The 57,671-nt window shown below is 51.3% G+C and carries 49 protein-coding genes (2 of these 49 cut by a window edge); 24 read left to right on the forward strand and 25 right to left on the reverse strand.

The features are described from left to right. From ACYVC2_RS31235 to ACYVC2_RS31250, 4 genes are all read right to left on the reverse strand, one after another. Nucleotides 1–442, reverse strand: partial view of a glycerol-3-phosphate dehydrogenase/oxidase gene (locus tag ACYVC2_RS31235; RefSeq protein ID WP_461109437.1) — the start only. The gene continues 1,211 nt to the left of window position 1, outside the view; only the first 442 of its 1,653 coding nucleotides appear in the window; it begins with the start codon at nt 440–442; its stop codon lies off the left edge, out of view. 113 nt (nt 443–555) lie between these two features. After that, nucleotides 556–1,167, reverse strand: coding sequence for a hypothetical protein (locus ACYVC2_RS31240; protein ID WP_461109439.1), 612 nt, complete (start codon nt 1,165–1,167; stop codon nt 556–558). 138 nt (nt 1,168–1,305) lie between these two features. Continuing rightward, nucleotides 1,306–2,850, reverse strand: coding sequence for an alpha,alpha-trehalase TreF (gene treF / locus ACYVC2_RS31245; protein WP_461109441.1), 1,545 nt, complete (start codon nt 2,848–2,850; stop codon nt 1,306–1,308). A 168-nt stretch (nt 2,851–3,018) separates the two neighbouring features. Next, nucleotides 3,019–4,608, reverse strand: coding sequence for an N-acyl-D-amino-acid deacylase family protein (locus tag ACYVC2_RS31250; RefSeq protein ID WP_461109443.1), 1,590 nt, complete (start codon nt 4,606–4,608; stop codon nt 3,019–3,021). A 149-nt stretch (nt 4,609–4,757) separates the two neighbouring features. Here ACYVC2_RS31250 and ACYVC2_RS31255 point away from each other — a divergent pair, with 149 nt between their 5' ends. The 6 genes from ACYVC2_RS31255 (at nt 4,758) to ACYVC2_RS31280 (ending at nt 9,977) form a co-directional block, all read left to right on the forward strand. After that, complete coding sequence (locus ACYVC2_RS31255) at nt 4,758–4,949, forward strand: hypothetical protein (protein WP_461109445.1); 192 nt, start codon at nt 4,758–4,760, stop codon at nt 4,947–4,949. Between the two features lie 13 nt (nt 4,950–4,962). Further along, nucleotides 4,963–5,208 carry a hypothetical protein gene (locus ACYVC2_RS31260; protein WP_461109446.1) on the forward strand — a complete coding sequence of 82 codons (246 nt, stop codon included), beginning with the start codon at nt 4,963–4,965 and terminating at the stop codon, nt 5,206–5,208. A 13-nt stretch (nt 5,209–5,221) separates the two neighbouring features. Next, complete coding sequence (locus ACYVC2_RS31265) at nt 5,222–7,165, forward strand: M1 family metallopeptidase (RefSeq protein WP_461109448.1); 1,944 nt, start codon at nt 5,222–5,224, stop codon at nt 7,163–7,165. Nucleotides 7,166–7,211: 46 nt separating this feature from the next. After that, nucleotides 7,212–7,460, forward strand: a complete 249-nt coding sequence (locus ACYVC2_RS31270) for a hypothetical protein (RefSeq protein ID WP_461109450.1) — start codon at nt 7,212–7,214, stop codon at nt 7,458–7,460. Between the two features lie 289 nt (nt 7,461–7,749). Continuing rightward, nucleotides 7,750–8,241, forward strand: a complete 492-nt coding sequence (locus ACYVC2_RS31275) for an NADH-quinone oxidoreductase subunit C (RefSeq protein ID WP_461109452.1) — start codon at nt 7,750–7,752, stop codon at nt 8,239–8,241. A gap of 77 nt (nt 8,242–8,318) precedes the next feature. Beyond that, nucleotides 8,319–9,977, forward strand: coding sequence for a hypothetical protein (locus ACYVC2_RS31280; protein ID WP_461109454.1), 1,659 nt, complete (start codon nt 8,319–8,321; stop codon nt 9,975–9,977). Nucleotides 9,978–10,087: 110 nt separating this feature from the next. Here the strand turns inward: ACYVC2_RS31280 and ACYVC2_RS31285 are convergent, their stop codons facing one another. Both ACYVC2_RS31285 and lpdA read right to left on the reverse strand, forming a co-directional pair. Next, a complete protein-coding gene (locus tag ACYVC2_RS31285) occupies nt 10,088–11,452 on the reverse strand; it encodes a M28 family peptidase (RefSeq protein ID WP_461109456.1) in 1,365 nt (454 codons plus the stop codon). Nucleotides 11,453–11,559: 107 nt separating this feature from the next. Beyond that, nucleotides 11,560–12,972: a dihydrolipoyl dehydrogenase gene (lpdA, locus tag ACYVC2_RS31290; protein WP_461109744.1), complete on the reverse strand. Its 1,413-nt coding sequence runs from the start codon at nt 12,970–12,972 to the stop codon at nt 11,560–11,562. Nucleotides 12,973–13,192: 220 nt separating this feature from the next. Here lpdA and ACYVC2_RS31295 point away from each other — a divergent pair, with 220 nt between their 5' ends. Further along, entirely contained in the window at nt 13,193–13,762 is a 570-nt protein-coding gene (locus ACYVC2_RS31295) for a hypothetical protein (protein WP_461109458.1), read from the forward strand. A gap of 19 nt (nt 13,763–13,781) precedes the next feature. Here the strand turns inward: ACYVC2_RS31295 and ACYVC2_RS31300 are convergent, their stop codons facing one another. Further along, complete coding sequence (locus tag ACYVC2_RS31300; protein WP_461109460.1) at nt 13,782–15,962, reverse strand: tetratricopeptide repeat-containing sensor histidine kinase; 2,181 nt, start codon at nt 15,960–15,962, stop codon at nt 13,782–13,784. A 496-nt stretch (nt 15,963–16,458) separates the two neighbouring features. Here ACYVC2_RS31300 and ACYVC2_RS31305 point away from each other — a divergent pair, with 496 nt between their 5' ends. The 3 genes from ACYVC2_RS31305 to nth all read left to right on the forward strand — a co-directional run bounded on the left by ACYVC2_RS31305 (nt 16,459) and on the right by nth (nt 18,053). After that, nucleotides 16,459–17,058, forward strand: coding sequence for an RNA polymerase sigma factor (locus ACYVC2_RS31305; protein ID WP_163954645.1), 600 nt, complete (start codon nt 16,459–16,461; stop codon nt 17,056–17,058). Continuing rightward, nucleotides 17,033–17,284, forward strand: a complete 252-nt coding sequence (locus ACYVC2_RS31310; protein WP_461109462.1) for a hypothetical protein — start codon at nt 17,033–17,035, stop codon at nt 17,282–17,284. Before ACYVC2_RS31305 ends, ACYVC2_RS31310 begins: the two co-directional genes overlap by 26 nt. A 106-nt stretch (nt 17,285–17,390) precedes the next feature. Continuing rightward, complete coding sequence (nth, locus tag ACYVC2_RS31315; RefSeq protein ID WP_461109464.1) at nt 17,391–18,053, forward strand: endonuclease III; 663 nt, start codon at nt 17,391–17,393, stop codon at nt 18,051–18,053. Between the two features lie 71 nt (nt 18,054–18,124). On the opposite strand, the gene ACYVC2_RS31320 is transcribed toward nth, so the two are convergent. Further along, nucleotides 18,125–18,544: a nucleoside-diphosphate kinase gene (locus ACYVC2_RS31320; protein WP_461109466.1), complete on the reverse strand. Its 420-nt coding sequence runs from the start codon at nt 18,542–18,544 to the stop codon at nt 18,125–18,127. Nucleotides 18,545–18,696: 152 nt separating this feature from the next. Here ACYVC2_RS31320 and ACYVC2_RS31325 point away from each other — a divergent pair, with 152 nt between their 5' ends. The 3 genes from ACYVC2_RS31325 (at nt 18,697) to rdgB (ending at nt 21,402) form a co-directional block, all read left to right on the forward strand. After that, nucleotides 18,697–19,716, forward strand: coding sequence for a DHH family phosphoesterase (locus tag ACYVC2_RS31325; protein ID WP_461109467.1), 1,020 nt, complete (start codon nt 18,697–18,699; stop codon nt 19,714–19,716). 103 nt (nt 19,717–19,819) lie between these two features. Beyond that, nucleotides 19,820–20,737 carry an FKBP-type peptidyl-prolyl cis-trans isomerase gene (locus ACYVC2_RS31330; protein ID WP_461109469.1) on the forward strand — a complete coding sequence of 306 codons (918 nt, stop codon included), beginning with the start codon at nt 19,820–19,822 and terminating at the stop codon, nt 20,735–20,737. Between the two features lie 74 nt (nt 20,738–20,811). Beyond that, nucleotides 20,812–21,402: an RdgB/HAM1 family non-canonical purine NTP pyrophosphatase gene (gene rdgB / locus ACYVC2_RS31335; RefSeq protein ID WP_461109471.1), complete on the forward strand. Its 591-nt coding sequence runs from the start codon at nt 20,812–20,814 to the stop codon at nt 21,400–21,402. A 102-nt stretch (nt 21,403–21,504) separates the two neighbouring features. Here rdgB and ACYVC2_RS31340 read toward each other — a convergent pair whose 3' ends face one another. The 3 genes from ACYVC2_RS31340 to ACYVC2_RS31350 all read right to left on the reverse strand — a co-directional run bounded on the left by ACYVC2_RS31340 (nt 21,505) and on the right by ACYVC2_RS31350 (nt 25,205). Further along, the gene (locus ACYVC2_RS31340) at nt 21,505–23,619 is read right to left on the reverse strand and encodes a peptidylprolyl isomerase (protein ID WP_461109473.1); all 2,115 of its coding nucleotides are present in this window, start codon (nt 23,617–23,619) and stop codon (nt 21,505–21,507) included. A gap of 321 nt (nt 23,620–23,940) precedes the next feature. Then, complete coding sequence (locus tag ACYVC2_RS31345; RefSeq protein WP_461109475.1) at nt 23,941–24,489, reverse strand: sll1863 family stress response protein; 549 nt, start codon at nt 24,487–24,489, stop codon at nt 23,941–23,943. A 95-nt stretch (nt 24,490–24,584) separates the two neighbouring features. Beyond that, complete coding sequence (locus ACYVC2_RS31350) at nt 24,585–25,205, reverse strand: thioredoxin family protein (RefSeq protein WP_461109477.1); 621 nt, start codon at nt 25,203–25,205, stop codon at nt 24,585–24,587. A 180-nt stretch (nt 25,206–25,385) separates the two neighbouring features. Here ACYVC2_RS31350 and ACYVC2_RS31355 point away from each other — a divergent pair, with 180 nt between their 5' ends. The 5 genes from ACYVC2_RS31355 (at nt 25,386) to ACYVC2_RS31375 (ending at nt 32,118) form a co-directional block, all read left to right on the forward strand. Continuing rightward, entirely contained in the window at nt 25,386–25,997 is a 612-nt protein-coding gene (locus tag ACYVC2_RS31355; RefSeq protein WP_461109746.1) for a TetR/AcrR family transcriptional regulator, read from the forward strand. A gap of 49 nt (nt 25,998–26,046) precedes the next feature. Beyond that, the gene (locus tag ACYVC2_RS31360) at nt 26,047–27,423 is read left to right on the forward strand and encodes a TolC family protein (RefSeq protein ID WP_461109479.1); all 1,377 of its coding nucleotides are present in this window, start codon (nt 26,047–26,049) and stop codon (nt 27,421–27,423) included. A gap of 68 nt (nt 27,424–27,491) precedes the next feature. Beyond that, nucleotides 27,492–28,556: an efflux RND transporter periplasmic adaptor subunit gene (locus ACYVC2_RS31365; protein ID WP_461109481.1), complete on the forward strand. Its 1,065-nt coding sequence runs from the start codon at nt 27,492–27,494 to the stop codon at nt 28,554–28,556. A 32-nt stretch (nt 28,557–28,588) separates the two neighbouring features. After that, on the forward strand, nt 28,589–29,008 hold the full coding sequence (locus ACYVC2_RS31370) for a four helix bundle protein (RefSeq protein WP_461109483.1): 420 nt from the start codon (nt 28,589–28,591) through the stop codon (nt 29,006–29,008). A 38-nt stretch (nt 29,009–29,046) separates the two neighbouring features. Beyond that, a complete protein-coding gene (locus ACYVC2_RS31375; RefSeq protein WP_461109485.1) occupies nt 29,047–32,118 on the forward strand; it encodes an efflux RND transporter permease subunit in 3,072 nt (1,023 codons plus the stop codon). An 88-nt stretch (nt 32,119–32,206) separates the two neighbouring features. Here the strand turns inward: ACYVC2_RS31375 and ACYVC2_RS31380 are convergent, their stop codons facing one another. The 4 genes from ACYVC2_RS31380 to ACYVC2_RS31395 form a co-directional block, all read right to left on the reverse strand. Continuing rightward, on the reverse strand, nt 32,207–33,322 hold the full coding sequence (locus tag ACYVC2_RS31380) for a T9SS type A sorting domain-containing protein (protein WP_461109487.1): 1,116 nt from the start codon (nt 33,320–33,322) through the stop codon (nt 32,207–32,209). A 60-nt stretch (nt 33,323–33,382) separates the two neighbouring features. Next, entirely contained in the window at nt 33,383–34,552 is a 1,170-nt protein-coding gene (locus ACYVC2_RS31385; protein WP_461109489.1) for an AIR synthase related protein, read from the reverse strand. A gap of 56 nt (nt 34,553–34,608) precedes the next feature. Then, nucleotides 34,609–35,145, reverse strand: a complete 537-nt coding sequence (locus ACYVC2_RS31390) for a hypothetical protein (protein WP_461109491.1) — start codon at nt 35,143–35,145, stop codon at nt 34,609–34,611. A gap of 62 nt (nt 35,146–35,207) precedes the next feature. Further along, nucleotides 35,208–36,176, reverse strand: coding sequence for a Gfo/Idh/MocA family protein (locus ACYVC2_RS31395; protein ID WP_461109493.1), 969 nt, complete (start codon nt 36,174–36,176; stop codon nt 35,208–35,210). Between the two features lie 95 nt (nt 36,177–36,271). On the opposite strand from ACYVC2_RS31395, the gene ACYVC2_RS31400 reads away from it, so the two are divergent. Continuing rightward, on the forward strand, nt 36,272–37,132 hold the full coding sequence (locus ACYVC2_RS31400) for a DUF481 domain-containing protein (RefSeq protein WP_461109495.1): 861 nt from the start codon (nt 36,272–36,274) through the stop codon (nt 37,130–37,132). Between the two features lie 78 nt (nt 37,133–37,210). On the opposite strand, the gene ACYVC2_RS31405 is transcribed toward ACYVC2_RS31400, so the two are convergent. The 4 genes from ACYVC2_RS31405 to ACYVC2_RS31420 form a co-directional block, all read right to left on the reverse strand. Further along, nucleotides 37,211–38,020: a LysM peptidoglycan-binding domain-containing protein gene (locus ACYVC2_RS31405; protein WP_461109497.1), complete on the reverse strand. Its 810-nt coding sequence runs from the start codon at nt 38,018–38,020 to the stop codon at nt 37,211–37,213. Between the two features lie 83 nt (nt 38,021–38,103). Beyond that, complete coding sequence (gene purE / locus ACYVC2_RS31410; protein ID WP_461109499.1) at nt 38,104–38,589, reverse strand: 5-(carboxyamino)imidazole ribonucleotide mutase; 486 nt, start codon at nt 38,587–38,589, stop codon at nt 38,104–38,106. 576 nt (nt 38,590–39,165) lie between these two features. Continuing rightward, nucleotides 39,166–40,377 (reverse strand): DUF1501 domain-containing protein, encoded by a 1,212-nt coding sequence (locus tag ACYVC2_RS31415; RefSeq protein WP_461109501.1) that lies wholly within the window; start codon nt 40,375–40,377, stop codon nt 39,166–39,168. A 107-nt stretch (nt 40,378–40,484) separates the two neighbouring features. Continuing rightward, nucleotides 40,485–41,921, reverse strand: coding sequence for a DUF1800 domain-containing protein (locus ACYVC2_RS31420; RefSeq protein WP_461109503.1), 1,437 nt, complete (start codon nt 41,919–41,921; stop codon nt 40,485–40,487). Between the two features lie 457 nt (nt 41,922–42,378). Here ACYVC2_RS31420 and ACYVC2_RS31425 point away from each other — a divergent pair, with 457 nt between their 5' ends. After that, nucleotides 42,379–46,425 carry a S8 family serine peptidase gene (locus ACYVC2_RS31425; RefSeq protein ID WP_461109505.1) on the forward strand — a complete coding sequence of 1,349 codons (4,047 nt, stop codon included), beginning with the start codon at nt 42,379–42,381 and terminating at the stop codon, nt 46,423–46,425. Between the two features lie 87 nt (nt 46,426–46,512). On the opposite strand, the gene ACYVC2_RS31430 is transcribed toward ACYVC2_RS31425, so the two are convergent. After that, nucleotides 46,513–48,117 carry a S8 family peptidase gene (locus ACYVC2_RS31430; protein ID WP_461109507.1) on the reverse strand — a complete coding sequence of 535 codons (1,605 nt, stop codon included), beginning with the start codon at nt 48,115–48,117 and terminating at the stop codon, nt 46,513–46,515. Between the two features lie 74 nt (nt 48,118–48,191). Beyond that, on the reverse strand, nt 48,192–49,304 hold the full coding sequence (locus ACYVC2_RS31435; RefSeq protein WP_461109509.1) for a DUF3500 domain-containing protein: 1,113 nt from the start codon (nt 49,302–49,304) through the stop codon (nt 48,192–48,194). Between the two features lie 140 nt (nt 49,305–49,444). Between ACYVC2_RS31435 and ACYVC2_RS31440 the strand changes: the two genes are divergently transcribed. After that, the gene (locus tag ACYVC2_RS31440) at nt 49,445–50,557 is read left to right on the forward strand and encodes an LBF_2804 family protein (protein ID WP_461109511.1); all 1,113 of its coding nucleotides are present in this window, start codon (nt 49,445–49,447) and stop codon (nt 50,555–50,557) included. 284 nt (nt 50,558–50,841) lie between these two features. Further along, complete coding sequence (locus tag ACYVC2_RS31445) at nt 50,842–52,770, forward strand: T9SS type A sorting domain-containing protein (protein ID WP_461109513.1); 1,929 nt, start codon at nt 50,842–50,844, stop codon at nt 52,768–52,770. A gap of 102 nt (nt 52,771–52,872) precedes the next feature. Here the strand turns inward: ACYVC2_RS31445 and ACYVC2_RS31450 are convergent, their stop codons facing one another. The 4 genes from ACYVC2_RS31450 to mutY form a co-directional block, all read right to left on the reverse strand. After that, a complete protein-coding gene (locus ACYVC2_RS31450; protein WP_461109515.1) occupies nt 52,873–53,898 on the reverse strand; it encodes a phytanoyl-CoA dioxygenase family protein in 1,026 nt (341 codons plus the stop codon). A 94-nt stretch (nt 53,899–53,992) separates the two neighbouring features. Further along, nucleotides 53,993–55,348, reverse strand: coding sequence for a gliding motility-associated protein GldE (gene gldE, locus ACYVC2_RS31455; RefSeq protein ID WP_461109517.1), 1,356 nt, complete (start codon nt 55,346–55,348; stop codon nt 53,993–53,995). A 40-nt stretch (nt 55,349–55,388) separates the two neighbouring features. Further along, on the reverse strand, nt 55,389–55,919 hold the full coding sequence (locus ACYVC2_RS31460) for a single-stranded DNA-binding protein (protein WP_461109519.1): 531 nt from the start codon (nt 55,917–55,919) through the stop codon (nt 55,389–55,391). Between the two features lie 74 nt (nt 55,920–55,993). Further along, on the reverse strand, nt 55,994–57,082 hold the full coding sequence (gene mutY / locus ACYVC2_RS31465) for an A/G-specific adenine glycosylase (RefSeq protein WP_461109521.1): 1,089 nt from the start codon (nt 57,080–57,082) through the stop codon (nt 55,994–55,996). Between the two features lie 140 nt (nt 57,083–57,222). Here mutY and ACYVC2_RS31470 point away from each other — a divergent pair, with 140 nt between their 5' ends. Together ACYVC2_RS31470 and ACYVC2_RS31475 are read left to right on the forward strand one after the other, a co-directional pair. Continuing rightward, entirely contained in the window at nt 57,223–57,525 is a 303-nt protein-coding gene (locus tag ACYVC2_RS31470; RefSeq protein ID WP_012930434.1) for an HU family DNA-binding protein, read from the forward strand. 77 nt (nt 57,526–57,602) lie between these two features. Further along, a protein-coding gene (locus ACYVC2_RS31475; RefSeq protein WP_461109524.1) for a tetratricopeptide repeat protein crosses the window boundary here: on the forward strand, nt 57,603–57,671 show its 5' end (the start). It continues 786 nt past the right edge of the window; only the first 69 of its 855 coding nucleotides appear in the window; the start codon lies at nt 57,603–57,605; its stop codon lies off the right edge, out of view.

Consider the following 57,671-nt stretch of genomic DNA (forward strand, 5'->3'; position numbering starts at 1 on the left):
TGTCGAGTGCCTGCGCTTTGCTAAGCCAGCTTCCTTTGGGAAATGAGTCATGACCGGCAATAAATCCGTAGAGGGTAAGCCCGACGGTCATGTACAGGCCTTCGAACCAGCTGAAAACAGGCGTTAACAAGGGCAGCGGATGAGCCAGATGCGGAGCATTACGGATGACCGTCCGTCGCTCGGCTAGACCGTGGCGAACCTGTCGGAGCTGCGCCAGGTCAAGTTTTTTTATGGCCTGTTCCAGATACCGAACCCCGCCATGAATTAGTTTGGTCGACCGGGAAGAAGTTTCGCAGGCAAAGTCACCCCGGTCGATCAGGGCAACACGATAACCGCGTAAGGCCGCATCCAAAGCGGCTCCCGCCCCACTGGCCCCCGCTCCGATAATACACAGATCAAAAGGTTCGTTCCGCAGCCGTTCCCAGTTTTTTTCCCGATTCATGGTATTCCAACAATAGCCTTTGAGCAATACGTTTAGCGAAAGATGCTCAGTTACAATCAGGTAACGGCAACGGCCAGGTAATTAGTTGCGGCATTATCTTTATTTTATCCAACTTATGAAGAGAAACTCCGGCTTCGTCCTCCGAAAAATCCACTCCGCCCGCCCGAAGGCCGCACCGTACGGGTCACGCGTGATGTTCGGACATTCTCCCGGATTTGGTTCGATCGGTCGTACAGGCCCGTATTAGCGTATACTCCCGCGCCGTAGCGTTGTTCATCAGCCCGATACTGCGGAGCGGTCGAACGACCAAGCATATACCCCAGCCCGCCCCACAGGAGCGCATTGGCCAGGCCATTGTGATGATGGTAGCCTCCGGGGTTATTAAGATATGTGCGTGTCGACTCATCATTAGCGACAAGGCGCTTGGCCGCTTCTACGCTCAGCGTGTCGCGATGCCCATCGAAATAGTTGACAATGGCACCCGCCTGGCTGGGATCGGTCTGCACCTCATCCGTAATTTTGAAATTTCCCGGTGCCGTTTCGGTAATATACGTCCGAACGCCCCGTCGGAAACTCGTTTCAGTCCGTTCCTCGTCATCATCAGAGCGGTTGTTGCCACAACTCTGGAGCATAACGGCTCCGTTAAGCAGGGCCAGGCTCAGGGTCGTACTAAGGGTAATGTCTTTGACACGCCGAAGTACGGCATGTCGTCGCGAAGGTGTCATGGCTTGAATTCCAAATGATTGATTCCTAAAGCTACATCAACAGACAAACCCGTACAACCAAAAACGGATAAAAGGGAAAATGACCGGACTAAAGCCCACAGGGGTGAATGAACGTAAACCAGCGCAAATCCTTTTCGCTCATTCACCCCTGTGGGGTCCATAATTGGTTTCTGCCTGCAGTGCCAGATACACGCCGTTGGTCCAGCCGAATCCATCCTGGTTGGGATACTTTCCACCACCGGCTGTCAGAGACGCATCCACAACATTGTATTTTTCCATCATCTTGCCCGTCGCCTGGAAGACCTTATCATTCAAGGCTAACCAGTTGTCGCGTCCCTGAGCAGCCGTTTGGGCAAAGCCGTAATTCATCAGTCCCTGGTAAACGATCCACTGCAAAGGTGCCCATCCATTGGGCCAGTCCCACTGCTGGCCTGTCTGATCGAGGGTAGTCACCCATCCCCCCGCTTTCAGGAAGTCGGCCTTCAACTGGTCGTGAATATGGTTGGCCTGTTGAGGAGATGCCAGTCTGAAAAACAGTGGAAATACCCCCGCCAGGGTCACCGGCGCCGTCGGCTTATGGGCACGGGTATCGTAATCATGAAAAAAGTGGGTGTTTTCGTTCCAGAACAGCGTTTGAATCAGTCCTTTTCGCGTCTCAGCCAGTTGACCGAACCGTTCAGCTTCGGCCAGCTCATTCGTTAGCTCGTAAGACTCACACAACGTTGTTTCGAGGGCATACAGTAAGCAGTTCAAATCGACCGGCACAATATCGGCGGTATGAATGCTGGACATCGTTTTATAATCGGCCAACCAGCGGCTACTAAAATCCCAGCCCGACTCACAGGCGGCCCGAATGTGCGTGTGTAATTCTTCAGGATCGACGCCTAGCGGCTCTGCCGTACGGGCGAGTTCGACCTCCACCCGGTAAGCTTCGGGGCGCGGAGTCGGCGTATCGTCCCAGTAGCGGTTGACGATCTTGTGATGAGCCAGATGAACGGTTCGCCGGGCCATTTCTGCCGTATCGGTATTCTGTCCGCCGTCGCCCATCCAGAACAGGTACTCCCGATGCAGTTGCGGTCGAAACTCCACCAGCACGTCCTGGCCGGCTATTTCGGCCAGCAGCTTGACCATCAACGAAAAATAAGGCGGCTGCGACCGGCTCAGAAAATACGTCCGGTTGCCGTTGGGAACGAACCCGAAGGTATCGATCAGATAAGCGAAATTATCGATCATACTGCGGATCAGGTCGGGTCGACCTGCTTGTTTTAGCCCCAGCATGGTAAAATAACTGTCCCAATAAAAAATTTCCCGGAAGCGTCCGCCCGGCACAATATACGGATAAGGCAAGGGTACGCGGGAGCTTCCCTGCACGTGTGGGTCAGGCGGCCGGGTTAGCCGTTCCCACAGTCGATTGACGTGTTCGGCAGTGCTGATCGTCCGATCGCTGACGTAATCACTGATTACCTTATCCGGCAGCACAAAATATGCTTCGACAAACGCACGCAGGTCGAAACCAGGTTTGTCTTTCTCGCTTTCATACAAAGCTACCAAATCGGAGGGAGCCAGTTTAGGCACGCAGTCTACGAAGGTTTTCGAATCGTCAAAGACATGCCCTAACTGCACGTCGCGAAATAGGATACCAAATAGCTGGTCGGGCGATTTGGGAAAAGACGGGTTTGCCAAAACGGTAAAATGGAACGTTCAGCTACTATAACCCCCGTGGATTCGATTTGTCCCTGGCTTTTGTGATTCAGCCTTGAAAAAGCGGTAATACTTAAAAATATAGGGTGTAGGATATATGATGTATATTTTCCTGGTTGATACATCCTACACCCTACATCATACATCCTTTTACTTCCCGTATCCAGGCCCCATCAGCAATTGCCCTGGTCGCTGTCCGTTGTGCTTTCCGTCTTCAACCACAGGGGCGCCGTTGACCAGTACCCACGAAATTCCGGTGGTGTAGGCATGCGGCTGATCGTAGGTAGCGCGGTCGGCAATAGTTCTCTCGTCGAATACCACCACGTCGGCTGCGTAGCCAGGTCGCAGTAAACCTCGATCGGTAAGCCGGAAGCGCTGGGCGGGCAAAGATGTCATTCGGCGGATGGCTTCCTCCAGCGGAATCACGTGTCGCTCGCGCACGTAACGCCCCAGCACGCGGGCGTTGGTGCCGTAAGCGCGGGGATGCGGCATACCCGACCCGAATGTAGCCACGCCCGCATCCGAGGCAATCATGGTGTTCGGATAGCGCAGTATGTTCTCCACGTCGGTTTCAGACATAGTGTGGTACACCATCTGGATGCGCTTCAGACTGGCTTTTTCCATCAGATCCATTACCAGGTCGGCTTCTTCGGCGGGGGTATTTTTGCGGCCCATCTTCTGATTGATGGCACTGATGCTCAGGCCATTGAACGTCGTATCCGGCTTATAACTGGCTACCACCGCATAATCATAATTTTTTCGCAGGTTTTTCTTCAGAGTTTCCAGCATTTCGGCCCTGATTTTGGCGCGGGTTACCGGATTGCGGAACCGAACCAGCACGGCCGAATCGCCATCAGCCAGCGCCCAGGTAGGTACGATACTCTCCAGAGAGGTACTAGAAGCCGTGTACGGATACTGATCGACCGTTACATCGAGCCCTTCTCGCCGGGCCGCTTCAACCAGATCGACGGTTTCGGTGCTTTTGCCCCACAGCGGTTTGCTGGCGACTTTGAAGTGCGAAATTTCGACCGGAATGTGCGCTTCCCGGCTAATCTGAATAGCTTCTTCGACGGCCTGCTTCACGTTCTGGCCTTCGTTTCGGATATGCGAAGCATACACGCCCCCGTAGCGCGACGCTATTTTGGCCAGATTGACCACTTCGGGCGTTCTGGCATAGGTTCCCGGCGTATAGATCAGGCCCGTCGACAAGCCAACGGCACCGTCTTTCATGGCCTTTTCAACCAGCGCTTCCATAGCGGTTTGTTCGCTGGCGGTTGGCTCACGAAACGCCATTTTCATCACGTTCAGCCGCACCGAGTTGTGACCGATCAGGGAACCCACATTGATCGACATTTTCTGCGTGCGCAGCGAATCGAAATACGTTTTCAGGTTCGAGCTGGAACCGCCACAGTTACCTGTTATGACGGTCGTAACGCCGTCGTGGATGAAATTAGGTGCACCAGGCTGCGCTTCCAGGCTCCCCTCCACATGCGCATGCACGTCGATAAAACCCGGTGCAACGATCAAACCGGTCGCATCGATGGTTCGCTTAGCATCGGTCGATGAAATAGTACCAACGCGGGCGACCCGTCCGTTCTGAATAGCGACATCGGCGTACACCCAGGGGTTGCCCGTACCATCGACTACCCGACCGTTTTTGATGACGAGGTCATATTGCTGGGCATGAACCAGAGTAGTACTAAGCAGGCAGAAAAGCAGCGGAAGGAAACGATTGTTCATAGATCAAGTGATCAGGTTGCGAAAACGAATCAGTTATCAATATGGTTATTTTCTGGTTCAGGAGCGATGACTTACACTAACAAAAGTGGTCTATACAGGCAAATTTGATACATTTGATCCATTACCCCACCCCCACTTTATCCAACCCAATGACCGACGATGAACGAAAGGACTTGCTGGAACTGAAAGCATTTCTAGAAAAAGCTATCTTATCCGTCGAAGACGACTTAATTATTACCGATCCGACCCTTTCCCGGAAAGATTATTTGTTTCTGATTGACAAAGTGAAAATGTACCGCAAGAACTTAACTCAGATTATGGAGCTTCTGAAAGAAGACTGATCGATTAAAGAGTATGAAAGAAATAGAAGAGTATAGAAGACGAATTCAGCAGGCATCGACTCTTGAGGAGAAGAAAGCCATCGCAGCTGAATTACACCGGCTTGCCGATACATTCGACGAATCTCAACAGCAAGAATATCAGTCAGCGATGGGTGCACTAAAAAACGATCTTATTACCCGCTTAGAAACAATGGATCCCTATATCCAGCAGGCCGAGGAATTAGTTGCCCGCATCAAAGCGCGGGTGCCCCAATCCTAACGGAAAGTGTTCTATGAACCGATTCGCTGCTTTTCTGTTGCTGCTGGGTTACGCATTCCCCCATTTTGTATGGGCTGCCAAACCTATTTTCCCGAAGCCATTGAGCCCACGACTGGCGAATTATCAGATCGACGTAACGCTTGATCCCGTCAGCAAAAAACTCAAAGGTCAGGAAACCCTAACCTGGAAAAATCCGTCGGCCGACGTGATTCGGCAGTTGCGGTTTCACCTCTACCTCAACGCTTTCCGTGATGAGCAGTCTACATTCATGCGCGAATCGGGTGGGCAGTTACGGGGTGACCAGATCGACCGGAATGCCAAAGAAAACCCCTACGGTTCCATCGATATCGTTTCGATGAAGGTGCGCGGTGGCGAAAACCTGGCGTACCAGTTTATCCAGCCCGACGACCAGAACCGGAACGATCATACCGTCATTCGCGTGCCGCTCAGCCAACCCATTGGGCCGGGCCAAACGATCGTACTCGACATCGATTTCCGGGCAAAACTTCCTAAGATTTTTGCCCGGACAGGTTTCAGCCGCGACTTTTTCCTGGTTGGGCAGTGGTTTCCAAAGATCGGCGTTTATGAACCGGCGGGTACCCGCTATGCCAAAACAGGGCAGTGGAACTGCCATCAGTTTCATGCTCATTCCGAGTTCTACGCCGATTATGGGGTGTATGACGTAAGTATGACTACACCCAAAGATTTCTGGGTGAGCGCCACGGGTCTTTTCCAGTCAGAGAAAATTCACGCCAACGGCACCAAAACCCTTCTGTACCATGCCGAAGATGTCGTCGATTTTGCGTGGACGGCTTCACCGCATTTTCAGGTGATCAACGATCGATGGAAGCGGCCTTCCGGTGGAGTGGTAACGATTGAGCTGGCTATGCAGCCCGAGCACGTGCATCAGGCCCAGCGGCACCTCGACGCAGCCAAAGCCGCTTTGGCGTACTTCGACAGGCACCTCGGTCGGTATCCGTTTCCAAACCTGACCATCGTCGATCCTCCTTTCCACGCGCAAGGTTCGTTCGGGATGGAATATCCTACATTCATTACGGCAGGCACCGCCTGGTTTGTGCCCGCTGGGGCTCGCTTTCCAGAGTTGGTAACCGTGCACGAGTTTGGACATCAGTACTTTATGCAGCTACTGGCTACCAACGAATTTGAAGAAGCCTGGCTCGACGAAGGGTTCAACCAGTACTATGAAGGCCGGATTATGGATGAAACCTACGGTCCGCGATGCTCGCAGATCGATCTGCTGGGTTTCGGCATGGGCGACCTGGAAAGCTCGCGCTCTGATTACGTTCATCAGGACAACCCGGCGCTGGGGTCGTCGTTCGGGAATACCTGGCAATTACCCGAGGGGCAATACAGCGTGCTTACGTACAGCAAAACCGCCACCTGGATGCGCACGCTCGAAGGCCTGGTCGGCCGCCCCGTGATGGATGAAATCATGCAGACGTATTTCACCCGCTGGAAATTCCGCCACCCCGATGGGCAGAATTTTATCGATATCGTCAATGAGATCGTTCCCCGGCGGCTTGGCGGCAAATACGGCACGGATATGAACTGGTTTTTCGATCAGGTCCTCTACGGCGATAATGTGGTCGATTACGAGCTGTTGTCGATCCGGAACCAGGCTGACAAACGGGCGGTGATCACCGTACAACGTAATGGCGACGCCAGGATGCCGGTCGATGTGCTGGTGCATCTGGACAATGGAAAAGAACTGATGCTCTTCTGGGATGGGAAAAGCCGCCAGCGGCAGTTCTCGATTCAGGAAGGAGCCAGCGTGCTGTGGGCAACGGTCGATCCGAAGCAGAAGCTCTACATGGATACAAACCTCAACAACAATAGTTTAACACTAAAACCCTCGTCGGCTCCGGCCGCTAAATTTGCCGCGAAGTTTTTGTTCTGGATCGAGAACTGGCTACAATGGCTGGCCTGGCTGGCATAGGGTCGGGGTAATTTTCGTATCTTTCGGTAACCAAGCGGGTAAAGCGATGAGCATTCAGGAAATGAAAAGCCGATTACATCAGTTTATTGACAGCGCTGATGAGTCGGCTCTGGAACGGTTACTGGATTCCGCCAAGCTGATCGTAGCTGATCAATCTGCTGGGGTAGCCACCCTCGCCGACCTGACCGATCAGCAGCGCCAACAACTGGAGCAGGCGATTCAGGAACATAAGGACGGCAAGACCGTCTCACACGAAGTAATGCGACAACGACACCGTGAATGTCTAACCAAATAATTTGGTCAGAAACGACCGTCAAAGAATTCGATTCGCTACGTGACTACATTGCAGAAAATAGATCGAAGCCGCTATCCGTTTTGTCAATGAGTTTTACCGGCAACTAGATCTCATTGACAGTCAACCCTATATTGGCATGAGTCACTCCGAAAATCCATTGCTGAGAAAAAGGCTTATTGACAGAACTCACTATTTATACTATCTCATTGACGGTGAGACCATACGGCTGTTAAACATAGTAGATACCCGCTCCGGGCCCGACAAAAATCCATTTGCTTTCTAAGCTGATATGACCTTCTCCGAAATAACCGACGTTCTTGAGGCTCAATTTGGGCCGAGTCTTCAGACCAATACCCAAACTATTCAGCCTTATCTTACCATTGCCCCACAACAGTTGGTCGAATACTGTCAGTTTCTGCGCGACGACGAACGCCTGTTCTTCGACCTGCTGGCCTGTGTTACGGGCATCGACAATGGCCCCGATGCCAATACCGTAGAAGTTGTGTATAATCTGACATCTATTCCCTATGCGCACAATCTGATGCTGAAAGTCGTCGTACCGAGGACCGGTGAGAAAAACCGGCTTCCATCGGTGCCAAGCGTAGCGCATATCTGGCGAACGGCCGACTGGCACGAGCGGGAAGCATTCGACCTGGTTGGTATTTATTTTGAGAACCATCCCGATCTCCGGCGGATTCTGTTGCCTACCGATTGGGTGGGCCATCCCCTGCGTACCGACTATCAGGAAACCGACCAGTATCACGGCATAAAAACAACGTAAGCGCTCACCATTTTTCGTGAACTATTGACTGTTTGGGCTTTTCGTTTGTTATTGCTTTATCTGTTCCTACTGAAGCAATGAAGACCTTTTATCAGCCCTTTTTTTTTCTGCTTTTTACCGGTTGTTTCTTATCCACGCTCTGTTCAGCTCAAACCGATTCGGTCATTGTCACGGGGCGCATCCGCCATTTGTCTGCCCGTCTGTACCGCGAAGCGCCAACGGTACTGATCAGTCGGAACAATATCCTGCAGGCTAATCGCGAACTGGTACGGCCCGCTCCGCTGAATGTAGACGGTACCTTCCGGGTGTCGTTGCCGTTGATTTTTCCGCAGGAGGAGATGTACTTCAATTATGGGCGAATCTCGACGGCCTTTCTGGCTTCAGCCGGTTCACTGACCATCGAGCTGGATGCCGATTCGTTGTTTACGGTAGCTGTACCGTTCCGGTTTGGGGGCGTCAATGCGCAGGTTAATCAGCAGTTTGCCCGCTACAAGGCTTTCGAAGCCGGTTATTCCAATAAACCAGACGGGCGAAAGCTGAGCAACCAGATCAGTAATCTGAGCAACGAAGCCGCCTATCGCGTGGTATCGAGTGCTTACCGGGCACCGTTTCAGGCATTTGCGGCAAAGGAGAAACCGTTTCCGCTCCTTAGCCGCTGGGTGGGTTACGCCGATCGATACAATGCCGCAGCGTTTATGTACGACAAAGCTACCTACGAACAGGCTGAGCTAAAGACGCTGACGGATTCGCTTCGGCCCGGAAATGATCGCTTGCTGACAGCCGCCCGTGCTTCGGCCATGAATCGCTTTGCGGCCTACGCTACCCAACGCCTTTCGACTGAGTCGACCCGCGCCAATGGCCTGACCGTACGGGCTTTATCCATCCTGCTGGAACGATACGGCAAAAACCTAACGGCCGATGAACGACTGCGGCTCAATGACTATGCCATGACGAATACGGCCCGGCAGGCAGACCTTCGCTTTTTCGACGGTTTAATCAAGCGAAGTCCAGATACCTTGCAGCGGCTGGTCAACTACGAAACCCTTATTCAGCGCGCCATTCGTCAGTTCGACAGCGACGCTGTTGATTACTTATCGGCTTACTGGTTAGCCGTTTCACTTCCAGAAACAACCCTCGATTTTGCGCGTCTGTTGTATGATTACGCCCGCTCGCAAGTAAAAAATCCGCAGTTAGGCCAGTCGCTGGATGAGCTGTACCGGCTCGAGGTCAAAGATAGTACACGTATTCGTGCGGCTATTCAGACCCTGCGTAAGGCGGGAAACCGGGCTAGTGAGCTGGAAATTTCCCCCAGCGTCTTCATGACTTACGACGACCTGGGTAACGGCTCTTCTTTGTTCGATCAGATTATCGACGCGAATCGGGGGAAAGTCATTTATGTGCTGCTCCTTTCAGCCACCGACGACGCCGGCCGCCAGGCCGCTCTGGAGGCACAGCGCCTTCGGAGCGTTTACAGCCCCCGCGATTTTTCTTTGGTGTATGTGGTCAGTTCAGGCACCAATAAATCGCTCTGGCCCGACATAGCCACTCGCAACAACCTCGCCGGCGATCATTTGCTGCTGACAGATACACAACTTATCGATGCAATTGAGCGGCTGCGGGCCAATGGCGAAGTAACGGCCGCGGTTGTCAATCGAAGTGGCAAATTAACGAAACGCAACGCGCCCTTACCAGCCGATTTTGAGGAAGTCAGAAAGCTTATCGATAAAAACCTGTAAGCGGTGCATAGGCCCTTGTAGACCGGCTCTTAACGCTGTTTATTCTTCTGAACCACAGCATTCGCGAAGCGAAGTTATCCGTAGTTCAGAAAAATGGGGGCGACAGCTCTTTATAATCCGTATTGATCCAGCAGATAAACCAGGGCTGCCATAGATGCGGCTCCCAGTTCGAGTTCCCGCTGGCTGACCGTCTCGAAGCGGTCTGCCATTGTATGATGATAGTCGAAATACCGTTGCGAATCGGGTTTAAATCCGAACAGAACCGTGCCTGACTGAGCCAGCGGCCCAATATCCGCTCCACCCCCACCCGGTCCGATTTCATGCAGGCCATAGGGGGCCAGCAGTGATTTCCAGGGTGTCACTTTCGCCCGCTGTTCAGGGGTTCCGACGATACCAAAACCGCGGGGGGTAAAGCCCCCGTTATCCGACTCGACCGCGGCAATGGTCTTTTCGTTGTTCTTTTTAGCCAGATCAGCGTACTGAATTCCCCCACGCAATCCGTTCTCTTCGTTCATGAACATAACGGCACGGATGGTTCGTTTTGGCTTGATGCCCAGGCTTTTCATGATCCGCAACACTTCAATGGACTGCACGCAGCCAGCTCCGTCGTCATGCGCTCCTTCGGCCAGATCCCACGAATCCAGGTGGCCCCCCACGACAATGATTTCGTCCGGCTTTTCGCTACCTTTTATTTCACCGACAACATTGTACGATTTCGCATCGGGCAGGGTTTCGCAGTTTTGCTTGAAATAGAATATCAGATTCGGATTTTCGGCCAGGGTTTTACTCAACAGATCGGCCCCGTTCGTACTGATGGCCGCAGTCGGAATCAGCGGCACCCCCGTTGCGTAACGCATACTACCCACGTGCGGATAATCGTCGTGGACATTGGTCATGGAGCGAACAATGGCTCCAACAGCGCCCAGTTTAGCCGCTTCGGTAGCACCGTTCGCCCGCTGATCGACAGCACCGCCATAGGCTTCGAAGGTGTTGATTTTGGTCGGATCCATTGGCCGGTTATAAAAGACAATTTTTCCTTTGACTTTGTCCGGGCTCATGGCGCGCAGTTCTGCAAAGCTTTTCACCTCAACAATGCCCGCTTCGACGCCTTTGGGTGGTGTCGCTACAGAGCCGCCCAAAGCCGCAATCGGCACGGTTAATTTCTGTTTACCGTTCTGAATATAAGCGACTTCTTTAGCTCCACGCACCCAGTGAGGCACCATAACATCCTGCAGAAATACCCGATCGAAACCCTGCTGCTCCATAATCTGTTTGGTCCAGTCGACGGCCTTTTGCGCTCCGGTCGATCCGCTCAGTCGGGGGCCAATCTGTTTGGTTAGGTAGCGTAGCCATTCATACGATTTTCCATTCGAGAGGGCTTCGTTGTAAATCTTCCGAATCGTAACCGAATCGGTAGTTTGAGCGCTGGCGTAGCCAACAACAAGCGTTAGAAGAAGTGTACTTATTTTTTTCATGAACTGGTGGTTGTATCGGTTAAAAAAGCAAGATACAGAAAAGCCCGGCTGCTGGAAAGCGGCCGGGCTTTTCTGTATCGCGGCCGCTTTCCAGCAGCCGCAATACCTTAGATGTTAATTGCCCGGTTGTCGGTAGCAGCCAGACAAGCCTCTTTGAAGGCTTCGGTATACGTCGGGTGCGCGTGCGACATCCGCGACACGTCTTCGGCCGAAGCCCGGAATTCCATAGCCGTAACGGCTTCGGCGATCATATCGGCCGCGCGGGCACCGATCATGTGCACGCCCAGAATTTCGTCGGTTTCTTTGTGGGCAAGTACTTTTACCAACCCATCGACATCCATGCTGGCACGGGCACGACCCAGTGCTTTAAATGGAAACGAACCTACTTTGTAGGGTATGCCTTCCTGTTTTACTTCCTCTTCCGTATAGCCGACCGAAGCTACTTCCGGCCAGGTGTACACAACGCCCGGAATCAGCCGATAGTGTACATGCGGCTTTTGCCCGACAATGGTTTCGGCAATGAATGTCCCTTCTTCTTCTGCTTTGTGCGCCAGCATAGCCCCCCGAATTACATCCCCGAGCGCGTAGATGTGCGGCACATTCGTACGCAGATGTGCGTCCACCTCAACCCGGCCCCGGTTATCGACTTTTACACCAGCCGCTTCCAGATTCAGGCCATCGGTATAAGGCCGACGACCCACGGAAACCAGGCAATAATCGCCGGTCAGCGTAATCTGTTCGCCTTTGGGCGTATCGACGCTCACAACAACCTCGTCGCCGGTATTTTCGACTTTCGTAACTTTGTGGCTGAAATAAAAATCAGCGCCGAGCTTTTTAATGACTTTCTGAAGCTCTTTGCCCATGGTTTTATCCATCGTCGGGATCATCGAATCGGCAAACTCGACAAACGACACTTTAGCCCCGAGCCGAGCGTAAACAGACCCCAGTTCAGCCCCGATGACACCTGCCCCGATGACGATCAGGTGTTTAGGAATCTCCGGCAGCTTCAGCGCTTCGGTTGACGTAATAACTCGTTTTTTATCGATGGGCATCGACGGAAATGACATTGGTTTCGAGCCCGTAGCAATGATGATATTCTTACCCGTAATGGTCTGTTCAGAGCCATCCGCTTTGGTAATTTTAATGGTGTGCGGATCGACAAACGACCCAACACCGTGGATCTCATCGATTTTATTCTTCTTCATCAGGAAATTGATTCCCTTGGTTGTCTGGTCGACAACGCTCTCTTTGCGGGCAATCATTTTCGCCAGATCGACCTGTAGATCAGCGAGCTGAATGCCGTGTTCGGCAAACGTGTGCGCGGCATTGTAATAATGCTCCGACGAGTCGAGCAGGGCTTTCGACGGAATGCAGCCGACATTCAGGCAGGTGCCTCCCAACGACGGGTATTTTTCGATAATAGCCGTTTTCAGTCCGAGCTGGGCGCAACGAATCGCACCGGTATAGCCGCCCGGTCCCGAACCAATCATAATAACATCGTATTCCATGAATGAGATGATTTTTGCCGTTTGTGGTTCGTAGTAGGCAGGTAGTTGTTCTGTATAAAGAACCGCGAAGATGCTCTCTTCACACCACGAACCACAAACCGCAAACTATTTACATAGAAAGCATTATGAGTGCAAATTTGGTTCAGAATTTGATTACCCAAACCGATTTACGAAAATTCGTGTTGGTGATTCGGTAAGGTCCTTCCGCCGGACCGTTTTTTTAGGCCCTTTTATGCGTTCCGTTTCTTTATTTTTTCTTCTATTCACACTGGTAGCCAGCAGTTGCACCGATTCGACTCAGCAGACCCAGCCAAACGTTTATTACGATGTACTGGGGTTTGTAAAACGTCAGATAGCCGACCTGTCGGCTAAGCACCCTACGGTCAATAAGGCCGTATCGATCAACGAAAATCAGAACCGGCAAACCACCCGAGAAATCGACTGGAGCCGCGAACTGGAGCTGTTTACGCAGGCCGACATCAACAAACCGGCTTTACGAAGTAGTTACCAGATTATTCGCCCCGATTCGCTGACGTACCGATACCAGCTGAAAAATCCGGAAGATCAGCTAACCGTGCGTTCGCTAACTGTTCGGCTTGATGCGCAGACGCACCAGCCCAGCCGAATCGAAGCGATTTTACAGACGAAAAATCCACTTTATTCGTCGGAGCGACACTTACTATTGGAAAGTGGGCCCATAGCCGGGCGCGAATGGCAGGTGAAGCACTACCGGTTGTCTGGATTTCAGCAACTACCTTATTTCGACAAGAACGAATTTATGGTAGAAGGGCAGGTTTTATGAACCGGATAGCTCCGAAGCATCAGGCAGTGGCCAGATTCGACGATACGGGCAGGATAAAAATAAATGTCGTTCCTTCGCCAGCTCCCGAATGAACTTCATAGCGGCCTTTGACCAGGTCCATCCGGGCCTGAATATTCTTTAGCCCCATACCTGTCGCATTGTCTGGATTCATCCCGCAGCCGTTATCCTTTACAATCATGTTCAGTTCGTTGTTAAACCGACGGAACAGGATGTCGGCCTCCGTGGCTTCGGAATGCCGGATAATATTGCTGCACAATTCGATACAAATTGAATATAGGTTGAACTCAGCCGTTTTTCCCAGCCGGGGTAAAGCCACGCTATCCAGATGGAACGTCGTTTTCTGGGTCAGGTTCAATTTGCTGACCAGACGCGCCAACGCTTCCGACAGCCCTTGTTTTTCCAGTTCGTCCGGCTGCAGATTGTGCGATAAATAACGAATCTCGGCAAAGGCTTCCTTCGTCATATTCAGCAGGTTATGATAGATTTTCTGCTCTCCGTCGGCCATATGCGCAGGATTCAGCGCTGATAAACTCGTTTTGATCGCGGCCAGCAAGCCGCCAAGGCTATCGTGCAGATCGGCAGCCATGCGTTTGCGCTCGAGCGTCTGCCCCCTTAGCAGGGCTTCTTCGATTTCCCGATTTTTGGCCCGGAGCTGATCGTTGGCAAGTTTCAGCTCAGCCGTGCGGGCAATAACCTTATCTTCCAGCTCCAGGTTTAACCCTTCTATCTCCTGTTTCTGCCGGTTTATCTGTCGATTTTTCCGGTAATAGACAACAACGAATCCCAGTAGCATGGCCAATCCCCCGACCAGTACCGTCCGCATCAGCCGCTGCTGGTCGATGTCGTGGTTGAGTTGATCGATCCGGGCGCGCTGCTCAATCCGGCTCTTTTCCGAATCGGCGCGAACACGCTCATTTTCAATCCGTTGCCGGAGTTGACTTAGCCGGGTTTCGCCAGCCAGCTGTTCGCGCTCAGCCTCGGCTTTCAGTCGGTCGACTTCGGCCAGACGGCGGACGTTTATCAACTGTTGCTGCTGAATCAACCGTTCTTTATCCGCTTCGGCCCGTACTTGGTTGATGTCGTATTTTTTTTGCAGAGCCGACAATTCCTCCACACGCTTCTGGGCAGCCAGGCTGTCCCGTATCGCGCTGTAGTCTTCATACATGACCAACGCCTGTTCGGGTTGGTTAGCCAACCGATAGGCCCGATATAGAGCCAGTGTAGCCATCTGCCGAATGCGCTTGTACCCTTCATCCCGGGCAATGGCAAAGGCTTTCTCCCCGAAATCGATAGCAAGTGCAGGCTGATTCGTCAGGGTATAACATTCGGCCAGCCTTGCCCAAACGGATGCCTGCCCCAGTCGGTCACGAAGTTGTGTCCAGACGGTCAGCGCTTCTTCAAATGAGTTGATAGCCTGCAGAGGATCACGACGACTAACGAAGAAATCGCCCAGCCGTTCATTGGCATAAGCTACGTTTACCTGCGAGTGGGCATCAATTGCAATTTGTCGGCTCGTTTCGTACTGCTGATGAGCCAGGTCATACTGGCCGCGAAGTTCATATACTTCTCCCATCTGAGTAATAGCCTGACTGGTCAGTAACTTCCGGTTTTTAGGAGTTAGCGATGTGTTTAAACCGAGGAGTTTATGTGACTGTTGATAACTGGCCAGTGCATTGTCGTATTCTTTAAGCAAGAGATAAATGTCGCCCAGATTCATCTGGACCTGCCAGCGCGGAGAGCTTTCACGCGGCAACTGGGCGCATAACTCCGACGCACGCTGGTTGATCTTGAGGGCCTGTGGATAATCTCCCCTGATGGTTCGCAAGTAATGCTCCTGAAGCATCAGGGCTCGCACCGCATACAGTGTATTACGATAAGCTAAAGCCCGTTCTTCCAGTAGATTAGCGTAGAGAAAACTGCTATCGCGCCGTACACCACGCATTTGTTTAAAGACCAGCGCCATATAACGGAGCCCCTCCAGCCGCAGGGTGTCATTAGCCAGGGTACGCGGGAGCCGTTCGGCCAACTCACGATGCGCCCGACCGAGCCTGAGCAGGCTATCCATATACGCGGCATCACCCCGCCGATCAAAATTCAGCTCTGGCAGGGTGCCAGGCACCTGGCTCAGACCTGTGATACACCAGCCGAGCAATATGAGTACAAGCTGAAATGATCTCATAATCACATACAGCCTATCTGGTGGCCGATATGAGGCTCTAAAGTACTAATTTAGTCCAGTAAATCAATCGATTGCACCAAATTTAGTACTGGAATCTCGCCATACGTATACCTATAGCGATGGACGTTTAACTAAATAATCATACTCAAAAAATACGGGCGTCGACTATTCTAGGTATCTTTGATTAATTTTTGAAACTATTTTTAAACCGATTCGTCTAACAACAAGTCTATACAGCACGATCCAACGTAAGTACAATAAATTCTATGAATAAGCTAGGTTCGGCAAATACTATAAAAGTTGCAATTTTCTTTCTGACAAAGTGAATTTTTCAAAGAAAGACGTACCGTTTAGAAGATTTTGTGCCTGATTTATTTGCATTTAACGGGTTTTTTTTCTTATTTTTAAGGCTGGATTCATTAAAATTTCTAAAAAACATAACCGCTCTATACACTATCGGAACACCGCTCTACGTTACCTAATTGTCTTACTGAAAATGGAAAAAGCCCAGGTAAACGACAGTGAGTTGATTTCCCTGTATATCCGTGGTAATGAAAAAGCCTTTGCCAAATTAGTGCAACGGCACAAATCGAAGATTTACACAACTATTTACCTGATCGTTAAAGATCAGTACATAGCCGAAGACCTGATGCAGGACACGTTTATCAAAGCCGTGGACACGCTCAAGTCGGGTAAATACAACGAGGAAGGCAAATTTCTACCCTGGATTATCCGAATTGCTCACAACTTGGCAATTGACTATTTCCGAAAAGATAAACGCTACCCCAGTGTGGTGTTTGAAGACGGAAGCAGTGTGTTTAACACGCTTGAGTTTGCAGAAGATTCTGTGGAATCACTTCAAATTCGGCAGGAAACACACGAGCATTTGCGCGAGTTGATTCAGCGATTGCCCGAACAACAGCGTCAGGTGCTTATCATGCGGCACTATGAGGAAATGAGTTTCCAGGAAATTGCCGATGCGACCGGTGTCAGCATCAACACAGCTTTGGGACGTATGCGTTACGCGCTGATCAATCTGCGCAAACAACTGAGCAAACGTTCGCTAAGTTATGATAAAAACATTTACCCAAGATGATGTAGTTCGGTATGTCTATGAGGAAACCTCGCCCGAGGAAAATCTGCTCATTGAAGACGCCCTAATGTCGGAACCGGAACTGATGACGTTCTTTCTCGAAGCGCTTGAACTACGAGCGCTGATGAATAAGATCGAACGTCAGCCCCGAACCAGTACGGTTCAGACCATTCTGAATTATTCCAAACACCACCCGGCAAACCCGCCTGCCCGTTTAAGGCACCCCTAACGAGCGGTTGGATTTACCCCGGCGCATGGCCAAAGGCTAACTTGTAGGGCACTTCCGCCTTTACAATTTCGCCTTTGGCTATTTGTGCTTTCCCTGCTTCAGCAACATGCAGAAAAAAGAACGGTTCCGCCGATTTCTGGAGTATTTTACTCAGCATTACCCCGAACCGAAAACCGAACTGAATTTTAGCAATCCGTACGAATTGCTGGTTGCCGTCATTTTATCGGCCCAGTGTACAGACAAACGAATCAATCAGATTTCGCCTGCGCTTTTTGCCCGATTTCCGGAGGCTGAATCGCTGGCAGCAGCTTCTGTAGAGGAAGTCTTTAGCTACATTCGCAGCGTCTCCTACCCCAACAACAAAGCAAAACATTTGGTCGGGATGGCGAAAGCGCTGACCGAACGGTTCGGTGGTGAAATTCCGGCTACGGTAGAAGAGCTGCAGACCTTACCGGGTGTCGGTCGAAAAACAGCGCATGTGATTTTGTCGATTGTGTACAACGAGCCGACGATGGCCGTCGATACGCACGTCTTCCGCGTCTCACATCGACTCGGACTGGCTCCTTTGACAGCTACCACCCCACTGGCTGTTGAACGAGCCCTGATGCCTTATATTCCAAAGCAGTACGTCCCGAAAGCGCATCACTGGCTTATTCTGCACGGTCGTTACATCTGCCTCGCCCGCTCGCCCAAATGCGACATATGCGCTCTGCGGGACTTTTGTAAATATTATGAAAAGTTAAAACCGGGATTTATTCGATTTGACTGATAACCCATGATTGTTAAAACCTAATGGCTAATCATAGTAGCTCAATCCAATCAAATAAATCCCGGTTCAGATCAATATTGTTCCGTTGCCGAGAAGAAGAAATTGCTTTCGATTTCAGCGTTTTCGTCGGAGTCTGATCCATGGATAGCATTGGCTTCGAGTGACTTAGCGTATAACTTACGAATAGTCCCCTCTTCTGCCTGAGCCGGATTGGTGGCACCGATCAATTTACGAAAGTCGGCCACAGCATTGTCTTTTTCGAGAATCATCGGTATGATCGCTCCCGACGACATGTAGGTCCGCAAGTCGTTGTAGAAAGGGCGTTCGCGATGAACGGCGTAGAATTGACCAGCCCGTTCGGTCGTCAACTGCGTTTTTTTAATGGCGACGATGCGGAAACCCGCTTCTTCAATTTGCTTGATAATTGCTCCTGTATACCCGGCCTCCACAGCGTCGGGTTTAATCATTGTGAACGTGCGATTCGTTGCCATTCTTCGTTGTTGTATCGAAATTTCGGTTGCCTTTCTGCAGGCGGGCGCAAAGGTAAGGACTTTCACCTGAAATGCCACGTCTGCCAACAAACCAACTGATATGCAAATTATTCGTATTTTTGGGTTTCGATTGAGGCTCCGGCCGTTTATGTATGCAAGACATTGAAGCGATCGGTGCGGTTATCAGCGGCTCCCCGCAAACCGTACTGATTACGACTCACCAGAACCCGGATGCCGACGCTATGGGATCATCGCTGGGATTGGCGGGCTACCTTCGCAAAAAAGGCCATCGGGTGACGGTCATAACCCCAACCGACTACTCGCAGAATCTCCACTGGCTGGCTGGTAACGATGAGGTCATTGCCTTTGATGAAAAGGTACGGGTAGCAGTCAATCAGTTATTTGACGAAGCTGATCTTATTTTCTGCCTGGATTTTTCAAGCCTTGACCGGATTCGGGAGCTAGCCCCTATGGTTCGGCAATCGCGCGCCCGAAAGGTGATGATCGATCATCACCTGGAGCCTGAGTCGTTCGCCGATCTGGTCCTGTGGGATTCTACAGCCGCAGCAACGGCGGAGCTGGTTTTCCGGCTGATCGTCGAGCTTGGCGACAAGGACCTGATCGATATTCCGATTGCCGAATGCCTCTACTCCGGCCTGATGACCGACACGGGCTCTTTCAGGCATTCGAATACGACCGGAAATGTCCACCGGATGGCAGCCTTCCTGGTAGATCTGCACATCGATGTCAGCAGCATTCACCGACGTATTTTCGACAATGTAACCCTCGATAAATTTCGGCTGCTGGGTTATGTACTGAACGAAAAACTAAAGGTATTACCACAGTATAAATTCGCTTACATTACGCTGACCGATGCGGAGTTAAAACGCTATCGGTCGAAAACCGGCGACACCGAAGGCATGGTGAATTATGCCCTGGCTGTAGAAGGCGTAGTTATGGCGGCCATTCTCATCGAGCGGAATGATGAAATCCGGATCTCTTTTCGCTCCGTCGGTGGCTTCTCCGTGCGTGACCTGGCCAGTAAACATTTCGACGGAGGAGGGCACAGGAGTGCGGCCGGCGGACGAAGTAAGCTATCGCTGGCCGAAACCGAACAAAAACTTTTAACGATAATACCCGAGTACCAGCAGCAATTGCTGGAAACTGTTTAGTAAATCTACGGTACTCGGTGTAGGGCTCTAAGCCGATGGAAACCAGGTGCTGATACCGTAAACCGAGTACCAAAAACCATTTTTATAAATTAAGTAATCTCTCATGTCTCTTAAAAATTTCGGGAAAGCCGCCCTGATCGTCGCTGTTGTAGCGGCCTGCGGTAAAGACCGCGTACAGGTGACGGACAACGGCCTGAAGTACAAAATTCACGAACAGGGCGAAGGAACGCGCAAAGGAAAGGTTGGCGATATTCTGACACTTCACCTGACCCTCATGAACAGCAAAGACTCGGTGCTGCGCGATACCCACAAAGAAGGCGCACCGTTTCAGATGCTTCTGCAAGTGCCCCCTTTCAAAGGCTCTTACGAAGAAGGCCTCACCATGCTTGGCAAAGGCGACAGCGCTACTTTTTACGTTAGCGCCGACTCGCTGTTCACGCGCGCCATGCAGCCCTTCCCTCCTGGCGTTCAGAAGGGTACCGATATCGGTATTGCGGTCAAAATTCTGAACATCCAGACTGAAGACGAATACAAAAAAGCACAGGCTGCCGATGCCACCAAACAAAAGGGCATCGATGAGAAAGTGATTGCAGACTACGTAGCTAAGAATGGCCTGGCGGGCAAAGTGCAGAAAACTGAATCGGGTGTAAACTACGTGGTAACACAGCCAGGTTCTGGCCCAACCCCACAACGGGGCGACGTGGTGCAGGTTCATTACGCCGGAAAACTTCTGAACGGAAAAGAATTCGACAATTCACGGACAAACCCACAAGCCGCTGGTAAACCCGCTCAGTTTCAGATTGGCGTGGGTATGGTCATTCCGGGCTGGGAAGAAGGCGTCATGAAGATGCACAAAGGAGAAAAAGCTACGCTGATTATTCCTTCGACACTGGCCTATGGCCCGCGTGGCAATCCGACGATTCCGGCTAACTCGGTCCTTTTATTCGATATCGAACTGCTGGATATCCAGAAAGGTCAGCCGGGCCCGCAGGGAATGCCACAGCCTCAGCCAGGCCGGTAGATTCGCATAAGGTAATCCTCAATTCATATAAAAGCCGTTTGCAGTTATGCCTGCGAACGGCTTTTTTTGTTCCTATGGAACTTTGCTTCGCCACCAACAATCAACACAAGCTAGCGGAAGTCTCAGCTCAGCTTGGTACTACGTTTACGCTCAAAACCCTAAGCGATATCGGCTGTATGGATGAATTACCTGAGACAACGGGCACTATTGCCGGTAACTCGCGCCAGAAAGCCGATTACGTCTGGACACATTTCGGCATTTCCTGCTTCGCCGACGATTCGGGGCTGGAAGTAGAAGCGCTCAACGGCGAACCCGGCGTCGATTCGGCTTACTACTCGGGTAGTCGGGATTTCGACAAAAATATTCAGAAGCTGTTGACCAATCTGGCCGACAAACCGATCCGGAGGGCCCGCTTCATCACCGTTTTTACGCTCGTGCTCCACGGCGTCGAACACCAGTTTGAAGGAACGATAGACGGTCAAATTCTGGAAGCTCCCCGCGGCATCGGCGGTTTTGGATACGATCCGGTTTTCCTGCCCGATGGTTATGACCGCACCTTTGCCGAAATGAGCATCGACGAAAAAACGGCCATTAGCCATCGATCAAAGGCGATGACCAAGATGGTAGCGTATCTGGAAAAACAGGTTCCGTATCGTGGACTTTAGCCCGAACCAGGCAGAACAATTAGGTAAACTAAAGTCCGCGATATATAAAAATCCCTTACCTGATGATCAGGTAAGGGATTTTTGGTTCAACTGAACCGTTTATCAATAAAATTTCGCCCGGCGATCTTCTACTTTGGCGGCTTCTTTAATGGCTTCGTTAATGTAGAAACTCAGCCGCGAAGCGTTGTTCTGCTGAATCTGATTTTTATAAAGTGCATAATCGGCAACGGTCGGAGCTGGTGTCAGCGAGGTTGTTTCCATAATGATCACACCCGCGTCGCCTGCAAAAGGCTTAGTGCGCTTACCAGGCTTCTGACCAAAAGCTTTGCCCAGAGCTACTGGATCGACACCGGCACTTTTTAAGAAACCCGTTGCCAGGCTGACATCATCTGCTGTTTCTACCAGTGCACCGGCACCGTATTTCTGAGCGATGCTTTCCAGCGAACCACTGGCATTACCAAGTTTACTCAGGATCTGTTCGCCTTTCAGCTCAGCCCGTACTTTAGCCGTCAATTCACTACGGTAATCGTTGATAGTTACTTTGTCTTTCTCCGTTTTACCTGTCAGGACCGCAATGACATACTGATCGCCGATTTCAAAGGGTTCTGAAACCGAATTGATATCCGTTTTATCATCGAAGGCCCAGCGAACGACAGGACGCGCTTCGGTCAGGGCATTAATCTGATTGGCACTTTCTGGAATCCGGTCGGCAGTAGCAACTACCAGCGATTTGTCTTCCTTCACTTTAGCGTCGAACTCTTCTTTTGTTTGTACCTCAGACGCAAACTGATCGGCTTTACGCAGCGCTTCGTCGCGGGTTGTCTGGCTCGGCGCAATTGTTTTGCCAATGGCCGCAATCCGATACAAGGTATTTGTTTTTGGCTGCGTCACCTTGATAATGTGGTAACCAAATTCGGTTTCAACCAAGCGCGGAATTAAGCCCACCGAGGTAGCACCAAATACGGCGGACTCAAACGGTTTCACCATCTGACCGTTGTTTTTGAAGTAACCCAGATCACCACCTACCTGAGCCGATCCGTCCTGACTGTTGGTACGAGCCAGGGCCTCGAAACTGGCTCCGCCCTGAATCTGCTTCAGAATATCTTCGGCGCGCTGACGGGCAGCTACCTTTGCCGAATCGGCCAGTCCTTTCGTTTGAATCAGGATATGGCTGGCCCGGGCGGTATAGTTGGTATCTTGTTTCGTACCGCCGTATTTGTAAATGAAATAGGTATTGTCTTCGCGAAATGGACCGTATATTCCACCGGGCGAGAAGGTCGGAATGGCGGCACGCAGTTGCTCCGGCATTTCGCCGGCAGTCATATAAAGCTGTACGCGAACGTCGCTATTCTGCTGGGCAAATACCGAATCATTGGTAGCGGCACCCAGCCCACGGGCCAGCGATTTGATGTCGTTGTAGAGCGTAGCACTATCTTCTTTCGATGGAGCGACCGAGAACGTTACGTATTGGATCGAGCGGCTATCGACACCAGGATAATCATCTTTGTGCTTATTCAGGTAATCTTCCAGTTGCGAATCCGTCACCTTAACCGTTGTATCGTTGATAGTGTAGTACGGAACGAACAGAAACTTAACGTTGGCTTTCGAATTCTGCGCCTGATACTCTTTCTGCGCTTCGGCAGTGGTAGCAAACGTACCCAGGCGCATCAGAGCCTCGTATTTCGAGCGTAGACGTTCTGAACTCAGGTTCTTTTCAAAGCCGGCCCAGGCCTGTTGTTGCTGGATAGGCAGGCTTTTCAGCCCTTTCAGGTAGTTAACGATCGAGCTTTTGTCAAATACGCCCGTTTGTGGATTCGTGAATGCCTGTCGAACGGCGGGGCTGATGTTATTCCCCTGCACCATGTCGACTAGCTCTTCGGGCGAAACCTGAAGGCCAAGTTTATCGAATTCCTTTTGGTAGGCGATTTCGAACAGCATCTGGTTCCAGGCCTGCTCGCGGATCTGCGTCAACTCCTGTTCGCCGGGAGCACGACCGGCCTGCTGCTCATATTGGGCCCGCAGCTCATCGACCTTGGCGTTAAAGTCCTGATAGTTAATCGATTGACCGGCGATTTCGCCAACCTTCTGCTGGTTACCTCCGAATAGTAAACTACGGCCACCGAGCAAATCACCACCCACAATGAACAGAATTAAGCTTACCGCAATGATGCCGACAGCCAGTCCTGAACGTTCTCTGATCTTATTAATGACAGACATTTCGCTTTTAACAGACAATTTAGCCCGCAAAATAACAATTTTCCGTCCTGTAATCCAAGCGAAATCCGTGTTTAGCCGTAGACTTTACCCGTTGATTATTAACAAAATTGTCCCCGCAGACTAAATAAGCCGTAACGACTCTGTTCATTCTAAAACATTTTGATATTTATGCTGTTAAAAATGGTTTTTAACCTGAGTGATCAACACAGGCTTGAACAGCTGTCAACAAAAATGAGGAGAATATACCACACTCTTAAAGACAACAAAACGAGCCGACCGCGGTAGCGAATCGGCTCGTTCGGTACTTGAAAAATAAGATCGTTAGTTTTTGCTGTCCAGTTTATCACCGGCTTTATCAAACGCATCGCCGATCTCACGACCAGCCCGTTTGAAGCCAGATTTTACATCTTTCCAGGCATCGGCCGTAGCATTCTTTGCTTTGTCCATGTCTTCGCCCAGTTCTTTCCGTTCTTCCTCCAGCTTAGCTTTCTGACGCTCCGTTTCTGCCTTGGCTTTATCGCTTTGTTTATCGGCTTTAGCCTTTAACTCATCGATTTTAGCATCCAGTTTATCTTTCTGAACCTGCATTTTAGCAACGGCTTCATCGCGTTCGCGTTTAAAATCAGCGGCCACTTCGTCGCCTTTTGCATCGGCTTTATCTCCTGCTTCTTTCAGATCTTCTTTAGTCTCAGCCGTTGCATCTTTTGTGTCGGCTTCAATGGCATCACCCGTTTTTTCCAGGGCATCTTCTGTCCGCGATTCGTTCTTGTTGTCGGAACCACAGGCCTGCAGAAGCGCCAACGAAGCGACCAGCATTATTGTACCTGCCGTCTGCTTAAATCGTGTCAGAATCATCAGGGGCTTTTTCATAATAATTTTTGTGTAGTTTGATTATCGTCAACCATCTGGCAAACAATATGCCAAAAAGACGAACCAGACTACCCAGGGTACCTCCCCGGAGACTTTTACTTCCACTTGATAGCGCAACCGATGGGTTTGGTAATTGGCGACTGCACAGGTCGTCCGATCAGTAGATTACTCACTGCTTCGTCGACGTAGCGACGCTGCACATTGTCCCCGTCCTGCGGGCTATCGTCGATAGTACCTATATATTCCAGGATAAACTGTCCGCTCGTCTGCTTCAGCACATATACTTCAGGCGTGCGGGTAGCCCCAAAAATCCGGGCGGTCGACTGGCTTTCATCGATGGCGTATACGAAGGGATAAGCCTTATCGCGGGCGCGGGTTTTCATGTTATCGAACGAGTCTTCTTCGTAAGCGTTTGGATCGTTTGGCATGATAGCCAGAATCGGGTACCCCTGGGAAGCAAATTTTTGGTGTAACGCAATAAGCCGGTCTTCATAAGCTTTGGCAAACGGGCAGTGATTGGTGGTAAAGACAACAATAAGTCCTTTTTCAGCCCGATAATCGGCCAGCGAAACCATACGGCCATCCACACTTTTGAGGTGAAAATCAGCCACTGCATCTCCAAGGTTATATCCTTTAGGCCCCTGTGCCCAACCAATTGAGCCAGTCAGTACGACCATCAGCATACCAGTCAACGAGCACCTCCAACCTGATTTCATAATTATTTTTTTCAGCGGTTCACCGATTAGACAACAAAGCAGGCTGTAAGATTAATTCTACGTACCAGACGGTTTAAGCTACTCAATTTCCCTTGTAGCGAGATTTTTCTTGAAAAAATTTCGATCTGTCTTGTTTACTAAACACTGTTCATTATGTTTGCATCGTTAATTTATTACTCAATGGGAATCGTAGAACGGAAAGAACGGGAACGGGAGGAAATGCGGAAGCTGATTCTGGATGGCGCACAGAAGCTTTTCTTAACGAATGGGTTTGATAAGGTCAGTATCCGGAATATAGCCGACGAAATTGAATATAGCCCGGCAACGATTTATTTGTATTATAAGGACAAAAACGAGTTGCTATTTGCGCTGCATCAACGTGGCTTCGTCAAAATGGTGGAAGAATTTCAACCGCTGCTACTGTTGACCGATCCGTTTGAAAAGTTGGTCGGTATGGGGCGCACCTACATCCAGTTTGCCATCGACAATCCGGAGCTTTTCGATCTGATGTTCATCATGACGGCCCCGATGGATACACTCGATAAGAAAGACTGGATCGAAGGCGATCAGGCGTTTGGTTTGCTGACACGGGTAGTCGAGGAATGTATGGAAGCGGGTATTTTTCAGAAGCATGATGTGCGTTCGACAGCTATGATGATCTGGAGCGGCATTCACGGTTATACTGCGCTGTTTTTGCGGAAGCGGTTGGGTATGTTTCCGGAATGTGACCGCCAGCCGATCATGGATGATGCCTTCGAGCTGTTCTGTCAAACGCTTCGTCGGGGATTATAATATTTTTTTGCGAATACACTAAACACTGTTCATTAATTGAGATGCGATCATGAAATTTATTAACAGGCACATTCGCTACTTAAGTTTGCTGATTCCGCTTGCCGGATCAGCTCAACCCGCTCCGCAATCCACCGTTCTGGATGCTTACATCCACGAAGGGCTGGCAAATAATCTGGCGCTTAAACAGGAGTCATTCGAGATCAGTCGGGTGACCGAATCGATCAATCAGGCGAAGTCGCTGTTTTACCCACGGATTGCGTTCAACCCGACATATTCCGTGGCGGCTGGTGGGCGTCGGCTGGAATTTCCGGTCGGTGATTTACTCAATCCCGCTTATAAAACTCTCAATCAGCTGATCGGTACGGATCGCTTCCCGACGAATATCGAGAACGTCAATCAGTTATTGGCTCCCAACAACTTTCACGATACGAAGCTGACGGTTCAGTACGCGCTGTTCAACACGGATATCCAGTATAATTACCTCATTCAGAAGCAACTACTCTCCGCCCAAGAAGCGCGCAAACGGGTTGTGGAAAATGAGCTGCGTTACAATATTGCAACCGCTTATTACCAGTATCTGCAAACCCTCGACGCCATCCGCATTTTCGAAAATTCGCGCAAGGTGCTGAATGAACTGGCTCGATTAAACGAAAAATTAGTCAGCAACAACGTAGCCACCAAAGAAGCCGTCACTTCAGCCCGCTACGAAATCAGCAAAGTCGATCAGCAACTGGCCGTAGCGGAGAAAAACCGGGAAAGCGCCCGCGCTTATTTCAATTTCATCCTCAACCGCGAACTGACCGCTGCCGTCGATGTCGATTCGTCGCTGACTAAAATCCTGCCCGAATCGAAAGAAACGCTGGCCGATCTACAACAGACGGCTCTGCGTGGTAGACAGGAGATAACCCAGTTGACCAACTCGCTCAATGCCGCCCGTACGGCCGTCAAACTGAACGAAGCGAATGCCAAAATTCCGAACGTATATATCGGTGGAAATACTGGTTTTCAAGGCTTTGGCTACACGTTTCAGAACCAGGCTTATCTGGTCGCGCAGGTAGGACTGCAGTGGGATTTGTTTCGCGGTTACGAAAAACGGTCGAAGATTCAGCAGGCCAAAATCCAGACCGACGCGCTCCGGACAAAATTGACCGAAACCCAGCGCCAGATTCAGTTGCAGGTATTACAGGCTTATTACGATCTCGACGCGGCCAACGAAAGCCTGGCAGCTACCCAAAGCGGGGTTATCAATGCCGACCAGACCTTCCGGGTCATCGATAGCAAATACCGCAACGGACAATCGCTGCTGATCGAGTTTTTGCGCTACCAGAACGACCGGCTAACGGCTCAACTCCAGCATCTGGTGGCCCGCACGGATGTACTCGTCAAGCGAGCCGCCCTCGACCGAGCGGTGGCTGTGGGGCAGTAACAATGGATATGTAGAATGAATAATGGATAATGATGTCATAACATCAGCCTTAGCAAATCAATAAGTCTATGAAATTACAACAGCTTCTCTATTCCGTTCTTCTGGCTGCCGCGCTCTGGTCCTGCGGCAGCAAAGCAGGTCAGGGGTCAGCCGAAAAACCGGCGGAAGGCCCCGACGAATCCGTTGTTTCGGTCAAGCTGGCGCCCGTCAGTACGGTAGTCCGGGCTGAGCCGGTCGTTGCTTCGGGGCTGGTCTCGTCGGCTCAGGAAGCACGGCTCTCCTTCAAAGTCAGCGGTATTATCAACCAGATGCTGGTCGAAGAAGGGCAACCAGTCCGAAAAGGCCAATTGCTGGCGACCCTCGACCTGACGGAAATTAATGCGCAGGTGAGTCAGGCACAACTAGCCAACGAAAAAGCCGAGCGCGACCTGGGCCGGGTCAAGAGCCTATATGCCGATACGGCCGCCACGCTCGAACAACTTCAGAATGCCACAACCGGCATGAACGTCGCCAGACAGAACCTGACCATCGCGCAGTTTAATAAGAACTATGCCCAGATCCGCTCGACCGTCGACGGCACCGTCACCCGAAAAATGGTCAATGCCGGGGAGTTTATTTCGCCTGGTGCATCGGTATACCAGATCTCGTCGAACCGGCAGAGCGACTGGGTCGTACGCGTCGGTGTATCCGACAAAGACTGGGCGCGGCTACGGCTTGGCAACCGGGCCAGCATCACGCTCGAAGCGTATCCCGGCCGCACCTTCACAGGTACCGTCAGCGAACTGGCGCAGGCGGCCGACCCGGTCAACAAGCTCTATGAAGTGGAGGTTCGCATCAATCCGGGCTCGGTCAAATTCGCTCCCGGCCTATTCGCTAAAGTAAGCCTCACGCCCGCCCAAAGCCGGAGTTACAGCCTCGTTCCCGTCGAAGCGATTGTCGAGGGAAATGGCAAAGAAGGGTTCGTGTATGTCCTGGCCGATGACAGGAAACATGTTCGCAAAACGCCCGTTCAGGTCGGATTTCTGGATAACGATAAAGTACTGCTGACGAACGGCTTGTCTGGCATCAGGGATGTGGTTACGGCGGGCTCCGCTTTCTTGACGGAAGAATCTACTGTTTTAGTGAAGAATTAAGAGTGAATAATGAAGAATAAATGATGATAGCCATGTCGGATAAAGAAAGTATCATTCAGGCCAAGTCTTTCAACTTTTCTATACGCATTATTCGAATGTATCAATGGCTGTGTAGAGAACATCGCATTTATTCACTGGCAGACCAGGTCTTACGAAGCGGCACCAGCATTGGTTCTAACGTTGAGGAGGCAACAGGTGGACTTACAAAAAAAGAATTTGTTGCGAAGACAGGATTAGCTTATAAGGAAGCTCGCGAAACAAGATATTGGTTAAGGTTACTAGGCGCTACAGACTACCTTGATAAGAAAACCTTCGAATCGATGCTAGCTGATTGCGAAGAACTGGTGAAAATTCTCGGATCGATTCAAAAAACAGCGCTGGAGAATTTGGCGCAGGAATCATCAAAATCTTCTCGTAAAACAGACAAGCTACCAAATACTTCGGTAGCCTGATTCTATTCTTCACTCATCACTCTTCATTCTTCACTAAAATGAATTTATCATCTTTTTCTGTCAAAAACTGGCAGTTCATGCTGGTGCTGTTTCTGGGGGTTGCCGCTCTTGGGGTCAACTCGCTGCTGAACATGCCGCGGGGCGAAGACCCCGAATTTACCGCCCCCAGCTTTTCCGTAGCCGTAATTTACCCCGGCACCGACGCTCTCGATATGGAAAAGCTGGTCGTCGATCCGGGCGAAGCGCGCTTCAACGCGCTGGAGAACATGCAACACGTCATTACCAATGTAGATGACGGGCTGGCCGTGTTCCGGCTGGATTACGATTACGGGGTCGATCCCGAAGAAAAATACCAGGAAGTGATCCGGGAGGTAAACGCCCTGAAAGCTGAATTACCTTCGGACATCTACCGCATCGACATCAAAAAGTTCTCGCCCACCGACGTGAACATCGTGCAGGTAGCCCTGCTGTCGGAAGTGGCTTCGGCGAAAGAACTGGGAGAGCATGCCGATGATCTCAAAAAAGAGTTCGAGAAAATCAAAAGCCTGAAAAACGCTGAAGACTGGGGCTACCCGGCCTCCACCGTGCGGGTGTCGCTCAATATCGAGCGGATGGCTCAGAATGGCATACCGGTCAACCGGGTGATTGGTGCCTTGCAGGCCGAAAACCTCAACATTCCGGGTGGAAATATTCAGGCCGGAACCCGGAAGTTCAACGTCAAAACCGCGGGCGATTATCAGTCGCTCGAAGAGATTCGGAACACCATCGTATCGACTAACGGTCAGAAAATCATTTACCTGCGCGACGTAGCCGATGTCGACTTTAATTACGAAGACGAAACGCACATTACCCGGTTGAATGGCCATCGAGCGGTTCTTGTGACGGCGGGTCAAAAAACGGGCGAAAACATTGCTAAAGTGGGTGAGCAGCTGAATCCGGTTATCGACCGATTTGCTAAAACCTTACCGCCCTACATCTCGCTGGTCAAAAATTTCGACCAGACCGTCAGCGTCAACAAACGACTCGACCATTTTCTTCAGGATTTCGCTCTGGCGATTCTACTAGTTTCACTGACTCTGCTCCCGCTCGGCTTCCGGGCTGCAGTAGTCGTCATGATTTCGATACCACTGTCGCTGGCCATTGGCTTGGCCGGGCTCGATTTGCTTGGCTTCAGTATCAACCAGTTAAGCATCGTCGGTCTGATTGTCGCGCTGGGTATTCTGGTGGACGACTCGATTGTGGTAGTCGAGAATATCGAGCGGTATTTGCGCGATGGCTATTCGAAGCGGGAAGCGGCCATCAAAGCCACCAGCCAGATTACGCTGGCTGTTATCGGCTGCACGACTACCCTGGTCTTGGCCTTTTTGCCGCTTCTGTTTCTGCCCGAAGCGTCCGGCGACTTCATCCGGTCGCTGCCGATGGCCGTCGTGACGACCATTCTGGCTTCTTTGTTTGTCTCGCTGACGATTGTACCGTTTCTGTCGAGCCGGATTCTGAAAGAAGAGCACAATCCGGAAGGGAATATTTTCATGCGGGCGCTGAAACGGCTCATCAGCGGATCGTACAGCCGCCTGTTGCACTGGGGCCTGCGTCATCCGGTTGTGACGTTGCTGGTAGCGGGGATCCTGTTTACCGGAGCGCTGTATATGTTTAAAATCGTCGGGTTTGCGCTGTTTCCATCTTCCGAAAAACCGCAGTTTCTGATCAATATCGAAACACCAGATGGTACCAGTCTCTCCGAAACCGACCGTGTCGCGCGTTATGTCGAGGGTGCTCTGAAACGAGAACCCGACGTTAAATACGTGACCACAAACGTAGGACGTGGCCAGCCTCGCATTTACTACAACATCATTCAGCGGAACGAATCGCCCAATTACGCGCAGTTTTATGTTCAGCTGGTCGACATCGAACCGGCAGACAAACGCGTGCTGATCGACAAACTACGCGAGCGATTTGCCCACTACCCGAATGCCAAAATAGAAGTAAAAGATTTCGAGCAGGGCCCCGATCAGGAAGCGCCCGTAGCTGTTCGCGTATTTGGCGAAAACCTGGATTCGTTGAAGGTCATGGCTGCCCGGGTCGAGAAAGCGTTCAAACAAACGCCCGGCCTGATCTACGTAAATAACCCGCTCGCGAACCAGAAAACCGATCTTCGGATACGGATCAACAAAGAAAAAGCGGGCTTACTTGGCATTTCGATTGGGGACGTAAACCGAACTATCCGCCTGGCTGTCGCTGGCCTGAACGTAGGCACGTTTAAAGAACCTAACGGCGACGATTACGCCATCAACGTAACGCTTCCAAAAGGAAAATTCGCCGACCAGCGCGTTTTGAACAATCTCTATGTCAATACCCTGACGGGTTCGGCGGTTCCGCTGCGTCAGATTGCCGATCTGGAATTCGAGAGCAGCATGAATCAGATTCGCCACTACGACAAAGATCGGTATGTTACGATAACGGGTTTCGTAAAAACGGGCTATCTGGTCGATAATGTGTTCAATGGCGTGTTGTCGAAGCTGGATAAAATGAAGTTTCCAACCGGTTTCAGTTACAAAGCGGCCGGTGAGCTGGAAAGTCGGGAGAAATCGTTCGGCGGCTTAGGCACCATTATTCTCATCACCATTTTCGGCTTCATTTCGGTACTGGTGCTGGAATTTGGTACGTTCAAGAGCACGCTGATTGTGCTATCGGTTATTCCGCTGGGGGTTATTGGCGCGGTGCTGGCCCTGTATTTTACCGGTAATCCGTTCTCGTTCGTAGCGGTAATCGGTCTGATTGCTCTGATCGGGATCGAAGTGAAGAACTCGATTCTGCTGGTCGATTTTACCAACCATCTCCGCGAAGAAGGTATGTCGCTGATCGATGCGATTCAGGAAGCGGGCGAAATCCGGTTCGTGCCCATCGTGTTGACCTCGCTGACGGCGATTGGGGGGTTGATTCCGCTGGCGATCGAAGGAAACCCGTTGTATTCGCCCCTCGCCTGGGTATTGATTGGCGGCCTGATTTCCAGTACGTTACTTTCTCGGGTAGTGACGCCGGTTCTGTACAAACTGCTCCCACCGCGCGTAGAGATAAAAGCGGTTCGGTCTGAGGAGCCCGAGTTAGTGTAAGCATTAATTGTAGCCCCGAAGCTTGGGCTTCGGTCGTGACCACGAGTGGGTTGGTTTCACGGCCGAAGCCTGAGCTTCGGGGTTACTGTTAACGCACAATTATTTTAACGACACTTTTCTGCCCATTCACCAGCACTTCTACCCAGTATAAACCAGGAGATAAAGGTTGATCGAACAGCAGATCGGCTTCACCCTGCCGCCGTTCCAGCCGGAAATTTATAACCTGACCTGTAGGGGTCAACAAACGAATCGGGGCATCGTCGGCCTTCCATAGCCGCAAATGAATTCGAGTCGGGTCGGCTGGATTCGGAAATACAGCGACTACCGGCTCATTGACCCGGATAATGGCCGATACCGGTTTGAAGTCATGTGGAGTACCGTCGTAATCAAGCTGCGTCAGGCGGTAATAGTTAATGCCGGGCAATGGGCTAAAATCGGTCAGTCCGTAATACTGGCGTTCGTCAGTCGTGCCGTTGGCGGGGAGTTCGCCCACGCGTACAAACTCTTTTAAATCACTGCTACGATCCACTACAAAGCGATCGGCATCCCGTTCCATCGTGGTTGCCCAGGCCAGTTGCACTCGATCCCCTTCGGGTTTCGCCGTGAAGGAAAGAAGCGTGACCGGAAGCGCAGTAGCATTGATTCGAATCTCATCCAAGCGCATCGTTCCATTAATCGCGTTTCGATCACAACCGTAAAAACGAAAGGAAACCGGCTGCGTTTGGCTGGCAAAGGCACTGCTAATGGACGTTAAGTTGATCGAAGCGGATTGATAAGGCGTCCCGGTAGCCGTAATGGAGCTGGTATAAATGTCGGTTGAATAGCCATCTAAACTACTTTTAACTCTGATAGTGTTAGGACCACTAGTAGAGCGACTATAAAAAAAGGACAACGTTGTCAGCACCATCGTTACGCTGGCAGCCGGACTAATTTTAATCTCCAGGTATTCATCACCGGGGCAAGCCGGATTGGTCCAGTTTTGCAGATTGACAGTTCGGCCCACCTGCCCAGCCGGATAACCACCCACGTTAGGAACAAGAACATTAGCTAGTGTGGCTGAGCTGGCCGTTACCAGTGACGTACTGGATGCTCCACTCAGATCACCCTCAAAACTCCAGGAAGCAGAAAACGGCGTCGTTTGCGCCATAGCTGCCCGAACAAATATGATCCAGGCAAGCAGTGTGAGCGTGAAAGTTTTCTGCATGATCAAAGTCGTTAGGTGCAATGCACATTACGACTCCGATTAGCGCAGAAAGTAAGTCACTCAATAGACAAATTTACCCACTTCGCTCTGAATGGTTACCTGCTTACCGGTATAAGCCTCTACCCGGCCAATCACCTGAGCCTCAATTCCGAACGATTTCGCCACATCGATGACCTGCTGCGCATTCGATTCGGACAGGTAAATTTCCAGCCGGTGGCCCATATTGAACACTTTATACATTTCCTGCCAGTTGGTTCCACTTTCGGACTGAATCAGCCGGAAAAGGGGCGGAATCGGGAACAGGTTATCTTTAATAATGTGCAGGTTTTCAACAAAGTGGAGCACTTTCGTCTGTGCTCCCCCCGAACAATGGACCATCCCGTGAATCTGGTCCCGAAGCTCATCCAGCAGGACTTTGGCGACCGGCGCGTAGGTTCGCGTGGGGGAGAGAATGAGCTGCCCGACTGTCAAGCCATCCGGAACGGACGTAATACCGTCCGTCAATTGCTTACTACCGCTATAGATCAGCGATTTATCGACGGCGGAGTCGAAACTTTCGGGGTATTTGTCGGCCAGGTAATGAGCCAGCACGTCGTGGCGGGCCGAAGTCAGGCCGTTGCTGCCCATGCCCCCGTTATAGGTACGCTCGTAGGTGGCCTGCCCAAACGACGCCAGGCCTACAATCACGTCGCCCGGCTGAATCCGATCGTTGCTGATCACCTGATCCCGACGCATGCGGGCAATGACGGTGCTGTCGACAATGACCGTACGAACCAGGTCGCCTACATCGGCGGTTTCGCCCCCGGTGCTGTAGATGTCGATGCCATGCTCGCGCAGCATTTGTAACACTTCCTCCGTTCCGTTGATGATTTCAGCAATGACTTCGCCCGGAATCAGGTTTTTATTCCGCCCAATCGTGGATGACAGCAACATTGACCCCGTCGCTCCAACACAAATCAGGTCATCGGTATTCATCACGACAGCGTCCTGGGCAATCCCGCGCCAGACGCTCAGATCGCCCGTTTCGCGCCAATACAGATAAGCAAGGGAAGACTTTGTCCCGGCTCCATCGGCGTGCATAATCGTACAAAAATCCGGATCACCCGCCAGCGTATCCGGCACAATTTTGCAGAATGCTTTAGGAAACAACCCCTTGTCGAGTTGGGCGATGGCGTTGTGAACGTCTTCTTTACTGGCGGAAACCCCGCGCTGGGCATAGCGATCAGTCATGCCGCAAAGGTAAAAAGAAAAGGAGGGGCAGAAAAGATAAACGAAAACGTATGCACTTACCTAATCAGGAAGGCAACCCGGTAACCTGCCGGCGGTTTCGGCACCAGCACCCAGTTCATACTGTAAGTCAAGCGCTTACAAAACCCTGACTCCCGGACCCGTACCGTATAAACATACTGTCTGGCGTGGTCGTCGCTCTCGACAGTCCGGGTAAAGGCTACGTTACAACCGGCCGATGCGTAATTTCCCAGCAATATATACTTCGAAAAATCGATGGGTTCGGGCTGGTAGTTCCGGCAAGGATCGGCCGGAAAATTTTGAGGAGTGTAGCCATACCTTGCATAATCGAAGTAGGCATGCAGGGCGCTATCACTGTCGATGACAATTTCGCTGGATGGTAGCTGCCGACGGCTGTCGAACGAATTCGGATCGAAACACGATTTTTTGTCAGTTGGAACCGCCGTAGGGTATTCAGATACGATCAGGCCCCGGTTGTGATTATCCGGATCGAGCAAGCCGATGCAACCCTGCGTGACTGCCAGAAACCCGATCAATACCCACGATATACCCAAACGAAGCGCGGTCGTTTGCATAGACATTATCGGTTTAGCTAATTCTTTATGCCATGACCCTGATTCCAGTATACAGGTTGACCTTACTCATAAAAAATTCCGGCTTCGGCCCGCACGGCATCCAGCAAATTCATCAGGTTCAGGCTATCGTCCAGCGACCACAGGGGGCTTTCGGTCCGGCCTTCTGCCAGGCATTTCATAACGTGCTGCGCTTCGTAATCGTAGCCGTGCGTTTTCCGTTCGAACATAGATGTTGTAGCTTCCTGATCGTCTGGCTGAAGCGTCACGCCAGTTGTTTCGTGGAAGCGGCTGTGAATGCGAATTTGCCCAGTTTCACCCTGAATCAGGCCAATGCAATCGGTTTTAGCCAGCAGCGTACAATCCAGCAAAGCCAGTTGCCCGTCGGCATACGTCAACACCATACCACACTGTTCGTCAACTCCTGTCTGACCGAAATTCGCGGATGCTTTTAGCGTAGTAGGTTTACCTAGCATCAGGTATGATAAAAATAGCGGATAAATACCGATATCGAGCAAAGATCCGCCCCCTAAAGCTTTATCGAAAAGCCGTCCTTCGGGCAGAAATGGCGCCTTAAAGCCAAAATCCGCTTTGACGGACACGACCTTCCCGACTGTGCCCGACTGCGCCAGTTCTAAGGCGTGAATGATGCCGGGCATGAACCGGCTCCAGAGCGCTTCCATGAGAAATACATTCTTCGTACGGGCTGTCTCGACCATTTCCCGCACCTGATCGCCATTCATGGCAAAGGGTTTTTCACCCAACACGCTGATGCCACCATTCAGCAACATCATCACGTTTTCGTAGTGCTTCACGTGGGGCGTCGCTACGTAAACGACGTCCAGATCGTCCAGTGTCAGCAGACCTTCGTAGGAGTCAAATGCATGGGGAATGTTGTACTGTCCGGCAAACTCGTCGGCCCGCTGCTGGTCAGACGAAGCGACGGCGTAGAGTTGTGCATCCGGTAAGGTTTGCAGGTCTTGTGCGAATTTGTGGGCAATGCGGCCCGGTCCTAGAATTCCCCAGCGAGTCATGATAAACGAGTTATTGAACGGAAAGGCTATACGCTAAATTGACCATCAGGTCAGTCGTCAAATGTATCTTTTTTTTCTAAGTTGCGGCTTCAACAATGCCTCTTTCTGTGAAATACGCTCAACGATGCCTTCTCTTTCTAGCTTTATTTTCTACCCACCTGGCTGGTGCCCAGATCGTTGAACAGCCCGACCCGTTGCGACCGTCTTTACCCGATTCGGCGAAAATCAGCAAAAAAGATACGACCCAAACGGCGGCTAATCAGGCAAAGGTAGATACCACTAAACAGGCTAAGCCCATTACCCGCATCTTTCGATACCGCTTCACTGCCGACGGTACGTTTACGGCGGGGAACGTAAATCGTTCGCTCCTACAGCTTACCAGCGCCGTTGACTATCAACTCAGTAATTATTTCAAGCTGTCGAGCAATCCGTCGTTTGTTTACGGTCGACAAAGCGGGATTCTGGCGGAGCGTGAGTGGTTCGGTGATTTACGAACCACCTACCGGTATGAAGATCGCTTATATTATCTGGCTTTTGGCTCATACGAGCGCAGCAACCTTCGCCAGATCAATCACCGCTGGACGGTAGCCGCTGGTGCGGGCTATAAGCTACTCAACAAAAAACGCGCTTATATCTCCATTACCGACGTTCTTATGCAGGAATACACTGATTTCATCGAACTGGACGACATCAATATTTTCCGAAATTCAGCGCGTCTTTACGGTGAATACGGCTTTGGCAAAGACCGGTTCACGGTCACTCACACGGCTTTTTATCAACCCGCGCTAGGGCAGTACAACGTCCGCTGGAATGCCAGTGTCAGCCTTCAGGTAAAGCTAACGTCGGCAACGAGCCTGCGCTCAACCGTAGCCAATGCCTACGAAAGTCTGGTTGTTCCAGGGCGCCAGAATAACGATTTTCGCTTTACGATCGGGCTGGTGTATGAGAAAAAATAGTTGTCAGTGATAAGTATCTGGCAGTCAGCCTCTGAAATTAACTGCTGATTACCAGATACTTATTACTGACCAATTAGTTCACTGTTTATCGGGGAAAGGAATAATCAGCTTTTCGCCCCGGGTAGCAATGTCTTTGTCTTTTTTATTGGCCCGCATCAGAGCTTCTTTACTGACGCCGTATTTCTGCGCAACCACCCGTAACACATCGCCTGGTCCTACGGTATGAACAGCCATCACTTTCACTTTCAACTGCGACCCCGCTTTCACGTTACTTTCCGATACATCCGGATTGAGGGCTTTTAAAGTGCCGATTTTCATGTTATATCGGTTGGCTACGCTGTAGAAAGTTTCGCCCTTTCCGACTGTGTACGTACTGCCCGTGCCACCCGGTTTTACTTTGGGTTTCACAATGGCAACCTCTTCCTTGGGCTTTTCAGACTTTGCCTTTTCCTCTTTGGGTTTTTCGACTTTCTTTTCTTCGACCTTCGGCTTCTCCGTATTTACCGCAACTGGCTTTTCGGCGGGGGCAGGTTTGCCGTCGGTCGTTTCACGATTGTCTTCGGCTACTTCTTCGGCTTTCGGATTTGCTTCGGGTGCATCGGCAGGCGGAGTAGCTTCCGAAAGATCGACGGGAGCTGGTTGCGACGAAGTGTCCGCTTCCTGCGGGGCCATCAGCATTTCCGGATCGTTTTGTGCCAGTGGCTGCTGGGTTGCCGTATCGAGTGGCACAGAAGTCAATTCATCAGAACCGTCCGTGTTATCTGAAATGTAGCCGTAGCCGATATAGAGCAGGGCGGCAATCAGGCCAACCAGCGCAATGAGCGTGATAGCAGGTAAACTGGTATTTCCGGTCTGACGCGGGTTGGATGGTTGGTTATCGGTTTCCATATATTTAATGAATAATGAATAATGGGCAATGAATAATGAGCAATCGTCTGGAAGGCTGTCTCCCTTCAGTTATTCATTAATCATTATACATTATTCATTAATTGACGGCTCATATCAGCCACTTTCTCCTTTAGATTCTCTTTGAAATGAGCTAGTTGACGAGCCACTTCGGCATCCGACGTACCGATGATCTGTGCTGCCAGAATTCCGGCGTTGCGAGCCCCATCGAGCGCCATGGTAGCGACAGGCACGCCCGCAGGCATTTGCAGAATAGACAATACCGAATCCCAGCCATCAATCGAATTACTGGACTTAACCGGTACGCCAACAACCGGCAGCGTTGTCAACGAGGCCACCATGCCCGGCAGGTGAGCGGCTCCGCCCGCGCCGGCAATAATGACCCGAATCCCGCGGTTACGGGCTGTCTTGGCATAGTCGACCATTTTTTCGGGTGTACGGTGGGCTGACACGATATCCATTTCCCACGCCACGCCCAACTCAGTCAGAATGTCGGCGGCCTCTTGCATAACCTTTCGGTCGGAGAGGCTACCCATGATAATACCTACCATTCAGAAGCTTATGAATTTACTCGTTCTGCGAAATAACGCAGAATAGAGGAGAATCACGCACCGCAACGGCTAAATTTTATTCGGGATGAACAAGCGAATTGATCGCTGGCAAAGAAACCAATACATTACACAAAGTCATGTAAATGTATTCATGTCTCCCGCAAAACCACATGCCAAATTTTTCAAAGAATCGTTTTCCCGGTTGGATGTTCTGACCGATTTCTTGCAGGTATTTCTGCCCGCAGAAATAGTGCACAGACTCCACCAAACCTGACAAAGGATGAAGTAGTGACTATTTTTCGTAAGGTTTCGATCCAAACCGGCCTGATAGCTATAACAACCGCAGAACGTTCAATTGACGAGGCATAGGAAAAGGACTTGAACAAGGCATTGAGCAAGGAGTCGAACAACGGTGCGAGCAATATAAAGTAGGCTAAAGCTAAATATGGGCACTAAAACAATTGCTGCAGCCCTGCATATTCCGTCGACTTAAGTGAATGCTCTGATTTAAAAGATACATTCAGGGGTTAGAGGACGGTTCCCATTTTCACTAAGCGACGCCCTGCTCCTTAGCCGTTATACAATCTTCACGCCATCGAATTTTCGACCCAAAATGGCCACATCATCAGCCCCCAGGTAATCGCGGAGCAGCGTGGCGTAAATTTGCCTGAAATCGACCGAGTAGGTCAGGTCGCCATCGGTTAGCTTCGTCAGATTAGGGGCTTCGTTTAGCACTCGTTTTGTCGGTAGCCCACCCCCAATCAGAAACACGTTGTTGGCCGTGCCGTGGTCAGTACCATTGCTGGCGTTTTGTTTCACCCGTCGGCCAAACTCCGAAAAAGTCATCAGCATCACATCGTTCTGACGACCCGTGGTTTTCAGGTCTGCCATGAATGCCCCAACCGCGTCGGCATACTGACCCAGAAGCCGCTCCTGTTGGCCCGGCTGATTGATATGGGTATCGAAGCCACTAATCGATACATAATACACACTGGTATCAACACCCGACAGAATCAACTGGGCAACGGTTTTAAGCCGATTGCCTAACTCGTGGTTCGGATAGGTCGTCGACCTGGTGTACACCTTCGCTTTATCGTAGACGTATTCCGCCGATGATACGGTTTCAGCCAGTGTTTTGTAGAGATAGGCTACAGGCTCCGGCTCATGCGTATTCACGGTGTGCTCGTTAGTTAGCCCCGTTATGATACTACCGCGGGTCTGACTATATAGTTTTTTGGGATCAAGGACGGCCAGCCCATTCAGGGAGTTCCCTTTCATGGCCAGGCTCAACGTATCGTCCACTTCAATCGTCCGGAACGGTTGTTGCGCCTTGCCCGAACAGGCTGCATCCAGATAGCGCCCCACCCAGCCCGTCCGCAGGTACTGATCCGAATCACTGGCAGTTTGCCAGATGTCCATAGACCGGAAATGCGAGCGGTCGGGGTTTGGATAACCGACGTTGTTGACGACGGTCAGAAGTCCCTCATCGTACAGCGCTCTCAGCGGCTGCATGGCCGGGTGCAGGCCAATTTCGTCGTTGAGCGGCAGTACCTTCTCGGGTCGGATGGCAATGGTTGGGCGCTCACGGTAGTAAATATCGTTACGGTACGGGATCACCGTGTTCAGGCCGTCGTTCCCGCCTGACAGTTGCACGATCACCAGAATTTTACCGGATGGAGCCGACACCTGTCCCAGCATCTGCGCTTCGTAAGCTTTCAGAAAATGGGGAATCAGCATCGTTCCGGCCGTTGTCAGCGCCGATTGTTTAAGAAAGTCTCTGCGGTTCATGGTTGTCGGAACCGGGATTCTGCTGATTTTGAGGATCGCTCTGACTTTAATTCCAGCCAAATCGCGGCTAGAATCAGAGTAATCTCTACAATCAGCTACATCCCGGTTTAGGTTAATTGGTATTCGGGCAGGCTCATCAGCGTTGCCGTTAAGACATGAATTTTTTCGGACCGGGCTTGGCCAGGCTTTGTTTGTTTTTCGAGTAAGGTTCGCTGCTCCGGCCGAAGGGGAAACGGCAGCAGGGTTACCGAAAGCGCATCGATCAGTTCAGTATCGGATGTTTTTGCGAAAGCAGCTTCAAAATCCGTCCAGTTTACGGTCGTACGAAAGGTATTGGCACCTTTTCGGGCCAGCAGCTGGGTGTTCACATCTCCATCCTCTTTAGGCCTTACCGTCACGTCGGCCGCTTTCAGCACGTAATTCGGCAGTTGCATCCGAAACAGCAGACTCGATGAGTCGATCCAGTTTTTACCGCCCGGCCAGCCGGCTACGTTAGGCGGATAGAAAAGTAGTTGCCCCAAAGTACGCTGCACAAAAATCTGCGGTTGTGGCTGATCGAACTGCACCCCAAGCGTATGACGAAGCCCCGCCAGCAACTCCACCGGCGATTTGATGTGAGCGCCCAGATTTTTAGCGTCGTAGAACCAGTCGGCATTGAAAATGGTCTCCATCAGATCGGCAATGTCGTACTGGCTTCGGTAAAACTGTTCGCTTAGGTCATCGATCCGGTTCGGATCTTCGGTTTCATTGACGAAAAAGCGGTAGATTTTTGCCGTAATGAACCGCGCCGTTTGCTTCCGCTCAAGCAGCATGGCCACCACATCTTCCCCCCTAAAAGCGCCGGTTTTGCCGAAAATGGTTTTCTCGCCCTCGTCGTGAACGCGCTCCCGAAACACAAACTCCCCCTCGGGCGTAAACTGCCAACCCGTAAACGCGCGGGCCGCTTCCTTAATATCGTGTTCAGTATAGTTGCCACGACCCAACGTAAACAACTCCATCACCTCGCGGGCAAAATTTTCGTTGGGCGCATTTTTCCGATTCTGCTGATTATTCAGAAACTGGAGCATGGCCGGTTCTTTAGAAACCGCCATCAGCAGATCACCGAAACGACCGAGTGCATGTTGCCGGAGCGTGTTGGCGTACTGCTGCATGAAAAGCGGATTACGACCCATGGTCCGGCAGGCAAAGTGGCCATGCCAGAACAGCGCCATTTTTTCACGAAGCGCCCCCTGGCCGACAGCCATCCGGTCGAGCCACTGCAGATTCAGGTCGCGCACTTTTTCGGCCTTCTCCCGGATACGCTCTTTGAGCATTTCCTTGTCGAGCTGCCCATCCCGTACTAATCCACGCAGTTGTTTCTTGGATTCGTTTTCTTCAGGTTCAACGACGCGGAGCGGCACAACCGATTCACTGTCTCTGAACAGTTGGCGAACTGTCTTATGCAGGGATTTCCGAGCCGCATCGTCCAGTTCGGCGGGCGTGGCACCAAAGCCAGCCCGTGAAAATAAGTAGCGGATTTGCTGCCGTTTAATGAGTTTGTCCATACACTTCAGCGATTGGCTATACGGGTAGGACAAGTTACGAAGCGTAACGTTTAATAGACACGAAATTAAAATACGGCCTAAGTATTTAATGATCTGCTGATTGGCGGCAGAAAACCGTTTCTGTTTCCTTTTATTTTCAAGTTGTTTGTATCGGCCATCGGTCTTCGAAACAAGAACTACATTTTCTATACCAAATCATTCCTTATTACGCCAGCTGGTACTACCATATTTCCGGCACATCACGTTGACTACTTACATGAACAAGCGCAGCGAAAGGGGATAGATGCCGTATACTATTTTTTGTTATCAGTACCATCGGTTAAGCAGGAAAACTAGTTACATATCACAGATTAAACTTATTTTAACATTAGGCCCTAACGCAACAGCGTCCCCTGCTTTTTCGTATTGTTTATATTCCTTCATGCTTGGTCGGCTATCGGCCTGATTTTTACTGATTATGCTACAACGTTTACATGCGTATAAAAGCGGGTTGTTCAGTGGGCTTTTTCTCTTCCTGGGGATTACAGCTTCCCTGGCGCAACCACTCCCCTACTCAGCCGCCCAGCGCCAGCGAATAGAATCCCTTCGGCAAACGCTTCAGAAAACCTACGAAACTGATTATAGCCGGGCGCTTTCCCTAGCCAAACTCTTGGGTCGCCCGGTCCGCGAGGTGCGTTCCAATGGCCAGGTGCTGATGCTGGCGGGCATTGACGCCTACGGTAATCTGCTGTATTATAATACTCATGTCGGCAATGCGCAGGTGGCGGTTCTGACTGGTACCGCAGCCTTATATTCGGGTGGTAGTTTAGGCCTGAACTTATCAGGCAGCAGCGCGTCGGTGCAGACAAAGCTGGGAATCTGGGATGGCGGAGCCGTACGGGCTACCCACGTTGAACTGGCTGGCCGGGTTACGCAGGTCGACAAAGCGTCAACGACCGTTTCGGACGAAGAACACCCTACGCACGTATCCACGACCATGATCGGTGCGGGGGTCAATCCGCAGGCCAGAGGGATGGCGTTTGGCGCTAAACTCCAGGCCTGGGATTTTAACAGCGACGTATCGGAAATGACAGCAGCCGCCCCTAACTTGCTGGTTTCCAATCACTCTTACGGCACTACGGCTGGTTTCCAATACAACCCCGATCAGACCGGCACGACGCAGTGGCTGTGGTATGGCGACACGACCGTGAGCCGGACGTATGACTACAAATTTGGTTTGTATGACCGAAGTGCCCAAAGCTGGGATCAGATCGCCAACAACGCTCCCTATTACCTGATGGTCAAGTCGGCGGGCAATGATCACGGCAGTTATCCCGGCGATGGACAGCCCTATCTGCTGGTGAACTACAATAAGAAAATCAGTACGGCACCCCGCGACAACCAGATGGGGTATGATCAGATCAGTACATCGGGCAACGCCAAGAACATACTCCTGGTTGGAGCGATCAGTGCACCAGCCAATGGCTATAATTATCCCGGCGATGCCAAACTGGCGGACTTCAGCAGTTGGGGGCCTACCGACGATGGACGGATCAAACCTGATATTGTCGGCATTGGCGTGAGTGTGCTATCTGGTAATTCGGCCAGCGATAATGCCTACGAAACCCTGAGCGGTACGTCGATGGCCTCGCCAAACGTGTCGGGTTCGGTGCTACTTCTGCAGGAATATTACGCTCAGCTTAACGCCGGAAAATACATGCGCTCATCTACACTGCGGGGCCTGGTGATTCATACAGCCAACGAAACGGGCACGACGCCCGGTCCGGATTACCAGTACGGCTGGGGTATGCTTAACACCGAACGGGCCGCCCGTGTGATCGGCAATACCGACAAAAGCAACCTGCTGAGCGAACGGACCCTTGCCCAGGGACAGCGCGATACCCTTCAGGTGGTTGCCTCGGGCCGCGGCCCGCTGGTGGTCAGTATTGGCTGGAACGATCCGGCGGGTACGGCATCGACTGCGCTGAACGACCGGACCCCCAAACTGGTAAACGACCTGGACGTTCGGGTCAGCGACGGAAAAACCACCAGCCAGCCCTGGACGCTCGACCCGGCGAATCCGACTAACGCAGCTACACCCGGCGACAACATCCGCGACAACATTGAACAGATCCGTATCGACAATGCCGTGCCAGGGCAAACGTACACGATCGCCGTTACGCATAAGAATACGCTCCGGAACAATCAACAAGATTACGCTCTGATTGTCAGCGGAATCGGCGGTACCGCTTACTGCGCATCGGCACCGACCTCAACGGCCGACACCAGAATCAGCCGGGTTCAGTTCGGCAGCATCAATCAGGCCGGACCGGATGGCTGCACGGCTTACACCGACTTTACCAAGACAACAACGACCATTCAGGCCGGGCAGGTAATTCCGCTTACGGTTTCGCTGGGCACTTGTGGCGCTCAGAAGAATGTCGTGGTGAAAGCGTTTGCGGATTGGAACGCGAATGGAACATTTCTAGAAACAGGCGAGACGCTGGTCACGTCGGGAGTGCTGGCCAATACAGGTGTATTTACAGCCAACGTAACGGTTCCGGCCAGTGTGACTGTCGGTCAGTTGATCCGGTTGCGGGTCGTCGCGACAGAAACCTCCGATCCAAACGCAGTCAATGCCTGCGGATCGTATGGCAACGGTGAAACCCAGGATTATGTGCTGAATGTAGTGCAGACCAGTAATGACGTAGGAGCCATAGCGCTTATTTCGCCCGAAGCCAGTTTTTGCGGCTTATCCAGCACCAGCATAACCGTAGGTGTCCGGATTCGCAGCTACGGCACGGCGACTCAAACGAATATACCCGTTACGGTAAAAATTACGGACGCCAATAACGCAGAACTTGCAACCTTAACCGGTACAGTTCCTTCGATTGCGCCATTCAGCGATGCCTTACTGACGCTTCAGAGCCCGGCAATCACTTTATCCTCCGGGCAATCGTACAAGTTCGTTGTCTCGACCAATTTAACTACTGACCAGAATCCGACCAACAATACGGTTACCGAAACCCGCACTACGGCCACAGCGCCGACTGGCCTCTTTACGGCCACGCGTTGCGGCAGCGACACGCTGATCTCGCTCCAGAACACGGGCGGTGGAGCTGCTTTCTGGTACGATGCTCCTACGGGTGGCAACCTTCTGGCGGTAGGCAATCAGACTTCTGTCAAATTGATTCCGGCCAGCGGACAGTTTTACGCCACACTGAACGACTTTTCAGGAACGATCGGGCCGGTAGACAAGAAAGCGTTTGGGGGCGGTACCTACAGCGGCAATTTCGGCCCGTCTCCGCTTATTACGACGGCAGTACCGCTGACGATTGAAAGCGCCCGACTCTACATCGGTACTGCGGGTCAGTTGACCTTTACGGTTCGGAAGTATGATAATACGGCGGTTTCCAGCGTTACGCTGGATGTTACGCCCACGCGCAACCAGAGCCTGACGGCGACTTCCAACGGGCAGTTAGTCGACGATCCGAACGATCCGGGCGCGGTTTATCCGTTGAACCTGCACATCCCGGAAGCGGGCAATTATCAGATCACCATCGAATACGGCAACGGCGCTTCTATTTTCCGCTCTAACGCTGGGGTTAGTGGCTTTCCCTATCAGCTGAAAACTTCAACGGGTGCGCCTATCGTCACGATCAAAGGATCGCTTTACGCCCGCAGTTCAACCGTGACCGACACCCTGACCGATGCCTGGTATTACCTCTACAACATCAAAGTACGCTCGCTCGACTGCCCGAGCCCGCAGCGGACGGCAGTAACGCCCACCACCGGTGCAGCGGCTACAGCAACCATCACGCCCAGCGGGTCGGTGAGTTTGTGCCAGGGTTCGACAGCTACGCTGCAGGCGAACACCGGAACCGGACTTTCGTATCAGTGGTATAACAGCGGTCAGCTGATTTCGGGAGCAACGAGCAGTACGCTTCAGGTTTCTTCCGCCGGTAGTTACGCCGTTCAGGTGGCTAATAGCTGCCTACCCGTTCGGTCATCGGCCGTGGCTGTAAGCGTACGCAACGCAGTAACGCCGACCATTACATTCGACAGCTATATCCTGTCGACTAATGCAGTCAGCAACATCCAGTGGCTACTCGACGGCGTAGCTATTTCGGGGGCCGTCGGCTCTACCTACAGTGCAACAAAAACAGGACGCTACTCGGTGAAAGGCAGCGTAAACGGATGTGGGGAAGTCATCTCGAACGAGGTCTACGTTACTATTCTGGCGACCGAGCCCGTTTCCAGCGTAGGTACTCTGAACGTGTACCCGAACCCGGCTACTCAACAGATAACCGTTTCGGTATCAGCTTCTACCTCGCTTCGGGGCACGCCTACGCTCCGGCTGGTCGACTTGCGTGGCCTGACCATCGGCACAGCGACGCTGCAACGAGATGGAACCACCTATTCAACCACGATGGACGTAACCCGTTTGCCGGGAGGAGTCTTTTTTGTGGTAGTCGAAGACGAAAAAGCCCAGCGGCTGGGTGTCAGGCAGATCAGTAAGCAGTAATGGCTTCAGGCGTCTGCTTGGTGGTAACAAAAACGGGCCATTTCCTCAGCAGGAAATGGCCCGTTTCGTATCTTTTTGCTTTTACGATTATTTCGCTTTACCAGTGGCTTCCTGAGCCAGGGCCAGTTTAACGGCATCGTAGAGATTAACAATACCACCGGTTTTCGATAGCGAAGCGAAGTCGACCGTCGCGTCCGATTCGGGCCGTTGCACTTTGGTCGAATAGGGCGTAGCCGACTGCAGAATAATCCGCTTGATATCGGCGTAGGTCAGTTTAGGAAAGTACGATTTCAGTACGGCAGCTACGCCCGCTACTACGGGTGAAGCCATACTGGTACCGCTGTTCATTTCGTATTTACTGCCCGGCACGGTCGAATAAATATCTTTACCCGGTGCAAATACGTCCACTGTTTTCTTTCCATAGTTCGAAAAGCTGGCGACCAGTTCTGCCGTGTTCTGCCGGGCACTGGCCCCTACGGTAATGACGTTTGGAATGCTGGTACCGTCCATGTAGCGGGGCGACGGGTAGTTGGCGGCCGTGTCGATATCACTGCCATCGTTACCGGCAGCCTGCACCAGCAATACACCTTTCGAGAGCGCATACCGTTCGGCGTCCTCGACGGCTTTCCGCTGGGGCGAATAGCCTTTACCAAAGCTCATGTTGATGATCTGCGCGCCATTGTCGACGGCATACCGGATGGCGTTGGCCACGTCTTTATCGCGTTCGTCGCCGTCGGGTACGGCCCGTACGCCCATGATTTGTACGGCATCCGACACGCCCATTACACCCAGGTTATTGGTGCGGTCGGCACCGATGATTCCGGCTACGTGCGTGCCATGATCCGGGCGCTCACCCGATACGTCAGGATTGCCATAATCACGCTGATTAACATCGTTCGGATTATCGCCGACAACCGAACGAGCGTTGAAATCAGGATTGTAGCTATACTCCGCGCGGGATTTGAGCTGTTCGTTGGCCTTTTCGAGTTCGCTCATCACCACATCCGCATCCGCGGCCCCCTGCTGACGAAGCAACCGCAGAATACCGGTTACGGGCCGTTTCAGATTCGCATCCGATAAGGTATCAGCCGCTTTGCGAAGCGTCATTGTATCGAGCTTCGTTACGTTCAGCGCTTTCTTCAGGGTATTGACAGCCGACGAATATTGTGCGTAGAACTGGCTGATACCCTGATACTGCGACTTATACTGCGACTGGCTCTTTTCGACCTCGGCCTTGGTTTTCTTGTAGAGGGCAAATTCTTTCTGTTGCTCAGGCTTAATCGACTTGGGGTCTTTCCCTTCGTACTTCGGTTTCAACTGCGCATAAAGGCGGGTTACTTCGGCGGTTTCGTAGGTCACGTTACGTCCGTCTTTTCCGCCAATAAAATTCCAGCCATGAACATCGTCCACGTATCCATTCTTGTCGTCGTCTTTCCCGTTTCCGGCAATCTCTTTCGGATTGACCCACAGAACCCGACGCAGATCTTCGTGGGTGGTATCGACACCACCGTCGATGACGGCCACCACCACGGGCGTAGGTTTACGATCTTTAAGAAGTTCGCGGTAAGCGCGATCGACGCTTATACCAGCAGTGCTATCTGTTTTATCGAGCAGATACCACTGCTGCGGTGTTTGCGCTATAGCGGCTACCGAACATAGGCAGACCGATGCGCTGATAAGGAGTTTCTTCATGAATTGATAACAAAAAATATTTACAAATTAAGAAGAAACCGGCTTAATTGATGCTTAAAAATTGTTAAACGGCCTCAGGGCTTGCTATGAGTAACGTTCTGATAATGCGCCTTTAGTAAATCCTCACCCCAGTCGTTGGTCAGATCCCGAACGACCGTATGGATGTGGTTGGCATTGGTTTGCGTATTGTCGTACTCGATCAGAATGGTCGGTCCATGAATGCGGTAGTACCAGCCTTTGCCTTCGCCGAGTTCGGGGGTAAGGTCGCCTGCCCAGGCAAACCGTAGGTTATCCAATCCAGCTTTCTCCAGCTTATCCATTTGTTGTTTGGCCAGCGTAATGCGGTAATTGGTCAGGTAGGCCTGTAGCAGATCGATAAACAGTTTGCGCTGATCAGCTTTCATATCGGCGTAGCGTAAGCCGTCCATTTTTTCCAGCGATGCCGTGCGTTTGTTGCTGGTAACGATTTCCGGATAGGCCACTCCAGCCAGGATAGCCTGCTTTTTCTGATCGGTATCCAGGGTTTTCAGTAGCGCAAAGGCCCGTTCAGTTTCCTGCTTCAGAATCTGTCGACCTTTTTGCGGCAGGTCTTTCACGCGCGGATCGCCCATGCGTTTGTCGGCCATATTCGGGTCATATTCCAGTATACCCGGATTGCTTCCAAAGAAGGTAGGCGTCTGTGCCAGCACCTGACCGGTTACCGACAGAAACTGAAGCGACAGGTGATGTCCTTCGATACGCCAGCTCCAGGGGGTTTTCGTAGTCGGGTCGCCGAAGATCGTAAACGAATAGTTTTCAGGATCGCGGTAGGTATCGTTGGGGGGGCGGTTGTCGATGACCCGCAGCACGTTCTCGGTATCCATAATGTCCATCGCTTTATCGTATCCGCGCTGACTCAGGGCTGTTTTGAGCATAGCCATAGCCGCCTGACGTTGTTCGGCGGTCATTTGTTTGAGTGGCAGACCTTTACGCTCTCTCGGAACGAAATGCCAGTTGAATCGCTCGGCATCATCGAACGGATACGTGATCTTTTGCTTTTGATCGGCGTTGAGCATGCCCAGCAACGCTGTTGCCGCATCGGTCATTTCATCTTTGATACGCTGCTGAGCAGCCGGCGATTTAGGGGTAGAAACTGTCTGAGCCAGTAGGTTACTGGTAAGCAGCCAGAAAAAAATAAACTGTTTCATGAGGAGTCCAACGGTTATGCATCAGCTAAAGCGGCCAAAACCTGCGATTTACCTGTAGTCTCCTGATTATCTACAAGCTGTTGTTAACAACCTTCGCGGTTTAGCAGTTTAGTTAGGTAGCTGCACTGTAATGTACTACGATGATGTCCACTCGCCCCCCGAACGATAACACAGGTCCGCTCGATCATCTGGCGCTGCGTTATCTGCGACAGGCACTCGACGCATCACACCCCTCCGATGAGCCCTACGTTCTGAACGAAGTGGAGAGTCGCGTGATCCGCCGGACAAAACAGGTGACCATAGGCATGGCAGCCCTGCTGGGCGTGGCGGGTGTGTTATTGCTCTACTGGCCTCAGTATATGTGGCCGGATCTGTTTTCCACTACACCTATAACGCTTTTCGGGAAAACCTATGAACTACCGCTCATAACCACTTTATACGGAATACTGCTGGTTTATCTGGAGATCAACCTGCTCATGGCACTCAACCTGCGGGGAGTTAAAGCCATTATGCAGATTTGCCAGTTTCCGCGCGCTCACGATGCACAGTACGACCGGCACCTGCAGGCACTGGCCGATGCTGCCCTTGAGAAAACGAATCGCGGGGTACTGCGTTTCGGTATCGATCCGTATCTGAACATGCCGTCCTGGGGGCTAAGTCTATTTTTCCTGATCAACATCGTCAAGGCCGTACTGAGTAACCTGGTCTTCAAGTTTCTGCTAAAACGGGTCATCGGTCGGTATGCGCTTCGGCAAATGACAGATCTGGCCGGTATGCCGATTTATGCTGTCTGGAATGCCTGGGCATCGTGGCAGGTGCTGCACGAAGCTCAGGTTCGGGTTATGGCCCCCACGACCATACGCGAATTTGTTTATGAGCTATACGACGAATGGGGCAAGAACGAAGAGTTCCGTCCGCTGATTCTGGAGGCTTTGCAATACGTAGCTATTTTGAAGCGTCAATACAATTACGCTCACTCACTGCTCACTGAAACCCTGATGGATCGCTTCGAGCTGCGTAGCGACGTTCCCCTAACGGGCCACTTTCCGGAACGGGTGCTCCAGGCACCGCTTGCCGTGCGCCGGAGCCTCGAACGACTCATTGTGTTCGGAGTACTGATCGATGGCCGGCTTTCCTGGCTCGAAAAACGTCGGTTACGGGAACTCCGAAAAAAAGGCTTCCTGACCTATTCGGCCAGCGACATTCAGCGACTAGGCAATGATTTCAACCAGGGTCGGGGACTTTGGGTATAGTTGTCAACCCAGCTTTTTATTTCTGTTTTCCTTCAACGTCCTGACCAAGCTCTGGCATCGATTTTGGGGTCTCACTTCCGATAAATAAAATCTCGCCATTAAAATTTCAGGCATCCACGTTCGAACATCTTCTGTTTGAATTAATTACGTATTTTTGTAGGATTAGCTGATCACTAATTCTACCCATGACGCTCTTCGGGAGAACTCTACTCTTTTTTTCTTTTTGTCTTTTTAGCTTCCTGTCTGCCGTAGCCCAACTGACGATAACGTACCCGTTTTCGCGCATGGTAGTGCAACGTAGTCAGACCAACACCGCTCCTCTTTACATTGCTGGTACATTTTCTATTCCCGTCGATCGAATCGAAGCCCGGCTGGTGCCGACTTCCATTGCCAACCGACTTTATGTAGACTGGACATTGTTGCAGGACAAACCCCAGCATGGGCTTTTTCAGGGGAGCCTGACCGCGCCCTCGGGCAGTTTTCGACTGGAAGTTCGCGGTGTACGCGACGAAAAAATAGTAAGCAACGCCTTCGTGGCATCGGTCGGTGTCGGCGAAGTTTTTGTTGTGGCAGGGCAATCGAACGCCATGGGCTTGCCCAGTCTGGGGGCAAAAGGAGCTTCTGAACGGGTCGTGGCCTTCAATGCCTGGAATCGTTTCTGGAACAAAAACGATGCACTGGAGTCTTCAGATAAACCCTTTCCAACCCCCAGTTTTTCGACCATGACTGCCACCAGTCAGGTTTTCCCGACGGGCGAAACGGCCTGGTGCTGGGGTGAACTGGGCGACTATCTAGCAGACCGATATGGCGTACCCGTTGCTTACTTCAATGTGGCGATTCCCGCAACCGTAGCCGAGAACTGGAGTAATTCTGCCAGCGGAATTCCAGCTAAAAATATATTCAACAGCACCATCTGGCCGTTTCTGCAACCCTATACCAACCTGCGCAATACCCTGCAGTACTATAATAGCCAGTTTGGTATTCGGGCTGTCCTGTGGCATCATGGTGAATCGGACGCAGTACCGCTCCATACCACCACGGAGACCTACCGGAACGATATTCAGTTTCTGATCGATCAGAGCCGCATCGATTTCGGGCGCAATATGACCTGGGTCGTTGCGCGTTGCTCGATCACCCCCGCGGGACCCACACCGAGTGCCGATATCATCCAGGCGCAAAATTTACTGGCGCAAACGCCTAACAATAACGTATGGCAGGGACCCGATACCGACCCGATTCAATCGCCCCGGCAATCGCACGGCCATTTCGAAAATATTCCCAACGGGGTTCAGGGTATTTCGCAGTTTGCCGCAGCCTGGAACACCAACTTAACGGATCAGTTTTTTGCTCAATCGAAACCGCACCAGCCGAAGCAGTTTATTCGAACCGGTTTGATTCCTTCGGAAATACCGGCCGGAAGCACCCTCAATATTCCGTATGAAACCCTCGGTTTCGCAGGTACGCCCACTGTAGCGGTACAATTGCTGAACGGAAAAGGGTGGTTTGTGGCCGAGATCGGTCGTGGCAAAAGCGATGGGTCCATTCAGGCTACCCTACCCGATACGCTTAGCAACGGCCAGTACAGCCTGCGGGTCATTGCTACAGACCCTATTCTGGCGGGATCATCTTCGCTAACTTTCCAGGTGGTTGCGATGGGCCGTCCACTCAACCCATTTCTCGATGTTCAGGTCGAGCCGGGGGAAGACAATACCCTAATTCACTGGCTGACCGCTCAGGAACCCGCTGGCAGCCAATTTTACATAGAGCGCAAAGAGGCATCGGGCCAATATGAGACGATTGGCAAAGTTAGTGCCAACGCCGACGGTGCTCTAAGCCATATTTATTCTTTTGCGGATTCTGTACAAAATGTAGATGAAAACAGGTACCGCATCCGTCTGGAGCAACCCAATGGGCTTACTCTATTCAGTAAAAACATCGTGCTGGCCACCAATAACGAACCAGTGCCGCAACCCATCATTTTTCCGAATCCGAGCGACGGAACCAATTTAACCGTAAACCTGCCCCGCAACGGTTCCTGGATGCTGACGCTCCTCAACTTAAACGGGCAAATCGTTTCGCAGCAGCAGATTTCAGCGCTGGCCAATCAACCGACCCACTTTTCGCTGGCGCCCGGCCTAGCCACAGGTTTATACAGACTTCAACTCCGGAATGGAGATACCTATTTTAGCAAACAAGTGCTGATCCAGCGATAAAGCCTATCGCCAAATCAGCACTTGATTAAACTTTCCGCTTTAGCTAAAGATCAGCGCGCTTTTGCTAACAGGTATCGTTAAATTCTGAATAGCGTTTACATACTACATCGTCTTCCCTGCTGCGAAAATATCTTCCTGATCCGGCATATTCGGGTTCACGAATACGTCGGCACCGTTAATAGTCCGCCGAATAGGCTCGATGGTCGGATTCTGGCGGTGGTGTCCATAGGCTTTATTCGATGAGTAATGACACACAAACGATTTGCGCGTCAGAGCCGGATTACGAATTTCGTCGCCCCCGTGTGCCAAAGCCGCGTGCCATAACAACACATCCCCTTTTTTAATGAGCAGGGTTTTCTTCTCTAAACCGGCTTTCTCACAGGATGCATCGAGGTATTTGGCAAAATCGTTCGGGTTTAGTTTCGACTGGCCATTGAAGAAAATACCGTTACCAAAATTAAATTTATCGACGTTGTGCGAACCCGGATAATAAAAAAGCGGCCCTGAGTCGATATGTACATCTTCGAGGGCAATCCAGGCCGCGGCCAGGTGACTCGGTATTTCGGATACTACATAAGCAAAATCCTGGTGGGTAGCCTGCTGACTGCCATACTTAAACAGCAGGCTCTGCATGCCAATCACCTTATCGCCGAATACGGCATTCAGGAAAGTGACGATGTTCTTGTGCAGCATGATTTTTTTGCCGATCACCGAATTATCGTGAAAGTCCATGAACTTGATATAAGGTCCGTCCAATACGGATATAGGCACGTCGCTCACGGGCTGAACCGGTTTGTCTTTATATTCAGGCAGATCGATTCGGACCAGGGTCTTGTATTTCTCGTGGTGTTCGATCAGTTCTTCGACTTCGCTCCAGAGCTGATCGAGCCATGTCGTCTGGATAGCCTGATTTAGAATAACATAGCCATTTTCTTTCCAGAAAAGCATTTTTTCCTCCAGATCGTAGGGCAATTCTTTAGCAGCCGGAAACTGTCTGACGAAAGCCGGAATATCAGCCTCTTTTTTATCAATCCAGGGGAGCGTAGAATAATCAAACTCGGTGACAGGTTTTTCAGGGGCGAGCGTCCGTTTGGCAACAGACTTCAATTTACTGAGTAAACTATTCATAGACTTTCACGGTAAAGTTTCGGGCTAAAAATACCAAAATTATTTATCTGTATGCAGCTGATTAAACTCATCTGCACGTAGTATAAGCGATTGATCAGGCCGATTTATTTTGCGGTTCCTCTACCCGATCTATTTTTTTAACGCGGACTTCATGAATCCGCTTATCGTCGGCCGATAAAACCTCAAACAAAAACCCTGCATAACTCGTCTGATCGCCAGCCTGGGGTAACCGTGTGAATAATTCCAGCAATAGCCCACCCAGCGATTCGCTGTCACCCTGTGCCAATTCGAACGTGGTTGGATCAATGTTCAATACCCGGCATACGTCGGTCAATAAAGTTTTTCCTTCAAATACAACGGTTTGTTCATCTTCGCGCCGGTAGCCTACGGGCGTTTCGTCATCGAACTCGTCGTTGATTTCCCCGAAAATTTCTTCGATGATATCTTCCAGCGTCACCAGACCGCGGGTTCCGCCATATTCGTCGACCACGATGGCCATATGCACGCGACGCTTCTGAAAATCCTGCAGTAAATCGTCTACTTTTTTATTCTCGGGAATGAAGAAGACAGGACGCAGGAGCGATTGCCAGCGAAACGAATCGTCTTCGTGGATATGCGGCAACAAATCCTTGATATACAGTATTCCTTCGACCTGATCGAGCGACTCCCGGTATACCGGCACCCGAGAATAGCCCGACGTGTTGATCTGGGTCATCAGTTCGCTGAACAGCAAGTCATCGGCCACGGCCGAAATGTCGAGCCGGGTGCGCATGACCTGGCGAGCGGTCAGGTTGCTGAAGTTGACAATACCTTTGAGAATTTCTTTTTCTTCGACCGTTGCCCCCCCACCAGTCAGATCGACAGCCTGGCTCAATTCCTCGACGGAGAGTTTATAACCCCGTCGTTCGATGCGCCGATCGACCTGATTGCTCAGACTGACCAGCAACATGGCCAGCGGGCGAAATACGATTAGCCCGAGCTGAGCCAGCGCGGCCGTTTTTCGGGCCACGGTCATGTTGTTCTGACTCGCATAAACTTTAGGAATGATCTCGCCAAATAGCACAATAGCGACGGTAACAGCCAGCGTTACGCCCGACAATACCCAGCCGAACCCGGCCGAAGACTGGGAGAACCGCCAGGTCAGATACGTTACGATTACAACGATCGCGATGTTCAGTAAGTTATTAAAGATGACTAACGACGCCAGCAGGCGTTTCGGCCGTTCCAAAAGTGAAGCAATCCGTTGTTTATCGGCCTGGCTACTCTCGCGGCACTGCGCCCGGTCGTCAGGAGAAAGGGAGAAGAATGCCGCTTCGGAGGCCGACACCAAGCCAGCCAGCGCAAGCAGCAACAGAATCAGAGCCAGGTAAGGCCCGTATAAATCAAAATAGGTGCCCCAGCCATGTATGGCCGGGAGCACCTGTCTAGGCAGCGGATCACTAGGGTCCATGTAAATTATATCTCGTTCAACAATAGAGCCGTTTTGTGGGTCAGAACGGCAGATCGTCGTCGCCACTGTTGCTCTCGAAAGGTACCGGATCGGGCTCCCGACGACGACTGGCTGGCGCCGGAGCCGCCTGAGCGACGGGTGCCGCCTGCTGACGGGGCCGTTCGACGGGCGCTGATTGAGGGGCCGGAGCTGCCTGCTGACGAGGTGCTTCGTAATAACCTTCTTCCTGACGGTCACCGTTGGGGCTACCCAGCAATTGCATGGTTGTGGCCCGAACCCGCAAAGAGGTCCGTTCTTTTCCTTCTTTATCGGTCCATAATTCCGTCCGTAGCCGACCTTCGACATAAACGGAATTACCTTTCTTTAAATATTTCTCAGCCACTTTAGCCTGCTCATTCCACAATTCCACCCGAAACCACTCGGTTTGTTCTACTTTCTCACCATTTCGGTTGGTATATTTCTCGGTAGTCGCCACATTGAAGGTAGCGACAACGGCACCCCCATCCAGATATCGCACTTCAGGATCGGCACCCAAATTACCGATGATGGTCATCTTGTTAAGACTTGCCATACTTGTTGTTTTGTTGGTTACGTATGAAAATGTAAGCGTATTTAAGAAGAATAAAGATACTGAAATTTAACGTCTTATCCAAACAGCTTTTCCAAATAGTTTGTGATCAGAACGGGCTTCGGCAAGTGGTTTACTTCGTCAGCCGAATACCAGTGTAAGTCGGTAGGCAAGCCATTCCGGGCCGAATCGGGCAGATCGATCAAATAAAATTTCGCCCGAATTCGCTGATGCGACAGGAGTTGTATCGACTCCATGGGAGGAGCCGCCAATACTCCGTGTGATACGCACTCCTGAAGAGGTTTGGGCATGACCAGATCGCGTAATTCGGTCTTCGGCTCGTCGGTTTCAATCAGGTAAAAATCATGCAGGTTTTGCCAGATATCCCGCGCCGTCCGTTCCCGAATTGCTAACTTCCCATTATTTCGAAAAACAAGGTAGGTAAAGAACCGCTCCCGTACAGGTGCTTTTTTAGCTTTTACGGGCAAACGGTGCTGCTGTCCGGTCAGATAAGCGACACATTGCTGCTGAAGTGGGCAGAGCAGACAGTCGGGCGCGACTGGCGTACACTGAATAGCACCAAACTCCATAATAGCCTGATTGTATGTAGCCGGATCATCGGCTGCCTGAATCAGTCTGGTGGCCAGAGCCGCGAAGGTCTTCTTCGCGGTAGTAGTGGTGATGTCTTCTGCAATGCCGAATACCCTGGCTAGAACCCGGTACACGTTTCCGTCCACGACCGGCACTCGCTCGCCGAATGCAAACGAGGCAATAGCAGCCGCTGTGTAAGCCCCTACTCCCTTCATTTTCAGCAACTCCTGATAGCTACCAGGGAACTTACCACCCAGGCTATCGGTTACATAACGAGCCGTTTGGTGCAGGTTTCGTGCCCGGGAGTAATAACCCAATCCCTGCCAAAGACGAAGCAGTTCGCGCTCGTCGGCACGGGCCATATCACCTACGGTTGGGTAAGCTGCCAGGAAGCGCTCATAATATGGTTTTCCCTGTGCAACGCGGGTCTGCTGAAGAATTATTTCCGATAACCAGATTGAATATGGATCGCGCGTGTGTCGCCAGGGCAAATCCCGTTTGTGATGTTCGTACCACCGTTCCAGGACGGGAGCGAACGTGGCTTCGATGGGCTTAATGTCTGATTGCCAATTCAAAATAAAATAAAAAAAAACATCGTTACCAGTAAAAACGGAAGCAGAGGGTTTTAAAGTTTATGGGAAACCCCTACCTTTGTGCTCCCATTTTTAAGGCCCCAATTTTCAACAACATAGTAAACGTTAAAGTTTAAGAAGTCGTGACAAAAGCAGATGTAATTGCCGAGATCTCCGATAAGACCGGAATTGACAAGGCAGAAGTAACAAACACACTGGAAACATTCTTTTCAGTCGTTAAAGACTCGCTTGCCGAGGGAGAGAACATTTACGTGAGAGGGTTCGGCAGCTTCATTAACAAGAAAAGAGCTAAGAAAGTAGCCCGGAACATCTCGAAAAACACCGCTATGGTAATCGACGAGCATTTTATTCCGAGTTTCAAACCCGCCAAGGTGTTTGTTGAGCAGGTGAAAACCAGCGACAAAGCTAAAGTAGCGGCTGAGTAATTTAGTTGCCTCTGAACATGGCCACATGCTGTTTTATCGGCCCAGTCCGGGCGTTTGCATTGTGACGATCATTCATTATGAATAAATCCGTGCTGTTTGTTGTACTTGTGGCGGCTGCCTTGACGGTGGGTTTATATACTCTACCC

It is taken from the genome of Spirosoma koreense (assembly GCF_054777875.1).

Bases quoted from the DNA above. Each gene is read 5' to 3' on its own strand.
- ACYVC2_RS31300 (WP_461109460.1), bottom strand. From the start codon at position 15,962: ATGAGATCATTTCAGCTTGTACTCATATTGCTCGGCTGGTGTATCACA.
- ACYVC2_RS31255 (WP_461109445.1), top strand. From the start codon at position 4,758: ATGACCGACGATGAACGAAAGGACTTGCTGGAACTGAAAGCATTTCTA.
- ACYVC2_RS31400 (WP_461109495.1), top strand. From the start codon at position 36,272: ATGCCTCTTTCTGTGAAATACGCTCAACGATGCCTTCTCTTTCTAGCT.
- ACYVC2_RS31285 (WP_461109456.1), bottom strand. From the start codon at position 11,452: ATGAAAAAAATAAGTACACTTCTTCTAACGCTTGTTGTTGGCTACGCC.
- ACYVC2_RS31360 (WP_461109479.1), top strand. From the start codon at position 26,047: ATGAAATTTATTAACAGGCACATTCGCTACTTAAGTTTGCTGATTCCG.
- gldE (WP_461109517.1), bottom strand. From the start codon at position 55,348: ATGGACCCTAGTGATCCGCTGCCTAGACAGGTGCTCCCGGCCATACAT.
- ACYVC2_RS31395 (WP_461109493.1), bottom strand. From the start codon at position 36,176: ATGACTCGCTGGGGAATTCTAGGACCGGGCCGCATTGCCCACAAATTC.
- ACYVC2_RS31380 (WP_461109487.1), bottom strand. From the start codon at position 33,322: ATGCAGAAAACTTTCACGCTCACACTGCTTGCCTGGATCATATTTGTT.
- purE (WP_461109499.1), bottom strand. From the start codon at position 38,589: ATGGTAGGTATTATCATGGGTAGCCTCTCCGACCGAAAGGTTATGCAA.
- ACYVC2_RS31250 (WP_461109443.1), bottom strand. From the start codon at position 4,608: ATGAACAATCGTTTCCTTCCGCTGCTTTTCTGCCTGCTTAGTACTACT.
- ACYVC2_RS31460 (WP_461109519.1), bottom strand. From the start codon at position 55,919: ATGGCAAGTCTTAACAAGATGACCATCATCGGTAATTTGGGTGCCGAT.
- ACYVC2_RS31310 (WP_461109462.1), top strand. From the start codon at position 17,033: ATGATAAAAACATTTACCCAAGATGATGTAGTTCGGTATGTCTATGAG.
- ACYVC2_RS31355 (WP_461109746.1), top strand. From the start codon at position 25,386: ATGGGAATCGTAGAACGGAAAGAACGGGAACGGGAGGAAATGCGGAAG.
- ACYVC2_RS31265 (WP_461109448.1), top strand. From the start codon at position 5,222: ATGAACCGATTCGCTGCTTTTCTGTTGCTGCTGGGTTACGCATTCCCC.
- nth (WP_461109464.1), top strand. From the start codon at position 17,391: ATGCAGAAAAAAGAACGGTTCCGCCGATTTCTGGAGTATTTTACTCAG.
- ACYVC2_RS31390 (WP_461109491.1), bottom strand. From the start codon at position 35,145: ATGCAAACGACCGCGCTTCGTTTGGGTATATCGTGGGTATTGATCGGG.
- ACYVC2_RS31370 (WP_461109483.1), top strand. From the start codon at position 28,589: ATGTCGGATAAAGAAAGTATCATTCAGGCCAAGTCTTTCAACTTTTCT.
- ACYVC2_RS31325 (WP_461109467.1), top strand. From the start codon at position 18,697: ATGCAAGACATTGAAGCGATCGGTGCGGTTATCAGCGGCTCCCCGCAA.
- ACYVC2_RS31365 (WP_461109481.1), top strand. From the start codon at position 27,492: ATGAAATTACAACAGCTTCTCTATTCCGTTCTTCTGGCTGCCGCGCTC.
- ACYVC2_RS31420 (WP_461109503.1), bottom strand. From the start codon at position 41,921: ATGGACAAACTCATTAAACGGCAGCAAATCCGCTACTTATTTTCACGG.
- ACYVC2_RS31375 (WP_461109485.1), top strand. From the start codon at position 29,047: ATGAATTTATCATCTTTTTCTGTCAAAAACTGGCAGTTCATGCTGGTG.
- ACYVC2_RS31435 (WP_461109509.1), bottom strand. From the start codon at position 49,304: ATGAAACAGTTTATTTTTTTCTGGCTGCTTACCAGTAACCTACTGGCT.
- ACYVC2_RS31260 (WP_461109446.1), top strand. From the start codon at position 4,963: ATGAAAGAAATAGAAGAGTATAGAAGACGAATTCAGCAGGCATCGACT.
- ACYVC2_RS31415 (WP_461109501.1), bottom strand. From the start codon at position 40,377: ATGAACCGCAGAGACTTTCTTAAACAATCGGCGCTGACAACGGCCGGA.
- ACYVC2_RS31385 (WP_461109489.1), bottom strand. From the start codon at position 34,552: ATGACTGATCGCTATGCCCAGCGCGGGGTTTCCGCCAGTAAAGAAGAC.
- ACYVC2_RS31240 (WP_461109439.1), bottom strand. From the start codon at position 1,167: ATGACACCTTCGCGACGACATGCCGTACTTCGGCGTGTCAAAGACATT.
- ACYVC2_RS31345 (WP_461109475.1), bottom strand. From the start codon at position 24,489: ATGAAAAAGCCCCTGATGATTCTGACACGATTTAAGCAGACGGCAGGT.
- ACYVC2_RS31275 (WP_461109452.1), top strand. From the start codon at position 7,750: ATGACCTTCTCCGAAATAACCGACGTTCTTGAGGCTCAATTTGGGCCG.
- ACYVC2_RS31430 (WP_461109507.1), bottom strand. From the start codon at position 48,117: ATGAAGAAACTCCTTATCAGCGCATCGGTCTGCCTATGTTCGGTAGCC.
- ACYVC2_RS31270 (WP_461109450.1), top strand. From the start codon at position 7,212: ATGAGCATTCAGGAAATGAAAAGCCGATTACATCAGTTTATTGACAGC.
- ACYVC2_RS31450 (WP_461109515.1), bottom strand. From the start codon at position 53,898: ATGAATAGTTTACTCAGTAAATTGAAGTCTGTTGCCAAACGGACGCTC.
- rdgB (WP_461109471.1), top strand. From the start codon at position 20,812: ATGGAACTTTGCTTCGCCACCAACAATCAACACAAGCTAGCGGAAGTC.
- ACYVC2_RS31320 (WP_461109466.1), bottom strand. From the start codon at position 18,544: ATGGCAACGAATCGCACGTTCACAATGATTAAACCCGACGCTGTGGAG.
- ACYVC2_RS31305 (WP_163954645.1), top strand. From the start codon at position 16,459: ATGGAAAAAGCCCAGGTAAACGACAGTGAGTTGATTTCCCTGTATATC.
- ACYVC2_RS31280 (WP_461109454.1), top strand. From the start codon at position 8,319: ATGAAGACCTTTTATCAGCCCTTTTTTTTTCTGCTTTTTACCGGTTGT.
- ACYVC2_RS31350 (WP_461109477.1), bottom strand. From the start codon at position 25,205: ATGAAATCAGGTTGGAGGTGCTCGTTGACTGGTATGCTGATGGTCGTA.
- ACYVC2_RS31405 (WP_461109497.1), bottom strand. From the start codon at position 38,020: ATGGAAACCGATAACCAACCATCCAACCCGCGTCAGACCGGAAATACC.
- ACYVC2_RS31440 (WP_461109511.1), top strand. From the start codon at position 49,445: ATGATGTCCACTCGCCCCCCGAACGATAACACAGGTCCGCTCGATCAT.
- ACYVC2_RS31425 (WP_461109505.1), top strand. From the start codon at position 42,379: ATGCTACAACGTTTACATGCGTATAAAAGCGGGTTGTTCAGTGGGCTT.
- ACYVC2_RS31295 (WP_461109458.1), top strand. From the start codon at position 13,193: ATGCGTTCCGTTTCTTTATTTTTTCTTCTATTCACACTGGTAGCCAGC.
- ACYVC2_RS31330 (WP_461109469.1), top strand. From the start codon at position 19,820: ATGTCTCTTAAAAATTTCGGGAAAGCCGCCCTGATCGTCGCTGTTGTA.
- ACYVC2_RS31340 (WP_461109473.1), bottom strand. From the start codon at position 23,619: ATGTCTGTCATTAATAAGATCAGAGAACGTTCAGGACTGGCTGTCGGC.
- ACYVC2_RS31445 (WP_461109513.1), top strand. From the start codon at position 50,842: ATGGTAGTGCAACGTAGTCAGACCAACACCGCTCCTCTTTACATTGCT.